Origin of the sequence: Methanobrevibacter thaueri (assembly GCF_003111625.1) — an archaeon.
GTDB lineage: Archaea > Methanobacteriota > Methanobacteria > Methanobacteriales > Methanobacteriaceae > Methanocatella > Methanocatella thaueri.
This window is the reverse complement of sequence record NZ_MZGS01000028.1, coordinates 173,015-230,685: the sequence shown is the minus strand read 5'-3', so window position 1 is coordinate 230,685 and position 57,671 is coordinate 173,015. Positions and strand designations below refer to the sequence as shown.

At 36.4% G+C, this 57,671-nt stretch carries 58 protein-coding genes, 1 tRNA gene and 1 pseudogene (2 of these 60 running past the window's edge); 30 read left to right on the top strand and 30 right to left on the bottom strand.

Annotated elements, in window-relative coordinates; all coding sequences use genetic code 11:
- Window positions 1-951: the 5' portion of an FprA family A-type flavoprotein gene (locus MBBTH_RS09990; protein ID WP_116592882.1), read on the bottom strand. 276 nt of this gene lie to the left of the window's left edge; 951 of the gene's 1,227 nt are visible here — the first part of the coding sequence; it begins with the start codon at window positions 949-951; its stop codon lies off the left edge, out of view.
- A gap of 324 nt (window positions 952-1,275) precedes the next feature.
- Between MBBTH_RS09990 and MBBTH_RS09985 the strand changes: the two genes are divergently transcribed.
- The 3 genes from MBBTH_RS09985 (at window position 1,276) to dmpI (ending at window position 2,364) form a co-directional block, all read left to right on the top strand.
- Complete coding sequence (locus MBBTH_RS09985; RefSeq protein WP_116592881.1) at window positions 1,276-1,587, top strand: hypothetical protein; 312 nt, start codon at window positions 1,276-1,278, stop codon at window positions 1,585-1,587.
- Window positions 1,584-1,949 carry a DUF2283 domain-containing protein gene (locus MBBTH_RS09980; RefSeq protein ID WP_116592880.1) on the top strand — a complete coding sequence of 122 codons (366 nt, stop codon included), beginning with the start codon at window positions 1,584-1,586 and terminating at the stop codon, window positions 1,947-1,949. The genes MBBTH_RS09985 and MBBTH_RS09980 overlap by 4 nt, the downstream gene beginning before the upstream one ends.
- Before the next feature lie 229 nt (window positions 1,950-2,178).
- Window positions 2,179-2,364: a 4-oxalocrotonate tautomerase DmpI gene (gene dmpI, locus MBBTH_RS09975; protein WP_116592879.1), complete on the top strand. Its 186-nt coding sequence runs from the start codon at window positions 2,179-2,181 to the stop codon at window positions 2,362-2,364.
- 25 nt (window positions 2,365-2,389) lie between these two features.
- On the opposite strand, the gene MBBTH_RS09970 is transcribed toward dmpI, so the two are convergent.
- Entirely contained in the window at window positions 2,390-2,848 is a 459-nt protein-coding gene (locus MBBTH_RS09970) for a winged helix-turn-helix transcriptional regulator (RefSeq protein ID WP_116592878.1), read from the bottom strand.
- Between the two features lie 71 nt (window positions 2,849-2,919).
- On the opposite strand from MBBTH_RS09970, the gene MBBTH_RS09965 reads away from it, so the two are divergent.
- The 8 genes and pseudogenes from MBBTH_RS09965 to MBBTH_RS10960 all read left to right on the top strand — a co-directional run bounded on the left by MBBTH_RS09965 (window position 2,920) and on the right by MBBTH_RS10960 (window position 12,470).
- A complete protein-coding gene (locus MBBTH_RS09965; protein ID WP_116592877.1) occupies window positions 2,920-4,125 on the top strand; it encodes an MFS transporter in 1,206 nt (401 codons plus the stop codon).
- 335 nt (window positions 4,126-4,460) lie between these two features.
- Window positions 4,461-5,621 carry an AAA family ATPase gene (locus MBBTH_RS09960; RefSeq protein ID WP_116592876.1) on the top strand — a complete coding sequence of 387 codons (1,161 nt, stop codon included), beginning with the start codon at window positions 4,461-4,463 and terminating at the stop codon, window positions 5,619-5,621.
- A 314-nt stretch (window positions 5,622-5,935) separates the two neighbouring features.
- Entirely contained in the window at window positions 5,936-6,343 is a 408-nt protein-coding gene (locus MBBTH_RS11130; protein WP_243409805.1) for a hypothetical protein, read from the top strand.
- Between the two features lie 508 nt (window positions 6,344-6,851).
- A complete protein-coding gene (locus MBBTH_RS09950; RefSeq protein WP_116592875.1) occupies window positions 6,852-9,797 on the top strand; it encodes a hypothetical protein in 2,946 nt (981 codons plus the stop codon).
- A gap of 21 nt (window positions 9,798-9,818) precedes the next feature.
- Window positions 9,819-10,685, top strand: a complete 867-nt coding sequence (locus MBBTH_RS09945; RefSeq protein WP_116592874.1) for a hypothetical protein — start codon at window positions 9,819-9,821, stop codon at window positions 10,683-10,685.
- A gap of 3 nt (window positions 10,686-10,688) precedes the next feature.
- Window positions 10,689-10,997, top strand: a complete 309-nt coding sequence (locus MBBTH_RS09940) for a hypothetical protein (RefSeq protein WP_116592873.1) — start codon at window positions 10,689-10,691, stop codon at window positions 10,995-10,997.
- A gap of 451 nt (window positions 10,998-11,448) precedes the next feature.
- Window positions 11,449-11,844, top strand: a pseudogene (locus MBBTH_RS09935) (site-specific integrase); the annotation flags it as partial.
- 458 nt (window positions 11,845-12,302) lie between these two features.
- Window positions 12,303-12,470, top strand: coding sequence for a hypothetical protein (locus MBBTH_RS10960; RefSeq protein ID WP_165814071.1), 168 nt, complete (start codon window positions 12,303-12,305; stop codon window positions 12,468-12,470).
- A gap of 15 nt (window positions 12,471-12,485) precedes the next feature.
- On the opposite strand, the gene MBBTH_RS09930 is transcribed toward MBBTH_RS10960, so the two are convergent.
- Both MBBTH_RS09930 and MBBTH_RS09925 read right to left on the bottom strand, forming a co-directional pair.
- Window positions 12,486-12,923, bottom strand: coding sequence for a type II toxin-antitoxin system VapC family toxin (locus tag MBBTH_RS09930; protein ID WP_116592872.1), 438 nt, complete (start codon window positions 12,921-12,923; stop codon window positions 12,486-12,488).
- A complete protein-coding gene (locus MBBTH_RS09925; RefSeq protein ID WP_019262261.1) occupies window positions 12,920-13,153 on the bottom strand; it encodes an AbrB/MazE/SpoVT family DNA-binding domain-containing protein in 234 nt (77 codons plus the stop codon). Before MBBTH_RS09925 ends, MBBTH_RS09930 begins: the two co-directional genes overlap by 4 nt.
- A gap of 426 nt (window positions 13,154-13,579) precedes the next feature.
- Here MBBTH_RS09925 and MBBTH_RS09920 point away from each other — a divergent pair, with 426 nt between their 5' ends.
- On the top strand, window positions 13,580-15,265 hold the full coding sequence (locus MBBTH_RS09920) for a hypothetical protein (RefSeq protein ID WP_116592871.1): 1,686 nt from the start codon (window positions 13,580-13,582) through the stop codon (window positions 15,263-15,265).
- 732 nt (window positions 15,266-15,997) lie between these two features.
- Here MBBTH_RS09920 and MBBTH_RS09910 read toward each other — a convergent pair.
- The 3 genes from MBBTH_RS09910 to MBBTH_RS09900 form a co-directional block, all read right to left on the bottom strand.
- Window positions 15,998-16,822, bottom strand: coding sequence for a BRO family protein (locus MBBTH_RS09910; protein ID WP_116592870.1), 825 nt, complete (start codon window positions 16,820-16,822; stop codon window positions 15,998-16,000).
- A gap of 316 nt (window positions 16,823-17,138) precedes the next feature.
- Window positions 17,139-18,857, bottom strand: a complete 1,719-nt coding sequence (locus MBBTH_RS09905; protein WP_116592869.1) for an MATE family efflux transporter — start codon at window positions 18,855-18,857, stop codon at window positions 17,139-17,141.
- A gap of 10 nt (window positions 18,858-18,867) precedes the next feature.
- The gene (locus MBBTH_RS09900; protein ID WP_116592868.1) at window positions 18,868-20,559 is read right to left on the bottom strand and encodes an ATP-grasp domain-containing protein; all 1,692 of its coding nucleotides are present in this window, start codon (window positions 20,557-20,559) and stop codon (window positions 18,868-18,870) included.
- Between the two features lie 226 nt (window positions 20,560-20,785).
- Here MBBTH_RS09900 and MBBTH_RS11210 point away from each other — a divergent pair, with 226 nt between their 5' ends.
- Together MBBTH_RS11210 and MBBTH_RS09895 are read left to right on the top strand one after the other, a co-directional pair.
- On the top strand, window positions 20,786-20,920 hold the full coding sequence (locus MBBTH_RS11210; protein WP_279305951.1) for a hypothetical protein: 135 nt from the start codon (window positions 20,786-20,788) through the stop codon (window positions 20,918-20,920).
- Window positions 20,921-21,039: 119 nt separating this feature from the next.
- Complete coding sequence (locus tag MBBTH_RS09895; protein ID WP_116592867.1) at window positions 21,040-21,267, top strand: DUF4870 domain-containing protein; 228 nt, start codon at window positions 21,040-21,042, stop codon at window positions 21,265-21,267.
- 258 nt (window positions 21,268-21,525) lie between these two features.
- On the opposite strand, the gene MBBTH_RS09890 is transcribed toward MBBTH_RS09895, so the two are convergent.
- Window positions 21,526-22,377, bottom strand: coding sequence for a helix-turn-helix domain-containing protein (locus MBBTH_RS09890; protein WP_207773364.1), 852 nt, complete (start codon window positions 22,375-22,377; stop codon window positions 21,526-21,528).
- A 167-nt stretch (window positions 22,378-22,544) separates the two neighbouring features.
- On the opposite strand from MBBTH_RS09890, the gene MBBTH_RS09885 reads away from it, so the two are divergent.
- On the top strand, window positions 22,545-23,381 hold the full coding sequence (locus MBBTH_RS09885; RefSeq protein WP_116592866.1) for an amino acid ABC transporter substrate-binding protein: 837 nt from the start codon (window positions 22,545-22,547) through the stop codon (window positions 23,379-23,381).
- Between the two features lie 44 nt (window positions 23,382-23,425).
- Here MBBTH_RS09885 and MBBTH_RS09880 read toward each other — a convergent pair whose 3' ends face one another.
- Complete coding sequence (locus MBBTH_RS09880) at window positions 23,426-24,262, bottom strand: CPBP family intramembrane glutamic endopeptidase (protein WP_116592865.1); 837 nt, start codon at window positions 24,260-24,262, stop codon at window positions 23,426-23,428.
- A 177-nt stretch (window positions 24,263-24,439) separates the two neighbouring features.
- Between MBBTH_RS09880 and MBBTH_RS09875 the strand changes: the two genes are divergently transcribed.
- The 3 genes from MBBTH_RS09875 (at window position 24,440) to MBBTH_RS09865 (ending at window position 29,174) form a co-directional block, all read left to right on the top strand.
- Window positions 24,440-26,404 carry a phage holin family protein gene (locus tag MBBTH_RS09875; RefSeq protein ID WP_116592902.1) on the top strand — a complete coding sequence of 655 codons (1,965 nt, stop codon included), beginning with the start codon at window positions 24,440-24,442 and terminating at the stop codon, window positions 26,402-26,404.
- A 161-nt stretch (window positions 26,405-26,565) separates the two neighbouring features.
- Window positions 26,566-28,158, top strand: a complete 1,593-nt coding sequence (locus MBBTH_RS09870; protein WP_116592864.1) for an ABC1 kinase family protein — start codon at window positions 26,566-26,568, stop codon at window positions 28,156-28,158.
- A gap of 245 nt (window positions 28,159-28,403) precedes the next feature.
- Window positions 28,404-29,174 carry a V4R domain-containing protein gene (locus MBBTH_RS09865; RefSeq protein ID WP_116592863.1) on the top strand — a complete coding sequence of 257 codons (771 nt, stop codon included), beginning with the start codon at window positions 28,404-28,406 and terminating at the stop codon, window positions 29,172-29,174.
- Here MBBTH_RS09865 and cobI read toward each other — a convergent pair.
- Window positions 29,171-29,872 carry a precorrin-2 C(20)-methyltransferase gene (gene cobI, locus MBBTH_RS09860; protein ID WP_116592862.1) on the bottom strand — a complete coding sequence of 234 codons (702 nt, stop codon included), beginning with the start codon at window positions 29,870-29,872 and terminating at the stop codon, window positions 29,171-29,173. The genes MBBTH_RS09865 and cobI overlap by 4 nt on opposite strands.
- 85 nt (window positions 29,873-29,957) lie before the next feature.
- On the opposite strand from cobI, the gene MBBTH_RS09855 reads away from it, so the two are divergent.
- A complete protein-coding gene (locus MBBTH_RS09855) occupies window positions 29,958-31,787 on the top strand; it encodes a helicase C-terminal domain-containing protein (protein WP_116592861.1) in 1,830 nt (609 codons plus the stop codon).
- 1 nt (window position 31,788) lies between these two features.
- On the opposite strand, the gene MBBTH_RS09850 is transcribed toward MBBTH_RS09855, so the two are convergent.
- The 8 genes from MBBTH_RS09850 to hpt form a co-directional block, all read right to left on the bottom strand.
- Window positions 31,789-31,862: transfer RNA gene (locus MBBTH_RS09850), tRNA-Arg, on the bottom strand.
- A gap of 21 nt (window positions 31,863-31,883) precedes the next feature.
- On the bottom strand, window positions 31,884-32,846 hold the full coding sequence (locus MBBTH_RS09845; RefSeq protein ID WP_116592860.1) for a topoisomerase IV: 963 nt from the start codon (window positions 32,844-32,846) through the stop codon (window positions 31,884-31,886).
- Between the two features lie 12 nt (window positions 32,847-32,858).
- Entirely contained in the window at window positions 32,859-33,176 is a 318-nt protein-coding gene (locus MBBTH_RS09840) for a transcription factor S (protein ID WP_116592859.1), read from the bottom strand.
- 72 nt (window positions 33,177-33,248) lie between these two features.
- Window positions 33,249-33,665: an NUDIX domain-containing protein gene (locus tag MBBTH_RS09835; RefSeq protein WP_116592858.1), complete on the bottom strand. Its 417-nt coding sequence runs from the start codon at window positions 33,663-33,665 to the stop codon at window positions 33,249-33,251.
- Between the two features lie 27 nt (window positions 33,666-33,692).
- Entirely contained in the window at window positions 33,693-33,971 is a 279-nt protein-coding gene (locus MBBTH_RS09830; RefSeq protein WP_116592857.1) for a DNA-directed RNA polymerase subunit L, read from the bottom strand.
- A gap of 14 nt (window positions 33,972-33,985) precedes the next feature.
- The gene (locus MBBTH_RS09825; RefSeq protein WP_116592856.1) at window positions 33,986-34,555 is read right to left on the bottom strand and encodes an exosome complex RNA-binding protein Csl4; all 570 of its coding nucleotides are present in this window, start codon (window positions 34,553-34,555) and stop codon (window positions 33,986-33,988) included.
- Between the two features lie 120 nt (window positions 34,556-34,675).
- Window positions 34,676-35,680, bottom strand: coding sequence for a diphthamide biosynthesis enzyme Dph2 (dph2, locus tag MBBTH_RS09820; protein WP_116592855.1), 1,005 nt, complete (start codon window positions 35,678-35,680; stop codon window positions 34,676-34,678).
- A gap of 1 nt (window position 35,681) precedes the next feature.
- Window positions 35,682-36,251, bottom strand: coding sequence for a hypoxanthine/guanine phosphoribosyltransferase (gene hpt / locus MBBTH_RS09815; RefSeq protein WP_116592854.1), 570 nt, complete (start codon window positions 36,249-36,251; stop codon window positions 35,682-35,684).
- Between the two features lie 79 nt (window positions 36,252-36,330).
- Between hpt and MBBTH_RS09810 the strand changes: the two genes are divergently transcribed.
- From MBBTH_RS09810 to MBBTH_RS09780, 7 genes are all read left to right on the top strand, one after another.
- The gene (locus MBBTH_RS09810) at window positions 36,331-37,680 is read left to right on the top strand and encodes a signal recognition particle protein Srp54 (RefSeq protein WP_207773367.1); all 1,350 of its coding nucleotides are present in this window, start codon (window positions 36,331-36,333) and stop codon (window positions 37,678-37,680) included.
- Between the two features lies 1 nt (window position 37,681).
- The gene (locus MBBTH_RS09805; protein ID WP_116592852.1) at window positions 37,682-38,887 is read left to right on the top strand and encodes a tRNA pseudouridine(54/55) synthase Pus10; all 1,206 of its coding nucleotides are present in this window, start codon (window positions 37,682-37,684) and stop codon (window positions 38,885-38,887) included.
- A 4-nt stretch (window positions 38,888-38,891) separates the two neighbouring features.
- Complete coding sequence (gene moaC, locus MBBTH_RS09800; protein ID WP_116592851.1) at window positions 38,892-39,359, top strand: cyclic pyranopterin monophosphate synthase MoaC; 468 nt, start codon at window positions 38,892-38,894, stop codon at window positions 39,357-39,359.
- Window positions 39,360-39,431: 72 nt separating this feature from the next.
- Window positions 39,432-39,593, top strand: a complete 162-nt coding sequence (locus MBBTH_RS09795) for a preprotein translocase subunit Sec61beta (RefSeq protein ID WP_116592850.1) — start codon at window positions 39,432-39,434, stop codon at window positions 39,591-39,593.
- A gap of 49 nt (window positions 39,594-39,642) precedes the next feature.
- A complete protein-coding gene (gene hisF / locus MBBTH_RS09790; protein WP_116592849.1) occupies window positions 39,643-40,467 on the top strand; it encodes an imidazole glycerol phosphate synthase subunit HisF in 825 nt (274 codons plus the stop codon).
- Entirely contained in the window at window positions 40,464-41,366 is a 903-nt protein-coding gene (locus tag MBBTH_RS09785) for a DNA glycosylase (RefSeq protein ID WP_116592848.1), read from the top strand. The genes hisF and MBBTH_RS09785 overlap by 4 nt, the downstream gene beginning before the upstream one ends.
- 24 nt (window positions 41,367-41,390) lie before the next feature.
- Window positions 41,391-42,749 (top strand): MFS transporter, encoded by a 1,359-nt coding sequence (locus MBBTH_RS09780; protein ID WP_116592847.1) that lies wholly within the window; start codon window positions 41,391-41,393, stop codon window positions 42,747-42,749.
- On the opposite strand, the gene MBBTH_RS09775 is transcribed toward MBBTH_RS09780, so the two are convergent.
- The 3 genes from MBBTH_RS09775 to MBBTH_RS09765 form a co-directional block, all read right to left on the bottom strand.
- Complete coding sequence (locus MBBTH_RS09775; protein WP_116592846.1) at window positions 42,746-43,159, bottom strand: hypothetical protein; 414 nt, start codon at window positions 43,157-43,159, stop codon at window positions 42,746-42,748. The two genes, MBBTH_RS09780 and MBBTH_RS09775, sit on opposite strands and share 4 nt — an antisense overlap.
- Window positions 43,156-43,569, bottom strand: coding sequence for a hypothetical protein (locus tag MBBTH_RS09770; RefSeq protein ID WP_116592845.1), 414 nt, complete (start codon window positions 43,567-43,569; stop codon window positions 43,156-43,158). Before MBBTH_RS09770 ends, MBBTH_RS09775 begins: the two co-directional genes overlap by 4 nt.
- Before the next feature lie 381 nt (window positions 43,570-43,950).
- On the bottom strand, window positions 43,951-44,382 hold the full coding sequence (locus MBBTH_RS09765; protein WP_116592844.1) for a peptidylprolyl isomerase: 432 nt from the start codon (window positions 44,380-44,382) through the stop codon (window positions 43,951-43,953).
- 71 nt (window positions 44,383-44,453) lie between these two features.
- Here MBBTH_RS09765 and MBBTH_RS09760 point away from each other — a divergent pair, with 71 nt between their 5' ends.
- Window positions 44,454-45,614 carry an acetylornithine transaminase gene (locus tag MBBTH_RS09760; RefSeq protein ID WP_116592843.1) on the top strand — a complete coding sequence of 387 codons (1,161 nt, stop codon included), beginning with the start codon at window positions 44,454-44,456 and terminating at the stop codon, window positions 45,612-45,614.
- Here MBBTH_RS09760 and MBBTH_RS09755 read toward each other — a convergent pair.
- Entirely contained in the window at window positions 45,611-46,015 is a 405-nt protein-coding gene (locus MBBTH_RS09755; RefSeq protein ID WP_116592842.1) for an NUDIX hydrolase, read from the bottom strand. The two genes, MBBTH_RS09760 and MBBTH_RS09755, sit on opposite strands and share 4 nt — an antisense overlap.
- Window positions 46,016-46,144: 129 nt before the next feature.
- On the opposite strand from MBBTH_RS09755, the gene lysA reads away from it, so the two are divergent.
- Window positions 46,145-47,428 (top strand): diaminopimelate decarboxylase, encoded by a 1,284-nt coding sequence (gene lysA / locus MBBTH_RS09750; protein WP_116592841.1) that lies wholly within the window; start codon window positions 46,145-46,147, stop codon window positions 47,426-47,428.
- 10 nt (window positions 47,429-47,438) lie between these two features.
- The gene (dapF, locus tag MBBTH_RS09745) at window positions 47,439-48,299 is read left to right on the top strand and encodes a diaminopimelate epimerase (protein WP_116592840.1); all 861 of its coding nucleotides are present in this window, start codon (window positions 47,439-47,441) and stop codon (window positions 48,297-48,299) included.
- A 5-nt stretch (window positions 48,300-48,304) separates the two neighbouring features.
- On the opposite strand, the gene MBBTH_RS10955 is transcribed toward dapF, so the two are convergent.
- From MBBTH_RS10955 to polC, 8 genes are all read right to left on the bottom strand, one after another.
- The gene (locus MBBTH_RS10955; protein ID WP_165814070.1) at window positions 48,305-48,466 is read right to left on the bottom strand and encodes a hypothetical protein; all 162 of its coding nucleotides are present in this window, start codon (window positions 48,464-48,466) and stop codon (window positions 48,305-48,307) included.
- A gap of 12 nt (window positions 48,467-48,478) precedes the next feature.
- On the bottom strand, window positions 48,479-49,063 hold the full coding sequence (locus MBBTH_RS09740; RefSeq protein WP_116592839.1) for a HemK2/MTQ2 family protein methyltransferase: 585 nt from the start codon (window positions 49,061-49,063) through the stop codon (window positions 48,479-48,481).
- Window positions 49,064-49,069: 6 nt separating this feature from the next.
- A complete protein-coding gene (rsmA, locus tag MBBTH_RS09735; protein ID WP_116592838.1) occupies window positions 49,070-49,942 on the bottom strand; it encodes a 16S rRNA (adenine(1518)-N(6)/adenine(1519)-N(6))-dimethyltransferase RsmA in 873 nt (290 codons plus the stop codon).
- 8 nt (window positions 49,943-49,950) lie between these two features.
- Window positions 49,951-50,577, bottom strand: coding sequence for a DUF655 domain-containing protein (locus MBBTH_RS09730; protein WP_116592837.1), 627 nt, complete (start codon window positions 50,575-50,577; stop codon window positions 49,951-49,953).
- Window positions 50,578-50,736: 159 nt separating this feature from the next.
- Window positions 50,737-51,081 (bottom strand): RNA polymerase Rpb4 family protein, encoded by a 345-nt coding sequence (locus MBBTH_RS09725; protein WP_116592901.1) that lies wholly within the window; start codon window positions 51,079-51,081, stop codon window positions 50,737-50,739.
- 5 nt (window positions 51,082-51,086) lie between these two features.
- Window positions 51,087-51,377 (bottom strand): 50S ribosomal protein L21e, encoded by a 291-nt coding sequence (locus tag MBBTH_RS09720; RefSeq protein WP_116592836.1) that lies wholly within the window; start codon window positions 51,375-51,377, stop codon window positions 51,087-51,089.
- Between the two features lie 235 nt (window positions 51,378-51,612).
- On the bottom strand, window positions 51,613-53,931 hold the full coding sequence (gene nrdD, locus MBBTH_RS09715; protein ID WP_116592835.1) for an anaerobic ribonucleoside-triphosphate reductase: 2,319 nt from the start codon (window positions 53,929-53,931) through the stop codon (window positions 51,613-51,615).
- 255 nt (window positions 53,932-54,186) lie between these two features.
- Window positions 54,187-57,486, bottom strand: a complete 3,300-nt coding sequence (gene polC, locus MBBTH_RS09710) for a DNA polymerase II large subunit (RefSeq protein WP_116592834.1) — start codon at window positions 57,484-57,486, stop codon at window positions 54,187-54,189.
- Window positions 57,487-57,653: 167 nt separating this feature from the next.
- On the opposite strand from polC, the gene MBBTH_RS11125 reads away from it, so the two are divergent.
- Window positions 57,654-57,671: the beginning of a GumC domain-containing protein gene (locus tag MBBTH_RS11125; RefSeq protein WP_243409798.1), read on the top strand. It continues 1,131 nt past the right edge of the window; only the first 18 of its 1,149 coding nucleotides appear in the window; its start codon is at window positions 57,654-57,656; its stop codon lies off the right edge, out of view.

The following is a 57,671-nucleotide window of genomic DNA, read 5'->3' as shown; positions in this document are numbered from 1 at the left end:
GTCACCTACAGCTATTCCTTTACTGGTAAGGATGCTTTTGACGATTTCGGACCTTTCATCCTCGTGAAGGAAGAACATTTCAACATCGTAGCCTTCAGACATTGCACCTTCTGCAATTTCGTGAGCCATTTGCTGGGTTGAGTAGTGCATGGTGTCGTAAATGATTGTGATTTTGTCTTCACATACACCGGTTGCCCAGTTTTGGTAAGCTCCGATGATTTGCATAGGGTCGGTCCAGATTTGACCGTGGGATGGTGCAATCATCTTGATTGAATCGAGTAAACCTAATTCGACTACTTCGTTTAATTTTTTGAGAACCAATTTTGAAAGTGGGGTGATTAGGTTTGCGTAGAACTTTTGGGCTGCGTCCATCAATACGTTTTCAGGGATTTCATCAGAGAATCTTTGTGTGAAGCATAAGTGTTGACCGAATGCGTCGTTAGGGAATAAAATACCTGTTTCGTCTGCAAGTAAAGTGAACATGCTGTCCGGCCAGTGCAATAGGAATGCATCGAGGAACGCTAAGGTTCTTCCGCCGACATCTAAGCTGTCACCGGTTCCGACAGTGATGAATTCAGCGCCTTCTAAAGCAGGGTAGTGTTTTAAAAGACCGTTTACTGCGATTTTGGTACAGTAGATAGGTGCTTCAGGGAATCTTTTGTGCAAGTCCACCAATACACCTGAGTGGTCCTTTTCCACATGGTTTTGGATGATGTAGTCAACTTTGACTTCTCTTCCTTCTTGTGCGAAGGCGTCGTCGATACGGGCCATCATTTCCTTGGTTTTTCCAGGGTATGCGTTATCGATAATCGCTACTTCGTCTTCACCGAATACAATGTAGGCGTTGTAGGTTGTTCCGTCTAATGTGTAACCGTGGTAGGTTCTTAAGTCCCAATCGAGTACACCGATCCAGTATACTCCATCAGCTATTTTTTGTGCGTTAGCTTTCATTTTCTTATCTCCGTTTTGGTTTAATTCATAAGCTATGAATGATAATTATTTTGAAGAAATTATTATATATAGTTTTGTTTTATACGAATTATTCGTATTCTTTTGAGGGTTTTTTTATCTAAAATTAAAGAGTTTTAGTGGTAAAAATCGATAAGTATCTGAACTTTTTTATGTGTTCCATGCTTTTATAAAAATTGCTCTGCTCCTGTAAAATTGCTCTAACTTTGTAATATTATATTTATTTAAAACAAAAAGCTTATAAAATTTGTTATTTAAAATAATATTAAATTAAATTTTTTAAAATATAAAATAAAGGTTTTAAAAATGAGAGATTATTCTATTGAAGAGGCAATTGAAATAATTAATTCCTGTGATGAATCGTTCATGCCTGATACTAAACATTTTGATGTTAGGAATATTCAACGGATTGGAGATTTTGGCTTAATCTTTGAAACATTCTTACACAATCCATTAATGGGGATTATCAAGCAAGATTACAATAAATTTCGATTATATTTTGAACACAATCAGAGACCTACAAAAGATATATCATTAGTGATAGGTATAAATGATAATAAAGATGTGAAGTTTGTAACTGTTATGGAAACTTATAGAAATCAAAGGGTGAGAAAATGAACAACAAAGTAGTATATGATTATGACCGTCAAGGAGACTCATTATTCATATATTGTGTGGATGATTATGAATATGAAGTTTCACTTGAATTAGACAATGATGTGATTCTAGATATTGATAAAGATGGTAAACCTGTTGCATTTGAATTTCTAAATGCATCTAAAATATTCAATCTGGATAAAAGTCATTTTAATAATTTAACTAAAATTACTATTCAATCAATAATCACTGAAGATGCTATAAATTTAAAAGTCAAATTAGCAGTTCCGGTCCATAATAAAACACAAACTTTTGGAATGAATAGAATCACAACTAATTTAAATGGTATTCCAGCTATTGAATATGAATTGGTTACAGCATAACATTATTTATTACTCTTAACAACCTGATTTTATAATTATTTAGAAAATAAATTCTGTATCAGAGTTGCAGTGCTTGAAATCGATAAGTATCGGAACTTTTTTTATAGGTTTTATACGAATTGTTCGTTATAGCACTGGCTTTTTCAAGAAGGCATAGTTATTAATTAAGTGGCTTTCATGCCACATTAACTTTTTATTTAGAAAAATTTAATTTTCAATTGGTGATAATATGCCTGTTATAAGTTTTGATATAGGAGAATTAACAAAAGAGCAAAAAGAATTTTTAGCAAAAGAATTCAGCGAATCCGCTTCAAGAGTCACAGGCCTTCCGATAGAAATGATATATGTGCTGTTCAACGAAAGGAAATTTGACAATGTTGGAGTCGGTGGTGTTCTTTTAAGTAATCAGGAATAGATGGATTTTTAAAAATTCATTCTTTTCATTTTAAATCCAATATTTCCTTATACATTTCTTTCAATTCTTTTTTTTCATATTCCGAATAATGTTCGTTGTCGACATCCGTTTCAAGAGCAAACAGTAACAGTTCATAGAATACCTTATTCAGTGACCTTCCCTTTTTGGTTAGGAAATATTGGGTATTTTTTGGATCATTGCCCTCATTTGTCTTGTAAATAAGGCCATTATCCTGCATTGTCTTAAGGCATCTTGACAGTGCCTTGTTGTCCAGTGAGGGTCTGTTGACTTTAAATTCATTGAAATGGCTTTTTCCTAAAAATAGGTCTCTTAAAACATGCAGTGTCCATTTGTTGCTCATGAATTTGAGAGTGTCTTCCAGGGGGTTTCGTTCATACTTTTTTTCGTAATATGCAAGTTTTTTTGGATTTAAAGTCATGTTTATTGTTATATATGTTTTAATATTAAGTTTTTTAGATGTCATTGATGCCACTTTATCTTTAAATACCCTATTTTTTAAATATTTGATTAGAAAATTTTAATTTGTGCGATAATATGAATGATAATGAGATAGTCATGACTAAATTCCTGGCGATACTGTTTGCTGTATGTTCCGGTCTTGCAATAGGTAATCTGTACTGGGCCCAGCCGTTGCTTGTCCAGATAATGGATGGTTTCGGTCTTCCCGCAGCAAATGGGGGACTTCTGGTTACTGCAACCCAAATAGGCTATGCGATGGGAATTCTCTTTATTTTGCCTTTGGGCGATTTTGTTCGAAGAAAACGTATGATAGCTATTGTAATGGTTCTGTCCGTATTGGCTTTGGTCTCATGTGCCATATCTCCTTCATTTATCATATTGTCACTGTCACTCTTCAGTATGGGGATTGTAACAATTTCCGGTCAAATCATATTGCCTCTTGCAGGGGATTTGAGCCGTGAGGATGAACGTGGCCACATCGTTGGAATTGTATCATCCGGAATAACAACCGGTATCCTCTTTTCAAGGTTTGCAAGTGGCATCATTGCAGGATTTTGGGGATGGAGATCAGTTTATGTAATAGCGGCCGCCTTGAATCTGGTCATGGTTTTGGTAATGATTTATGTATTGCCGGAAATTCCTGCAAAAAACAAATTTAAATCATATGGGAAACTTTTGGCAAGTGTTTTCACCACCTTTAAAAATCATAGGTCCTTGCCGAACATATTACTGCACTCAGGACTGATATTCGGTTTGATTTTCAACATATTCTGGACTTCCTTAACATTTCTTCTGTCCGCAGATCCATTTAACTATAACACGTTCCAAATTGGGCTTGTAAGTCTGGCAGGTCTTGCAGCGGCAGTATTTGGTGTGGGAATCGGAAAATTGCAGGACAAAGGCTTGAGCATACCTGCGCTCGGAGCGTTCATTGTGGTTTGCCTTGTTAGTATGGTGTGCGGCTTTGCATTCAGTGATTCAATAGTTGCCATTGTGATTGTTGCAGCGGTACTTTCAGTTGCAGTTCAGGGAGTAAGCGTCTTGACCCAGACAAGATTGTTTAACTTATCTCAGGGTGAGCGCAGCAGACTGAATACGGTTTTTGTTGTGAATAACTTTATATTTGGGGCTGTCGGAAGTGCTCTTGCATCTCTTTTATGGTCATTGGGGGGATGGTCATATGTAATGATGGCAGCTAGTGCGGTTTCTGTTGCGGCATTGATTGTCTGGTTGTTTTCAAGAAGTAAATTTAAATATGCTGATGAATCATTGGATAATTAGTTATTTTTGCTTCCAATATCTAATTTTTTAAATTTTTCTTTCTATTAATTATATATTTGAGTTTTAGTGGGCAAATCGATAAGTATTCGAACTATATCATACGTTTTATACGAAATGTTCGTATTTTTTCTTTGAAAATATTTCTCCTAGATAATTATTATTTTCATATTTTTGAAAAACATAAGAAACATAAGAATCATAAATTTTTTTTATGTTTTTTATGTTTTATGATAGGAATTTTTAAATACTCTGAAAAACATAAGAAACATAAGAATCATAAATTTTTTTTATGTTTTTTATGTTTTTTATGAAATATTTTATTGGAGATAATGATTATGAAAAATAATCCTTTTAGAAAACGAACTGGAATTTTGCCATCCTATTTTACTGGCCGTGAAAACGAATTAAATGAACTTAAAAAAGTATATAACTCAACTAAAATGGGAGTTCCGGGCCATTTAATATTATATGGACCAAAAGGAATTGGAAAAACATCTTTATTATTAAAATTTCAAGATGAAATAAATCATCTCGATGAAGTATATTCTGTTAGAATTCCTTTAATGGAAGGAAATTTTGAAGATGTTTACTCATTAATAATAGAAAAATGCTCTGACACATTAGATATTAATATTGGTCATTTTTGGGAGAAAATAAGCTCATTAGGCATTAATATCCCATTTATCGGTGGTGTATCAGTATCACGTGAAATTCCTAAAACCAGTCCTGTTGTAGCATTTGAAAAAATTTTAAACGTGATTTATGATGAGTTGGGCTCTGACAATCCTGTCTTAATCCTATTGTTTGATGATCTTCAAAGGATTATGGGCAATGATGAAACAATGAAAATATTAAGCATCTTGCAAAATGCACTTGTTGAATTAAATCTAAAAGGAAAAAACATAATGTTCGTAGCTACTGGATCAGAAGATATTTTCAATAAAATACAAGACAAACTTGACTCAGCAGTAAGGATATTCGAGCCTTATTTGATTGGACCATTATCTTATAGTGAAGTATGTGATGCTATAATCATTCCATCCGAAAAACAAGGTATAGTCTTTGAAGAGGATGTTTTAAAGGAAATATATGGATTATCTAATGGAATTCCATATTATATGCAAATTCTTGCTTACAGTTGTTTTGAAGAAAGTAATGACGATGATGAAGTAACTATGATTGAATTTAAAAGAGCTTCTAGGTATTCCTTAAACATTTTAGCTCAACGTGAGTTTAAAGCATTATTCAGCAAGTCTACTGCAGAAGAGCGAAAAATACTATGCCTAATGGCTGAAAGTGACGAAACAATTTTATCTTATTCCTATATCAAGGATAATGCCAATTTGAACTCTGAACCTTCTGCATTGTTAAAAAATTTAGTTAACAAAAATATGATAATCAAACCATCAAGAGGTAAATACAAATTAAAAAGTAATCTTTTCAAATTATATTTGCAAAATCTGAGGATTAATCAGGAAACAGGTTTAATTAACTAGATGGTAACTTTTCCTATTTATATTTAATCTTTACATTAGAGTTTTAGTAGTTCAAATCGATAAGGTTGCGAACTATATCATACGTTTTATATGAACATTTTCAATAGTTCAGATACTTATTATTTTTCAAGCGCTCTCTCTAAAAATCTTTTTTTTTACAAGTTCTATGATATTGAAATACTCTCACTTCCTAAAGTCAACGACAAAAGCATACAAAGTCTGCTCCCTATATTTCAAGGACTTGCCGGATAAGGCAGTGATAATGAATCCTTTAAGATAGCAACACCATTAATGAAAGCTATAATACTCTATTCATGTTAAGCGGATGTGTAAAAACCGAAACGTTGAGCCTGACAATTGGTGATTACATTGATGTACTGTCTGAATATCTACCGAAGAGAAATATGGACATTTTTCATGTAATCGATTATCTAAACGGTATTGATGATGTGGTTCCGACCTTTAGCATCTTGAGAAAAAAGACAAACAAGTATTACCTCACTTACTGCAGTCCAGAAGCTGTTAATGCAATCAATGCATATCCTCTGCTTTGGGATAAACCAATAACTGAGGAAAGCCCGCTGTTTCAAATCAGCAGGACATATATGGTCCAGTCATTAGAAATGATTAACGACACCTTTGGGCTTGGAGGGGTTGGAAAATATAGAAGATTCAGGTCTCATATGCTTCGAAAGTTCATGCATCTGCTGCCGTTACAATAAATACTGATGTTGAAAAGCGGTCTATTAAATTTCTTCACTTCTTTCAGGTGGAAAAGGAAACTGAAGCGTTAAAATCTGGTGGGCAGCATGAGAAATGAACTTGAAGAGGTTAGAAGATTGAAAAAAGAACTTATTGGCATTATTAATAAGGTTAGTGAAGTGTAATGAGATGGTTTGATGGCATGTGGTATGTTTTTGCTGAATGCTACATGATATTTAAAAAAATTAAGATGTTAAACGATTGACATAAACTTGAATTAAGAAAAGATTTATTTAGTATTATAAATTCATAATATTTATCTTGTTATGAATTATCGTTAATAGGTCTTATTTTTCTCATTACGCTTTGATTCTCTCATATTTTAAATTCAAAATATTTTTACCCTTATTTGATTTTTATGTTTTTTGTAATTTGAATTAAATGATTTTGTATATTTTATCAAAAATACATTACATTTATATTGTACTTTTAATATAATTATAGATTATATTTATTAGGTTGTGTAAAATGGATTTTAGGCATTATTTTATTTTTTTCATGTTTGTAATGATTCTATTAAGTTTCAATAATGTTTATGCAGAAGATAATGGGACTGTTTTAATTGAGGATACTGCAGATGATTCCATTGATCAATCGTTAGATGCTTGTGATGAGGATTTGCTAACTACTTACAATATTGATGGGGGTAAGTTTTCTGATATTCAGGATGTTTTGGATAAGGCTAAAACAGGCGATATAATTCGTTTGTCTGGTAAATTCACTCCTTCAAAATCTAATACTCTAATTAATATTGACAAATCTTTGACAATTACTTCCACGGACACCGCAACTCTTGATGGTAAAGGTATTTCAGGCATTTTTAATTTAAAATCCTCAGCTAAAGGTTCAGTTATATCTAATTTGAAATTCGTTAATGGTTACAGGTTTTCTGCTTCTGCAATTTTCATTAATGCAAAGGATATTACTATTAAAAATTGTGTTTTTGAGGATAATGTTGGTTCGGGTAATGGTGGGGGTGCTGTTGCAACTTATTGGGACCAAAATGTTGCATCTGGTTTAACAATCAAAGATTCTGTTTTTAGAAGAAATGTTGCTCCTGCAAGTTCTGGTGCAGTGGCGGCTTTCAGTACAAATTTCAAAATTATCAATTGTGTTTTTGAGGAGAATGCTGCTTTTAATAATGTTGGACGTACTGCCTATGAGGGTGCATTGCAGGTTGGAATGGATAATACTTATGGGTTGGTTTCCGGATGCACTTTTAAGAATAATTATGTTATAAGTGATGATAAAAGTAAGCCATCTTATGGGGGTGCAACAGGAATTCGTAAAGGAACAGTAATTGAAAACTGTTATTTTGAAGGAAATCAAGCGGATAAAGGTGGAGCAATATATTTCTTCTCACAAGGTACAGTAAATAATTGTAAATTTGTAGATAATACTGCAAAATATGGTGGGGCAGTTTATAGTGGGTCAAGTAATTCAATTATTAGGGAGTGTATCTTTAAAGGTAATGTGGCAGATAATGGAGGTGCAATATGGCTAAGTAATCATAATGATATGATTAGTTATTCTAATTTTTCATATAATGTTGCAGATAATGGAAGTGCAATTTATACTATAGCTGAATTAAAGGTATATGATTCTAATTTTAATGACAATTGTGCTAAAAGTTACAAATTACTCTCAAAAAATGTTGAAGTAAATAGGGGCGAGACTGCTGAAATAAATGCATATTTGGAATATGGTGATAATTATCCTGGAATATATGCAGTTGATACGTTGAAAATTGATGATGAGATAATTAACTTAAATAATGGGGCTCAAGATCAAAATATTACATTAACAATTTCAAACAGGCATTATGCTTCTAAAACCAATTCTGATGGAATTGCAAAATTTAAAATTGAAACACAAAATTTAAATCCTGGTACACATGAATTCACATTAAAACATGAAAAAAGCACAATATCTACAAATATTACCAGTAATTACACATTAAATGTAATTAAAAAAAATTCATCTGATGTTACCAAACCATTAAAGAAAACTGCTAAAAAAGAGAAAAAACAAAAAAAGAAGCCTAAAAAATCTTCAAAAAAACACAAAAAGAAAAATAAAAAAATTATCAAATCATCTAAACATAAAAAAGATAAAAAGAAGATAGTTAAAAGTAAAAAAAGCAAATCATCTAAAAAAGTAAAGTCTATTAAAAAGAATTCTAAAATTGTATTTAGTAAAAACTTAAGATTCAAATCGTTTAAATTAACAAAAAATCAGCAAAATAATTTTTTAAAATGGTTATCCAATGGGTATAAAGGAATTAAAAGTTTTTTAGATACTCCTCTTTTCACTATTCCTAATTATGAAAAAACATTAAAAAGTTGGGGAATTGGAGGGACAGTTATTGGTGTGATAATTGAATTCTTTTTAGGAATCAATCCTAAAGGTGAAATGACTGTAGGAAATCATGCATTAAATTTATTGTCCCTTGCATGTGGAGTAGGTTTTTATGTAAGAGGGGCTAAATTAATTACCCGTGGACTTAAACTATCTAAATACCTGTCTAAAATATCTTCATTTGTTAAATCTAATAAATATTTGCAAAAAATGGGTAAATTTATTAAAAATGTGCCTAATTTTATAAATAATGTGTGGAAAAATATTAAAAATATTCCAAAGTTAATAAAAAATAAGAATGTTAAAAAGATTATCAGAAGTATTGCAAATAACAAAGTTGTTAAAACTTTGAGAACAAATTTTAAAAATGGATTTAATATTCTGAAAAATGCAAAAAATAATTTACAAAGAAAATATGTTCAAATTACTAGAAGTTTTAAAGAGTATTCAAATAATGGAATTAGATTTTTGCAAAATAAACGCAAAAGAATTTTTAACAGAATAAATCGTATTGGTTCTAAATTTAAAAAAAATTTGCCTAAGTTTAATGTTATTGTTTCTAAGGTATCCAGTGCTGTGGGTTGGTTATCTAATCCTGTTAAGAAAGTTATTTCAAATACTTTTAGTTGGGGTTTAAAGCGATATACTAAAAATCAAAGAATTATTATTAAATCTAAAAAGATTCCTAAAATTATTAGATATAAATCTTATAAAAAGTCTTTAATTGCAAATTCCATTAAGACTTATTATTATAATCCTTTACGTAGTGTTAAATCAATATTGTTTCCGGACACTAAGTCTATTAAGAAAAATGTTCATAAAGTAATTAAACATGTTAATAAGTATAATCCAATTAAACGTTTTTTTAAACCGAAGAGGCGTATTGTTCATAGAATTCATTATCGTAGAGTAACTCGCACTCCACGACGAATAGTTAGGTATAGGCCAAAAATTCACAATACTATTAGAAGATTTGCACGACCTGTTGTAAATACTGTTAAACAGGGTGTAAGGCATGTGGGAAGTGCTTTAAAAAGAATTTTCAGATTCAGATAAAAATATCTGGGAGGTAAAATTATGCATACTAAAAATGAAAATGTGAAAAACTGGAAAAATGATACAGATAAAAGGCTTTATGAGGAAGACTTATGCAAACTTTGTAAATGGCGAGGTCGTGTTGATCGTGTGGATGAGTTAATTAATTTATTGGAGTCTTTTGTAGGTAATAAAGAATTTGAGAAATTTTTTAACCATTGCGAATACAGTGATGAAGATCCGTTTGATTTTGATGAAAAGGATATCCCTATTTTGAAGGGTGCTTTGGATGCGATGAATATTTTTGATCATTTTCCTTTATTTTTTCCATCAATTACACATCATCTTGTTGTGGCAGGAAGTGTTGCTGCTTTGATTGATGTTATTCAGTTAAGTTTTGTTCATTATAATAATCGTTTGCTTACAAATGAGGAAGATAAGGTAATTATTACTTCGGATATTTTTTATTATTTGACTTTTTTTGTTGAGGATTATGATAATCCTGATAATGAGCATGTTGAGTATGGTTATGAGTTTTATAAGGATTTTTTTAAGCGTGCCCGTAAAACTTATTGGGAAAATAATGATGTTAAAAAATTTGCAGGAGATGTTCGTAATTTAAGAACAACAATTATAGGAATGTATAATGTCACATTTGATGTTCATAATATGGTTTATGTTGCTGCGATTTATTTAATGGTGTGCAATGCATTTAAAAATGGTCGTGACAGTGTAAATTATGATGATGTGGTTGTTGGTTATTTGACTGTGTATAAAATGATTTTCAATGATATTCGTCCTTTGGTTTACAGTTTGTATGATGAAGATAAATGGGGAGAGGTTGACAAGAATATATCCGTGTATAAACCATTGGATAAGTCTCCATTTGAGAATTTAAGGGAGGTTTAAAATATGGATGGGGGAAATGATGATAAGCAAGTTGTTAGTGTAGGGAATAAATTAATTGCTTTGATTTTTTCTGTTTTAGCATTTATATGGACGGGTTTATTCTTTGTTTTTGCTCAACTCATTTTATTTCCGGATATGAGTTTTTCTGATAATGGTTTAATCCGTTTGATTGGATTATTAATTTGTTTTGCAGTGGCAAGTAAATTTTATGATTATTTTACTGATGGAAATGATGGAAAGTCAATGGCAATGGTTATTATTATTGTAGTATTCATTATTACCCTTGTTATGGGCTTTTTAATGGTTCAATGATTTTTTTTAGTGTTGAATGAAGTTCTACATTTATTCATAACTTTTTTTTGATTGAATCATAAGCATTTTACTTCGATAGGCGCCATTGAAGTTTTTGCTTTCTAAAGTATTTATTTTATCTTTTATTTTGTTTGATTCTTCACCTAATAGTAGTTTGTGTCGTTATTGCCAATAATAAACTTTTTTTGTTTTGTATAATGAAACAATGGAATTTAATATAATAACATAAAATAATCTCGAAAAATCTTTAACTTACCTGAAATTACTAATTTGAATTTCATAAGGTTACTCAAAATTAATATTTGAAAATTCATAAGATTGCATAGTGTCAAATTCGAAAATCATATGATTACCAATTTTTTTAAAACAGATTATCTGGGCAAACAATAAAATTATCAACTCGTTAAAGCATAATTAATAAATATAATTAAATTTCAAAGCTTTAAAAATCATCATTAACTACACCTTAGGACTTGGAAGGGTTGGAAAATATAGAAGGTTTAGATCCCATATGCTTCGAAAGTTCCATGCATCTGCACTGTACAATGACGGCATGAGCCTTGACAAGGTAAATGATCTGCAGGGAAAGGCCAAGAATAAAACCGATGCAGCATATTTCATGACAAATCCAGATGATTTGAAATATGAGTATATTCAGCATCTGCCTGCCGTTACCATAAATACTGATGTTGAAAAGCTGTCTATTAAATCTCCTCAGTTTATTCAGATGGAAATGGAAAATGAAGCATTAAAATCTGAAGTGGGCAGCATGAGAAATGAAATTGAAGAGGTCAGAGGTTTGAAAAAAGAGCTTATAGGGATTATTAATAAGGTTAGTGAAGGGTAGTGGTATTGTAGAGGCATTCTTAGAATGCCTTCATCATCTCGTTACTTTTAGTTTTAACATAACCTTTTTCTTTATTACTCATTAAGAATATATTTTGTATAATAGACATTGTTTATTTGTTTATAACTATTATAACGAATTATTTTGTATAAATACCAAAAATTCAACAATGACTATTGTATGATGAATAAATCATTATGTTGAAATATAGGTCATAGAAGTTAGTATTTTTGATTATTTTATATGTATGTAGTAGAATTTGGTTAAAATATCTTAGAATTACTACTGAATTAAATTTGTAAATATGTAGTAACTACAATTTTTATGTTTTAGTATTTAAAAAACCGAAAAATCTTGATATTACGTATCTCAAAACAGAAAAAACAAAATATAAAATAATCAATGAAGGAATATCTGACACTCTCTATTCAATATGCTTTGATTTTGGAAATAATGATGTGGATGAACATCAATTTGATTTGGAGGCAGATATTAAAACAAATGGTGATTTGGAAATCTATTTGATTAGTGAAAAGGAATTGGAAAATATCGAGGATATTATTTCAAAAAAATCCCCAATCACTACAGAAAAAATATTTTCAACAAAAGTCACTACAGATTTGTAGTTGAAGCATTTAATATTATAGATAATTCAAACCAATTAGGTTAATCTCATTGAAATTTTTGAATTGCTGATCAAAGCTGACCAAATCAGTAATGTTTGATTCCTGCATGGTTAGGATGATGCTTGAATCAGTGAAACTTAGTTTTGTCTTTTTACTGTTGGTTCCAACAATTTTTTTGAAGATGTCAAATGTTTTAGCAGTGTAGTTGAAAATAGTGTACTCATTTAGTATTTCAAAGCTATCTATCAGGCCGTAGTATATTTCTTCAGCAGCGTCAACGTTCATTTTCCTGCCAGTTAATGTTAAAACTTCGTTCAACACGTTATTGTTAATATAGCAGTCCTGTGAGAGAATGTTTTCCGCTTCTTCTAGTCTTAAAGCATTATCATGCAATTCATCATTTGAATTGACATAGGCTAGGATGAAAGATGTATCTAGGAATACTTTTCTCATTCGTACAAACTCCTTTTCAATTCTACAGCATTGGTTTTTTCATCACTTTTAAAAGCACCAACTAAGTCTTTAAAGTTTCTTTTTTTTCTGAAATTTATTTCCGGATTTCCATTTTCATTGATGGCCCATTCTACAACAGTGTCATTGTCAATATCATAATTTTTTCTTATTTCTTTTGGAATTGTGGTTTGGTAATTGCTTTGAATTTTACTTGTAGCTAGTATCAGCATTTTTTTCCACCTCTTGGATTTTAGTATCTATGATATTATCTGTTTCTAATATGATATAAATATATATGATAAAAAATTTTTATTAGAAAAGTTTATATTATAGTAATTAAATATAATATGGTATAGTGAATGTTATTCCAATCATGAGTAAAACCACACCATACTAATTGGATAAACATGTACAAACTCATGAAACATTCTTTGCGCAATTTATGGAATTATCAAGTGTCCATTTCAGCCTATTATTTTTGGAAATCTAAATGCCTATTCTTTATCCTATTTGGTAAGAGTAATGTATGATAGTATAAGTTTGTCAAGATGTCCTGTAAATGTTACAATGGGGACATATGAATGATAAATCTTGTACATGGAAATCTTCAAAGAAAGATTTCTAAATTTTTGAATAAACTCTAATGAGGTTATAAAATGAAAGATAATAATATTAAATCTAAGAAAGATGATGATTCTAAAAAAAGTAATAAGGAAATTATTGAGGTTAAAAGTATGGAAGAATTTATTGAACTTGTAAATAGGCCAATCGTTATTGAAAATAACACATTAGGGACTTTGGAGTTAAGGCCAATTTTTGACGACGATTTAAATTACTTATTAAAAAATATTAACGAAGGTCTTGATGGGGAGTCATTATGTAAAGGATTTATCATTAATCAATTAAACTCTCCAGAAATCTCAATTGAAAGTTTAAATGACTTGAATCAGTCTGAGATAAAAAGTATTCTTGAGAGATACTTAAAATGCAATAATATGGATGAATTTTTTAATTTATCAAATGATGATGTTTACAATGATTTTAAAGATGGTGTAATTGCGTATAGGGAACATATAGTTAAACCTTTTGAGGATAATTATGGTAAAATGGTTGATTCAATACGCAACAGTCTTAGTTCACTCAATATCTACAGTGGTTTAGAAGATTATATTTTAAACACCCAAATAACATCAATGCAGCTAATGGCCAATAATCTGGGTGTTTCACAAGCAGTTCAAAATCTCAAACATATGGCTGACATCACATCACCTATTGATGATGCATTAAATAATTCTGCTGTTTCTCAGGCCGTGTCTGCTGCGGATTCTGCTAGGAGGATGGCGGGTAGTGTTGTTGAGTCTAATATGGCTGCTGTTTCTCAGGCCGTGTCTGCTGCGGATTCTGCTAGGAGGATGGCGGGTAGTGTTGTTGAGTCTAATATGGCTGCTGTTTCTCAAGCATTAACTGGAGTGGATGCAATGAGTCAAACAATGATTAATCTTAATCATGTATTTAATAATTCTGCAATATTTCAAGCATCAGAGATTTTAAAGGCGATTCAACCACAGATTGATTTTTGGAATGATTGGATAAACAGTAACGAGTATATTATTAAGTTTTTTGAAGATTACAATGAATTTTGGAAAAATGTACAAGAACGTTATAATATATCAAAGAAAAGAGCATTAAATTGTATAAAAAAATATCATTGGTTCATTAGTCCAAGTATGGATCCATCCATTGTCTATGACCTTGTCTCTATATGTGAAAGCAATTCTAAAAGTAAATGGGGAGCTATTAATCATGTTTTCAATGACTATTTCTTAGGCAATGATTGTGAAAATCTGGATTTGTTTGTTGATAACTGGAGCTCAAATCCTATTTTTGATGGTAGGATGAAAATTATTAGGGATTGTGTTAAAATCATGAAAAATTGCCCAAAAGATGTCAATTTTTCAAATTTAGTTGTTCCAGTTCTAATTGCTCAAATAGATGGTATTCAAATGGAATTCATGAATCAAAAAGGGCTTAAGGTAGACAGAAATATTGTATGTGATCTTGATGGAAATCGTAAAAAGGACGAGCATGGCCAAAATATTAAATTTGATAGATACATTAGAGATTTAACTTCTGGTGATGAATATTTAGATGCGATGAGTGATGTCTTTTTAGATGTTCTTTTTCAACACACCATGCCGGGAGAGGGTTATCAAACTTCAATTAAATTTAGCAGGCATAAAATCATGCATGGAGAAAATTTCCATTATGGGAGAACATATAATGCAATGAGATGTTTCATGATTTTAGATTTTTTACATGGGTTAAGTTTTGAAAAATATTAATTTTAACAAAGTTTCGAGGCTATGTTTAACTATTCTTATTTTTCTCGACTGACCTTAGGATTATATTAAAAAATAATATTTAGCTCGTTATTCATAATATAATCCTTTTTTTCATGATCTGTTTTTTCTCACTGCTTTCTTGATATTTTACCTCTCTAAATTTGATTTTCAGGCATTGCCAAAAAAAGTTGTACGACTGTGAAAATTGCTCTCACTTCGTAAAATTGCTTTCAGTGGGCAATGGCTAATGTATAGTTTATCATTATGTCTATATAAACATTTCTATTCGATTTCATTGTTAAACTGTTCAGTTTTTTGAGAAAAAATTGTGTCCTAAAGCCTTGTGTTTTTGTGAATTTTTGTAAACATTTCAACAAGAATTTACGACACAAAAAGTCAAATGTGCAAAATCAAAAACGGCTTCACAATGCAGTAAATCAGTGTTGGCTTCCAGTATGGCTTTATTATCCTTTTTATTATCCTATTTATATAAAAAAAGTAGTGAGGTAATCAACGATTTCCAAAAATTTTATAATCATCAAAAAATAAATTCTGTAGTAGAGTTTTAGTGCTGGAATTTGATAAGTATCGGAACTTTTTTATAAGTTTTATACGAATTATTCGTATTTTTATCTTTATATTGGGTAATAGTTCTTTTCAAAAAATAGTTAAATAATGCATAAAAATTATCGATTTGCATTTTTACCAAAAAACAAAAAGTAGATGAATTAATTATTTATCCAATAATTTAGGATTTTTAGAATTCTTTTTACTGATGACTGATTTACCAGTTACTTCTTCAAGTTCTTGTCTGGCATTTCCTGCAATGTTCCCACCACGTTTTGCAACATCACGGCTTTCCTCAAAACCGTCAGGATTTTCAACTTTACTTATTTCAGTTGTTGATACTTCTGCTAACATGTTCAATATTAGTTCAAGATTGGTCATGTTATCTCTTAAACCTTCTTTTTTAAGTCCTTTGTATTGTTTGTATTCTTTTGTTGACATTCCAGACCATGCTTTTGAGATATCATCTGTTAATATTGCATATTCGATTCCTTCGTTAACTCCGACCCTATTCCATTCAGCGGTTAGTTCCTTTCTGGTTTCAATACTTCTCATTCTTTGGGTTATCCATTCTTCAGAGTAACCTTTTTGGCGGTAGGTATTGATTGCCCTTTGCATGGCAATTTCAGGGTCTGCTATTTCTTCAAGTCTTTCTTTACCCATTTGGGCTAGCCATTTCTTGAATGGTTCGGCTTTTGGTGAAGGAACAGATTGTACAATTCTTAATAATTGTTTAGTGTTAGCAGCATCTGTTTCACGCATTTTGCCATCTGTAGCTTTGAGTTTCAACCTTACGATATTTTCGTAAGGTTGACCAGATTCATCTGATAGTTTTCTTTTTAAGTCACTCCAATATCGGTTAGGGTTTTTACTTTCTGTAAGAACTGCAATAACATCTATTACTGAATAGTAGTAATCTTCGATTTCAGAATCCCATTTAGTTCTGATTTTATATTCATCAAATAATTTGATAGCATATTTTTCATTCATAAGTTTGCCTCCTTTCAATTGATTACGGATAAATTACTTAGTACTATATTAAATTAGATAGTAAATATAGTTTTTGTTAGAAATAAAAGCAATTTTACTAAGTTAAAACAATTTTAAGAAGTGGGAGCAATATTACACTATCAATAGTATTTATTTTTTTAATAGTGTCAAAAAATTTAATTATAACTACAAAACAAATTTTTCATTAGAGTTTTAGTGCGGGAAATTGATAAGTATCGGAACTTTTTTATAAGTTTTACACGAACAGTTAGGTCATATTTTTTGTTGTCCTATTTTAAGTGATATTAAAAATCCTCTATTTGATTCTAATTACAATATTGTTCAAACCCAATATTTGGGAGTAATCAATTTTTTGCGAAATCTTGTTTAAAATGGCGATATTGGATTCTATACTCTCGTCTTCCATTACATTTATACTATTGCCTGAATATTTAATTGAAATTAGAATATAATCCCCATTTTCCCGGATAATCATATCGATTAAATCCACATTATCGTTAATGTCAATGATATGGACAATCATATCCTCAATTGCCATACTTACAAGAACGGATAATCTGTCATCATTAAAGGATTTCTGGATGTTTTCAGATAATTTGACTGCATCCTCTACGTTTCCCTCAAGAGTGAATTCAAATACTGATGAGTCTTCAGGTTTCTTAATCAGGAAAAATCCTGAATATTCACCGTTGCTTTTACGGGCTATGATTTTGGAATATATGAAAATAAACAATAAGGTTGCAAATTCAGATACAACAAGAGACGCCCAGAATCCTTCCGCTCCCCATAAATAGGCAAAAAGATATGCAAACAGTATAGGGAAAATCAATCCCTGAATGAGAGTAACTATATTTGCCAATTTATTGTATTGAACAGACTCTGCATAAAACATGTACAGGTTATTGACTGCAAATGCAATGAAGCTAATGGAGAATATCCTTATCACGTTTATTACTGTAGGGATATCGGCAGGATTGCTTACATTAAATATGAACAATACTATTTGAGGGAACAAGATGAATAATGCTGAAAAGAATGCTCCAAATCCTATTACAATTTTAAGGGATCTTTTGGTTACATAATCCACACCAGTGTAATCCTCCTCTTTATAATAGACGGCAGCAATTGGTAAAATTGATTGAGAAGTACCTAAAATAAAAATGTCCACTAAAAATATGGTGTTATAACACATATTAAATGCGGCCAAACCTAAATCTCCCAAAATTCCAACAATCAAAGCATTTAAAAATACCAATCTGATTGTAATATATAATGGAATTGAAGAGCCTGAAAAACCGGCTTTGCAGATATCCACGATATAACCAATTAGCTCGGATGATTTAACTTTAATGAATTTTAAGGTTCTGTTTGATTTGAAGAAGTATAATGTAATGTAAATTGCTGAGACAATATGTCCGACAGTTGTTGCCATTGCCGCACCGGAAATGCCCAAATTCAAGAATTTCATCAAAACGACATCCAGAACGATATTGACCACATTACAAAGTAAAAATGCCCTAAATTGCATATTAATAAAGCCATCAGTTTTGATGAAATATGCCAGAGATACCATATAACATTCAAATACAATTCCAAGGGCATAATAGTAAAAGTATTGTGTTACCAACGGTTTTAATTGAGCGGAATGACATAATATCTGAACATAGGATGTTTGAAATATTATTGTTGAGAGGGTTATGATTAACCCGACAATGATAATTCCAATAATCGAAATCGTGAAATATGCATTTCCCTTCTTATCATTAAATTCTGCTTTTGCCATAGTGCATAAGATACTGCCTCCCAAACCTATTAGCCAGTATATAACATTAATAAAAGCAACAAAAGGCTCAATGCTTTGAACAACAGACAAGTACAGTGATCCCATAAACATGCTAATGAAGAAGGCATCCACAAGCACGGCAAAATTGCCAGCTATTGAAACCATTAATGTGGGGAAAAACAATTCCCTGAACTTCCTGTTCAACAAGTCAAAATTTCGCTCGTATGTCATGATATCCAGATTATATTCTTGATGCGATAATCATTCTATTTAATTTATGTAACGGCATTTCTATTTTAAAATCCAATACTTTAACAAGCGCTTCTGCACCTAATCTGGAATTAGGCATATAGTCATAGGTTGTTTTTGGAATAAAAACTAATCCGCCAAATTTGACCTTATCCAATATATTTAAGAATAATCGCGCAATTTCATCATCTTTTTTATTGACAAGGCTTCTGTTCAGGTTTATTACCACGCAGTTAAATTTTCCTTTGACATCGTCTAAGTTTTCTTCTGTGACCTGGGATAAATCTAAATCATCATATATGTCTTCAGTGACTAAAAGGCATGTTCCGTAAGGTTTGATGTCATTTATCAATGAAGCAGTGTCATTTTTAATTTTTTCTTCATCAATATCCACATTTTCATGCAATTCCTCACTTAAAACCAATTGGAAAGCCCTTTTTTCAACATTTCTTAAAAAGTCAACATCCTTTTGAACTTGAAGTGGATCTTCATGAACCAAATAAACAGTTCCGCCTATGGTTTCCAAATCCTGGGTCTTGTGGAATGCTTGAGGTTTTTTAATCGAAACGTCTGTCTTATAGACGCTTTTCAGATTAATACCTAATGAATCCATTGGGGATGATTTGGCAATCAGATCCTTTGGTACAATGAAGCTCTTTACAACTCCCTGGGCAAATGGGTGATAGCCCTTCAAACGCTCCAGATTGAATTTTTCAGGATTCAGATAGGAATCAAGTGAGCTGTCGGTTTCGTGCTGGCCTGAAATCATGTCCAAGAATTTTGCATCCATGCTGCTCCCGTGTGGGCGGCAGTTCACTTCAATCAGGACAGGTCCCTTTTCATCGACCATGTATTCGCCATGGACTGGGCCGTATTTGATTCCTAAGGCGTCAGCAACGTCATATGCATACTCAACAAGTTCTGCCTCACCGATTCCCAATTCATTAACAGTTATATCATAATCATATATATTTCCGCCTTCGGGGGTTTTAATCTTATTGTATTTCCAAACTAGGGTTACTCGATGAACTCCATCACATGAAACAGTATCAACAACATATTCCTGTCCGTTGATGCGTTCTTGAATGACGAGTTCTGTCAATTCATTTCCGTAAACGCCTGTTAAACTAAAAACTTCGGTCACGGCATCAATCATTTCCTGTCTGTCTGAGCATAGCCTCACGCCCACGGATGCCGCGCTGTATACGGGCTTCACCACGACTTCCTTCAGGTTTTCCTTATCATAATATTCGATAGCCTCATCCAGAGACCTGACAACCCGTCCCTTGATAGAACGCAGATTGTTTTCGGCCAATCTGTTTTGCATTTCGTTTTTTAAAGTTATTGCATCAATACTTTCCATGGGATTGCATAACAGATTCAAGTCATTCGCCAATTTTGTGGCCAGTATCACCCCATCCTCGGTACCTGGAACAATGACTACAGGATCAAATTTTCTAACCATCTCAAGCGTTTCTTCATAGGAGTCTTTCTCATATATCAAATCAAAGTCATTTTCTATAGATTCATATTCACTTTTCACTTCTTCCTGATAGATTAATGCATCTTCGGAATCTCCAAAAGGCTTCATTTCTAAAACGATTGGATTGCAATTTCTATCGATAATGTCTTGAACGTAATTTTTGCCTGTAGACATACACTGAACTATAATAATATTTCTCATGAAAAAAACACCTATAAACTCTATGTAATATATTTTTATTATTTGATATATTTGTTTTTTTTAATTGAAAAAATTCATAATATTATGTTAAATGCAATGTTAAAAAAAGAAGTTAGGCTATTGTGTTGAGTCGTAAGTATTACAATGTTTTTATAAGTTATACGAACAGTTTTATTTTTTAATTTAAAGTTTTTTGATTACAGCGTATTTCCTGTAAGTTTTATGTATGGCATTTTCAAGACAACATTATATGCCTGGAATGTCATTGGTAAGTAAAGACAATGACACATTGGAAGACATGGCAGAACAGGATAAAACAGTTTGTCTTAAGGTTTATACCGTTGAAACAGAGGGGGAATGATTTTTTTTAATTTATTTAAGATTCAATTTTTCTGAAATATTAACATGCTCCACTCTCCAAAAGTTTAATAAATAATGCATTATATAAAAATTAATATTGAATTTTAAAGAGGTGAAAAGATGGAAACTGAAAAAATTCTTGCGATTATTGGTTATATCCTTGCAATATTATTCCCGCTAATTGGTGTAATCTACGGTTTGGTATTATACTTCGCTAAAGGCGATGATGAATATGTCAAAAAACACGCTAAATATATCATTATTGTCGGTGTAGTGATGATGTTAATTTCAGTAATTTTAGTATCAATACTTGGTGTATCAATGCTTGGAATGGCTGCAATGAGTTAAATTCCAAACATTCTTTTTTTAATTTTTTTAATCATTAATGATGTCTTTAATATCTTCACCAGCAATTATCAATCCTGCAACTGATAGTACAAAATACTTCTTTTCATGTTTTTTCATTGCCTGAAAATCATAATCTGACCTGTGTTAAGCAATGAACCGAACATGACATAATACATCTCAGACATTGGTTGCACCTTCTATTGTTTAATGTCCAAGTTTTGTTGTGCCTGCTTACCGTTATCGCATTTGCACTGCAAATCAGCTCACATCTCCCTCGTCAATCAATCGACAGGCATAATCAAGTCTGTACTCCTTTCTCCATTTATAAATAGGTTTTCCATAAACTTCCTTGAAGAAATTCTTCAGGGTTGTTTTGCTAACGCCATATTTATCCGCCAATTCATCAATGGTGATTTTACTCTCCAAATCATTTATCAGATCATTTTTAACATTTTCAATAATATCAACCTGATTTTTAGAAAGGGGTAATGATTCTGTTTTAGTTTCACTAGCTATAGAGACAAAGAGCAACAGTTCCAGACATTTTAATTTGAAATAGGGCTCCTTGATCCTATCATCGACACAATATATCTCACCAATCACGTGATCGATTTTTTCATTTGCCCTAAGCAACCTATAACCTTTGGACCCCTCTAAACTTTCATATAAATCAATCAAATCAAAATCAGGAATTAGGGTTTTGATATGTTTGCTTGCAACATCAACGTCAATGAAAATCTCCAGGCCTTCATAATATCCTAATGGAAAGTCAGAAATCGTTTTTGTCAAATCATAAATGCTAACACACAAATCCCCTTTCCCAAAGTAAACAATCCTGTCATCACCTACCGCATATGAGTATCTGCCATTAACACAGTGATTGATTTGAAGCAAACGGGAGGAGATTTTGTCTTCAAAAAATATGTTATTATTATTGCCAAGGTTAATGTCCATAAAAGCAATTATTACCCCATCAAATAATGAGTAGGTTTCCATTTTTCCGTATTTGGCATCTTCTCCCAGTTCAATTGTCTTTTTTGAACCCTCTTCTATAATAGAATATTCGGATTGTAAAACCTTATCGAACATTCCATAAAGATTTTCATTCATATAATTAAATTTGTGACATTTTTTATAAAGTTTTGTGGTGAATAGGTAAGTCTGCAAAATATATCCTAGTTTTGTAGAAATGTGTGTATTCATATTTAATTAATTATAAAAATTAGATAAACTTTTATATATATTTCAATATAATTAGGTTTAAATGGGGATTTGATATGAAAAAAATAATTTTATTTACAGCAATATCACTAACAATATTCTTATTGATTGGTGCGGTAAGTGCAGAAAGCATGTTTGATTTCTATAGTGACGAATCAAATGTAGAAAATTCAGATGACACTTTTGTAATCGGATTCAACAGTATTTTTCCGCCATTTGGATATTCGGATGAAAATGGAAACTTCACCGGTTTTGATTTGGACCTTGCAAAAGAGGTTTGTAAGAGGAACAACTGGACTTTCAGAGCACAACCAATTATTGACTGGAATACAAAAGAATTGGAGCTAGACAGTAATGAAATTGATTGTATCTGGTCCGAATTTACTATCAATGGAAGGGAAGATGACTATACCTGGTCTGAACCTTACTTCAACAACACTCCAGTGTTTGTTGTTAAAAATGATTCCGGAATAAACACTTTAGATGATTTAAAAGGAAAAAATGTTGAAATTTTAGAGGGCAGCTCCGCATTGAACAGTTTAAATAATCAAAATTCTACTTTAAAAGACGGTTTCGGGTCATTAACTGAAATTAAGGATTATAACACCGGGTTCATGGACCTGGAATCAGGAGTTTGTGACGCATTGGTTGCAGACATTGGACTCGCACATTACCAAGTTAAGAAAAATGAGAACCATAAGGATTTCAATATTCTTGACGAACCGTTAAGCGGAGAACATTACGGTATTGGATTTAAAAAAGGAAATACCGAGTTAAGGGACCAGGTTCAAAAAACATTGGATGAAATGTTCAAAGATGGAACAGTTGATAAGATTGCTCAAAAATACAGCGATTACCAAATTCCCGAAGGCTTAATCTATCCGGATAATTAGTGGTGTTAAAAAAATAATGAAAAAATAGGGATGTTTATTAATCCCTAACTTTCAAAGCCCATCAGATTGAACTTGTCCAATATAATGACGATTATGGCTGGAATGACCACAACGGCAACATTTATCAAAAGAGCAATTGGGTCTGATGCGTTTCCGCCCGCTCCTTGCTGAAGGCCAAATCCTATTGCAATGAATGCAGCAATGTTGTTGACGGAATGCATTGCTGATGAGGCTTCCAAACCTTGACCGTACCATGTTATCAAACCGTATACCAATCCGGTACAAAGCACGCCTATCAATGAAAACAGTTGGTAGGGATGCAATACGGCAAATACCACTGCCTGAAGGACAATTGCAACAATCGGTATTTTAAACCATGCCCCTAAGGTTTGCATCAATAGACCACGGCATAGGAATTCCTCTCCAAAGCCTTGAAATATAGGCAGAATCAAACACAATATGAATAGGGATATTGGTAGATTGTTAGTAATCTTCGCTCCGGAAAATAAAAAATTAAAAGCCATAATTATTCCATAGACAATCAATGAGATAGCGAATGTCTTGATGTAAATGCCCCAGTTCCATTTCCTGACAGGAGCCACCTGTGTGGAAAATGGAATCTTATATATCAGTCTGTTTCCTATATAAATGGCCACAATCATTATTATCATTGTGACTGCTGAAAGAATAAGGTTCATTATGGTGCTTGATCTAGGGTCTGCCCTTATAGCAAATAATGCAACAAATGAAAGTGCAATGGAAACTATTATTGCGATAATCGCTATTAATATAGGCTTATACCAGGCATATGTTTCAAGAGTTGCCGGAAATGTTGTAAACTCTTTTTCCTTAGTTTTTTCAAATAGTTTTGATATCTTCATTATGTTAAACCTCTTAAAAAGTTCGTAAAATGTAAAAATATTAATACATAAAATTTTTTAATTAAGAATATATAACTGTTGCCTAAATCATTTTTAGACTGATGGGAGATTTTGGGGCGATTACTTATTTAAATGTTTTTCAACATAATTAATACTATACTGGAGGCATCTCATAATATGGAAATCATTGACCAAAAGTCAACACCAAAGCGAAGTTTAAAAAGAAGCTTGATAGTGCTCATTGGAAATGTTTTAGGAATATATCTGATAAGTTTTTTAGGATTGGGAGTCCAGGTGCATCAATTTGACGATATAATCCTTCTTGTACTCTTCATCAGTTTAGTCAATTCCATACTCTGGCCCATTTTAACAAGAATTGCGATGCCGTTTTTGGTATTCACGTTCGGTTTTGGAACATTGATATTAAACGGATGTTTACTTAATTTCTTCGCGCCGCTGTTTGAAATAGAAATTCAGGGTCTCGCAATTGTTCTTGCACCGATTGCAATGGCCGCCGTAACAACCATATTGTCAGCAATAATAACAATCGACGATGACAGTTCATACTATAGGGTTGTTTTAAAAGATGCAGAAAAGAAAAGGAAAACAGAAATCAAAGATTATCCCGGCGTGATAATCGTTGAGATTGACGGGCTTGCTCATGAGGTCTTGTGCGAGGCTGTCGAAAAGGGGCACATGCCTACAGTTAAGGAAATGATCGACAGTGGGAATTACAATCTTAGGATGTGGGAAACTGACCTGTCCTCCCAAACCGGTGCAAGCCAGGCGGGAATTTTGCATGGGAATAACGAGGGCATTGTCGCATTCAGATGGATAGAAAAGGATAATGACAATCATATGATGCAGTGTTCAGGACCCACCAAGGTGCCCGAATTGGAGAAGAGAATTTCCGACGGAAACGGGCTGCTGGTTGACAATGGAGCAAGCAGGTCCAACTTATTTTCAGGTGACACGGACAACGTGATATTCACATTCAGTAAGATATTGAATATTAAAAAGCTATACAATAAGGCTTGGTATTCAGTATTCTCCAATCCAAGTAATTTCGCACGTATAGTTGCCCTGCTTCTTGCAGACATCATACTTGAAATCTGGTCACAGATTATTCATAAAATTAAGGACATTAGGCCAAGAGTAAAGCGTGGCATAGCATACGTTATAACAAGAGCATTTACAAACGTATTCATGAGGGAAATCAACACCTCAACATTGATTGGAGACATGATGATTGGCGATATTGATGTTGCATATTCAACCTACCTGGGTTATGACGAGATTGCTCACCACTCAGGGGTCAGGGACAATGACGCATGGTATGCATTGAGAGGGATGGACAAGCAGATCAAACACCTGATTGATGCAAACAGATACTCCCCTAGGGACTACCAATTCGTAATACAGTCAGATCACGGCCAAACCAACGGAGCCACATTCACACAAAGGTACGGCGAAACGTTCGAGGATTTTGTCAAGTCACTGCTTCCTAAGGACATGAAGGTTTTTGCAAAAATGGATTCAAACCAGGACAATGTTGCTAAGGAATACCATCCATTTTCAAGGAAAAATAAGAAACTCGAAAAGGAAAAAGAAGAGGAAGAGGAATTGGGCGATTCTGAAGTAATCGTGTTGGCTTCAGGCAATCTTGCAATGATTTATCTGACCCAATGGAGCCAAAGGCTGACATATGAGGAACTCAATAGCTATTTCCCGGAAATGATACCTGGAATCATTGGAAACGAATATGTCGGTTTCATTCTGGTCAAATCCCAGGAACATGGGGACTTGGCCATTGGAAAAAATGGAATCTATTTCCTCGACAGCGGCAAGATTGAAGGGGAAAACCCTCTTGAAGGCTTTGGAGACAACATCGTCAGACACTTGAAGAGAACCAGTTCATTTGAACACACCCCGGACATTCTGGTCAACAGCTTTTATGACGAGAAGGCCGATGAGGTATGCGCATTTGAGGAACTGGTCGGAAGCCACGGTGGAGTTGGAGGGGAACAGTCCCAACCGTTCATATTGCATCCTTCAACATGGAATGTCACTGATGAGGAGATTGTCGGTGCGGAAAACATTTACAGGTTATTGAAGGAAAATCTGGCCGAATTGAAAAAATAATGTTCATAGGATTTCTAAGAGGGAATATTTCACTTCCCTCCTTTGCTCATTTTCAATAATTAAAAAGATATATTAATCAATGATTTTAATATAAAATTAAAGGTAGTTTTAAACTATAATCATGTGCCTTGCATTTTATTTATTTTCTCAAAGTGATAGACATGGATAAGGAAACAAAAGAACGTTTGGGTGAAATCCGAGCCGCATTAAAAAAATACGGCTTCGATGAGATTTTAGGCCAAACCGCTAAAAGTAAAATACGTAGAAACGAAGATGATTCACCTAGTCTTTTATTGGATGATGAACTTCCGGTTAAATTAAGACTCATGCTTCAGGACTTGGGAACCACTTTCATCAAGTTGGGTCAGCTAATGAGTACCCGTCCGGATGTTGTCGGGGAAAAGATTGCAAATGAATTGGCAAACCTGCAGGATGACAATCCGGCCATAAGCTATGACCAGGTTAAGAAAATAGTCGAAAGGGAACTTCACGGAAGCATCGACGAATTGTTCGAAGAGTTTTCAGAGCAACACCTGGCGACCGCATCAATCGGTCAGGTTCATGAAGCAAAATTGATCACTGGTGAAAGGGTTGCAGTCAAAGTCCAAAAAGAGGGCATCACAGACAAGATAGACCTTGACTTAAGGATAATGAAATATGTCGCAAACCGTGCGGACAAATTTAACGCCGATTTGAGAAAGATCAATCTTCCAGGAATCATGGACGAGTTTGACCGTTCTATTCACAAGGAAATCGATTACAATAATGAATTCATGAATATGCAACGCATTGAATTGAACTTTGAAGATAACCCGGACATACACATTCCAGCAACCTACTCCAAGTATTGCAGCTCAAAGGTTTTGACCATGGAGTTCATAGACGGTGCAAAGTTAAACGAAGTGTATGAAAGCACCGGCGATGAGTTCGACAAGAAACTTTTAGCTAAAAATGTCCTTGATTCATATCTACAACAACTATTCATCGACGGGTTCTTCCATGGAGACCCTCACCCTGGAAACATAATGATTCTGGAAAACAATGTCGTATGTTACCTTGATTTGGGTATGATGGGATTCTTTGATGAGGAATTCAAGAAGAACCTTTCCGAATTGATGGTATTGTTCGTTGATCAGGACGTTGACGGATTGATAAATCAGTTGATGTACATGGATATCCTTGATTATGATATTGAGACAAGAACCTTGAAAAGGGACTTAAATGACCTGTTCGGAAGATATTTTGGTGTTGAACTCAATCGTTTCAATGGAGTTCTGGAGGAACTGCTCAATCTCATGCAGGAATACGGTGTAATCCTTCCAAACGAATTCGTCACAATGGCCAGAGGATTATCAATGGTCGAGGCTATTGCACAGAACTTAGATCCTGAAATAGATGTTTTCGCATCAATCAAACCTGTCGCAAAGCAAATAGCCATGCAAAGATTGAATCCTAAACAGTATCTGAAAGGCAAGAAGAGCAACCTGATTCTGTATGAGCACATGCTTCAGTCATTGCCTAAACTTCTCACAAGGACAATCCACAAGATTGACAATGAGGAACTGCAGTTCAGGTTTGAAGTGGATATCACAGACAAGGTTTCAATAATCGCACTGGTATCCGCACTCATAATCGGTTCATCAGTCGTTTCCTTTGGACCAAGGGTATTTGACATGCCGGTGATTTCCTTAATCGGATATATAATTGCCATAATATTAAGTATCATAGGCCTTAAGAAATTCGTATTGAAATAGATTTTGATATGAAGAATTTTTTCTTCATACCTTTTTTTAATTTTGTTTGTTTAGCTTGATATTAACAGTTAATTATACGAACTATTTTATATGATTAAAAACGAACAGTTCGTATCGTTTGTATTGCAAAGATTTACAATTGTTCAGAATTTATATTTTATTTTATATAATTGTATAATTTTTATTTTTTAGATAACTTTATTAATCAATAAATTTAAACAATATTATATAATGGGGGATTATTAATGAGCGAACAAAAACCAGTACAGATTTTTTCAAATCTCAACGATAACGTCGGAGTAAATGTTGTAAAAAGTCCAGTAAAACTGACAATTCTAGAAATGCTAAGAGACCGGGATATGGAATTCGAGGAGATAGTAACCAATACCGGAAAATCAAAATCAACAGTTTCTGTTCACTTAAAAGGCCTAAGGGAAAATGGAATAATCTCTTATAGGGTCCATCCGGTAGACAACAGGAAAAAGATATTCTACCTAAACTCAAAATACATCGGTTCAGTCAATATCACAGAACCGAAGGAAATAGAGGAAACCCAATCAGATTACCTCATCGAAAATATCATAGATGACGATGCGGAATTTTCAACATTGCTGTTCCACACACTAAAGGCAATGCTCATTCAGGAGGGCGTCAACATAGACCCGATCCTCCAGTCAACAGGAAACAGCATTGGCAAGTCAATCTATGGGAAGTTATATGATGATGATTTGGACGTCTTCATGGAAAACATCGCAGGTTTCTGGCAAGCTAAAGGGCTTGGAAGGATTACCTATAAGATAGGACAGATTATAAAAATCACAACATACGACTGCTTTGAATGCAGATTGCTTCCAAGAACAGGTAAGCCGGCTTGTTTTTTAGACACCGGAATATTTGAAGGGTTATTCACCGAATTCTTTAATTTGCCTGTGAGCGTAATAGAAACACAATGCTACACAATGGGTGATGAGAAGTGTGTGTTTGAGATAGAACCTCAACACATCAAGAAATACTAATCATCAAATTTTATAATGGTTGTTGTAAGGTAAGGTTTCTCATTGGAAAATCCTTCAATGACTTTCTCATTTTCACGGGTGCAGTTTTGCACTGAATAGATTTCTTTAGGTCTGTTTTTAGCTTCAATTGTTGATTCCAGTTCAGCTGTGTTTCTGGATGCTTTCATAAGCACAACAGCGTCACTGTATTCCAGGACCTCTTCGAGCCTGTCATCGATTTTAGGAACCACAGTCAAAATGTTGTTTTGTTCCACCAAAGCCTTGTTTCTGGTTGCAGCACAGGCGGTGAAAGATGTGATTCCAGGAATTGTCTCAATCTCATATCTGTCAATCAGTCTTCTTTGAACGTAAGAGTAGGTACTGAATATTGAAGGGTCTCCGAGGGTGATGAATGCAACGTCCCTTCCGCTGTTCAGATATTGGGCAATCATTTCAGATGCGCTGTCCCATATCCTTTCAAGTTCCTCTTTATCTTCAATCATTGGGAAAATAGGTTCAACCAACATCAATCTTTTGTAATCTTTCCTTTCTTCAAGAATTGGTCTAACGATAGATAATGCAATGCTCTCTTTTTCTTTTGCGGATTTTGGTGAGAATACGACCGGCACTGACTTCAATACTTTGGCAGCTTTCAAAGTCAACAGTTCAGTATCACCAGGTCCAACACCAATTCCAATTAATTTTCCTTTTTTAGTCATATAATCACTTTAACACTTTAATTGCAAATTTGAAAAATGCTTGTCTACTAATTATTTATAGTACTACGTGACTAATATATTTTTAATGTCTAATTCTATGTTTTGTCCAAATTGTGGTATGCTTAAAAGCAATTGTACCTGCGGAAAGTACGGAAATGATAAACCTAAAGGTCCAACTAACCTGTTTAGCTTCGCTAAGCCAAGAACATCGTCCATTTTGGATGATGAGATACCGGAGGTTTATTCAATCGACGATTTCCAGCAGGACGAGGGAACAGCGGCATACCTTAAGGAGATATATCCGCACATTGATGATGAGATAATAGTCAATTTCCCATTCAAGGAGCCTAGGACAGGCCAGCTTGAAATCATACAGGACATCATTGACGCAATCAGAAAAGGCTATAAGTACATTATCCTTGAGGCCGGAACAGGTACCGGAAAGTCCGCAATCGCAACAACATTGGCCAAAATCTACGAATCAGCCTATATCCTGACAATGACAAAGCAACTGCAGGCCCAATATTTCAACGAATTCGCATTTCCGCTGGTCAAGGGAAGGGGAAACTTCGCCTGCCTGAACGATAACCTGGAGACAACATGCGACATGGGGCTATGTAAGACAACCCCGACCTCAAGCAAGTTCTTCTGCCCATACGGCGTTGCCAAAAATCCGACACTGGATGCGGAACTGGCATTCGAGGACTCATTCGGAGGAACAGTGTTCTACCAATCAGACGCCCACTGCCACTATTGGAACCAGAAGGCCAATGCGGTGAACTCCCCGATAACATTGATGAACTATGATTATGCGATAGTCGAGCTGAATTATGTGAAGCATTTCGGCAAGCGCTCACTGCTCATTTTGGACGAGGCGCACAATATAGAAAACAAGCTGATGTCAACAATGGAGGTCACAATATACAATCGTACAATTGAAAAGGACATCAGCAAGACAATGACAAAGGAGCTATTGGAAGACGGCGAGCTTGAAGATTGGATAATGGAGGTTGACGCAATTCGAGACGCCTATGAGGACATTGACCTGAAGGATGTCAGCAAAAACAAGGCGGACAGGATAAGGTCAACAATAGGAAGGTTAAGAAGCCTTAAGAGGAACCTTGAAAACGAGCCTAAAAACTGGGTAATCGACACAGATGAAACCAGCGTTGTGTTCAAACCGTTAAGGGTCCATCATTATGCCAAAAATAACCTGTTGAAGTATGGGGATGTTGTAATCTTCATGAGCGCAACAATACTGTCCCATAAAATGTTTTCAAAATGGCTGGGATTGAATCCGAATGAGGTGTACCATATCAAGGTTGACAGTCCGTTCACAAAGGAAAAAAGGCCTATCATACTCGATTTGGCGGGCAAGATGTCAGCCAATAGGATCAAGAGAACCGCACCGAAAACCATTCCTATCCTACAGGAAATCCTAAAGAAACATGAAGGCGATAAGGGACTCATACACACTCACAGCTATAAATGCCAACAGTACATTACCAATAACCTATATAATTCAAGATTGGTGTCCCACACTCCAAAAAACCGTGAGCAAGTACTCAATTTCTTTGAAAAGGACGAAAATCCGTTGGTTTTGGTTTCACCGTCAATGAGTGAGGGTGTGGATTTGCCGTATGACAAGTGCCGGTTCCAGATAATCTATAAGATACCGTTCCCATACCTTGGCGACAAGCAGGTCAACATGAGAATGAAAAGGGACAAGAAATGGTATGCATATAAGACTGTCATGACATTGATGCAGGCTTACGGCCGTGGAATGAGGGCCGAAGACGATTCATGCTACACCTACATTGTAGACAGCGACATCAACATGCTGTTCAAAAGTCCAATGTACAGATCATTGATTCCTGACTTCTTCAAGGAAGCAGTTGTCAGGGTTAAAAAATAAGCGGACCTGGAGGGATTTGAACCCCCGACCTCAGGATCCGAAGTCCTACGTCATTCCTGACTAGACCACAGGCCCATTAAACTAAAAAATATTATTCTATTCGTCTTTTTCTGAATCGATGGAAATAATTTCTAAATCATCTAAATCTTCAACTTCAGCAAAAATGTCATCAATTGATTCTGTATCTAGTTTAACCTGTTCATATTCAATTTCTTCAGCGGTTAACTCTTTTTTCTTAGGAGATTTTCCTTTTGCATGTGGAATATCCTCTTTTTGTTTAGGTTTGTTTTTAGAATCAGTTGGTTTTTTAAGTGAAGATTTCAGTTCATCCAAATCAAATTCTCCTATCTTGTAGGATTCTTTGTCTAATGGAATTTCACTTTTCGGTATAACTTTCGGGGATGGTTTTTCAGTTTTGGTGTTTTCATCGTCGTCCTTGTCATCTTTTTCAATATTGTCTATGTTGCTGGTAATCTTCTCAAAAGGATTGTCCAGATTCAACAGTTTGTATGCTCCGTAGAATAACAGCAGGAATCCTATGACAAGGAATATGATGAACATAAAGCTGGTTTCTCCAGCTACTACATTATCAATTACTCTGTCACTGCGTGACTGGAATATGAATACTGAGATTATAAGGAAGGCTACACCCAAAATAGCACTTGCAATGGCTAAAATCGGTTTTCCTCCTATTTTTGCATTTATGACATTATCGAAGTTTTCACTTATCTCTCCAACCAGGTCATCGCCGAACTCGTCAACTTCATGAATGACGCTGCCCTCTTCGGCATCTTCGGTTTTTGGAGCCTTGATTATAAAGTCTTCATCAATTTGGTCTTCTTCTAAATTAACGGCATCGCTGTCTTCATCACCAGGACGGTAAATGAATTCATCGTCAATTTCTAATTCCTCGAATTCAGATTGTTCCTCATTCAGATAGTCTATTAACTCACTATCCTCTTCAATACCTTCGAAAGATTGTGGATCGTCTTCCTTGATATTGCTAATCATGTTTTTCAAATTAGAAATCCTATGCTCTTTTTCTTTAGAATCCTTCATATGAAAACCTTCTTAGTCGTATGCTCTCCATTTATGTTTGCATTTTGCACATTCGAAAAAACGGGTAGGGGCTTCATCACCACTACGGGTTTGTTTTAATTCATAGTAAGCTTCATCGTGTCCGCATTCAGGACAAACCTCTTTGACAGTTGAGCGCATTTCTATGTCTTCACCAAGCATTTTAACGGTTTCTTCAGATTCATGTTCTCCGATGGTAATTCCTTCATACTCTTCGGTATTACCCGCCTTGTCTGAATATCCGCAGGTATTGCATGTTAAAACACCTTCGACCGGAAGCATCATTGCTCCACATTTGGGACAAAATTCCATTTAACTCTTCTCCTTAATCATTATTAATCAATAATTTTCTTTTCAAGTTATTTAAATATATACTTTAAAAGCCTATTTTTTGGCCTTATCAAGGCAATCCCTTATTATTTCAGCATGGTCAAAAGCTAGAGGTATTTCATCAAGTTCACTGACATTGAAAATACCAATATCTTTTGCATCATCATCTGCTTTTCCATTACTTAAATCACCTTTGGCAGTATATGCAACAGTTACAGTGTGTCCTCGTGGATCTCTATCAGGTTTTGAGTAGACATTGACCAAATCAATTAGTTCAACATCAATGCTGGTTTCTTCTTTTGCTTCTCGTATTGCTGCGTTTTCTACACTTTCACCGTATTCAACAAACCCTCCAGGCAGCGCCCAATAATCTTTGTAAGGATCGTTTTTCCTTTTAATCAGAATGAAGTTGAAATCCTCATCAAAAATAAATATGTCGGCTGTCAGTGAGGGAATTTTATGATACGCCATTAAATCACTTAAAAATAAAAATTGAAGCTATAAAGCTTCATCGATAAGTTTTTTGAACTCTGCACTTTCTTTTTGTAATTCTTCTGCTGCCTTTTTCAATACTTTTCTTGGTCTTTTTCCTCTTTTGGTCTTGATAGTCATCTCTGGCTTTCCGGTAAGAGGGTGATCGATATTGTAAACAGCGTATTCAACATCAGGGTCTTGCATTAAGATGTGTCTTAAGGCATTACATACTCCGTGACTTTCATCTTTTACAATAAAGGTGAGTTCTAAAGTTTTATCCTCAACAATTTCAAAATTTTCCATTTTATCAACCTTAATTAATCATTAACATAGTTTTTAGAGACTTTACGTCTTTCTTTTTTGTTACAAGTATTGCACTGAAGCTCATTTTCTTTTTGTGTAGTGTGCATGTAATCTCTACAACGGGTGCACATTGCCTTTAGGACTCCACAGTCTTCATCAACAGTTCCTAAATCAACATTGTCCCCGGTTATTTTAACCACTTTGGCTTGGACAATGTCTCCAATTCTAAAGGCATCAGATAATTTTTCCAAATAATCCTTTTTGGCTTGTGAAATGTGGATAGCTCCCATGTAAGGTAGAGCCAATGGTCTTCCATTATCTTTCATACAGTCGATTTTAACGTTAGCCCTTTGAGGTTTGATATCGGTAATCTGACCGTAAACAATATCTCCCACTTTCAAAAGAGCAGGTTTAGCATCTGACACAACAGAAATGACCTTCTTTTTTTGATTAATTTTAACATTACCAAGTACTGCTGACTTAATGTCACCATTATCATCAAAAGTACCGTCTCCTGGCAGATACTGTTCGATTATTCCTATTTTATCTCCAGGCATTACAATTTTTTCGTCTTCTATACTCATATTAAAATCACCAAAAATATCAAAATTTCTTTAATATTATAATTTTATTGATGTTTATATTTAAAAGTATTCATATTTTAAGGGCGATGATTTTGCAATGGGGAATTGAAAGGTTTTCAATCACTGATATCTTTCATGGAACAGAATTTCATCCAACTGGTAATTTTCCCATTCCCTTTTGTTTAAGACTATTTCCAATTCCTGTGGTGTTAGCAATGGCTTTTTGTACATCTGTGAATCGTCAATAGCTATTCTTGGACAGGCGCTGACAACAAATGCGTCCAGTTCCATGTATGGCAGCAGAGCGTCTGGAGTCACGTTGTCCACCAAAATAATGTAGCTTTCCATTTTCGCGTCTTCAAGTGTTTTCTTGATTTCCTTTGCAAGCATCATGCGGTATTGCCCCTCCTTGGAGGATACCAATATGCCCCATTTTTTTGCGCTTCTCGCCTTTGTTATTCTTGCGAAGCGTATTCTGAGTATCCTGTCTGCAAACTCATCCATGCTTCTGATTTCTGAATTGTAAGGATCAAGGGCAAGCACCTTTGCATTCGAGAACAGCTTGATTCCCAACGGGTGGAAGTTTCCGCTGCCGATGAATAGTATGACATCCACCTCAAGGTCCTTGATTGATGAGAAGTTGCAGCCCAATACCTGGCCCTTTCGGGTTGATGGGGATGAACCGAGAATAACTTCCTTTCCATTGTCCTCAAGGAAGTCTCTGGTTTCGTTTAGTAAGTGCAAGTGCTGTGTTGTGGTGACGAGCCCAATTCTTGAGTATCCTTTCAGATACTCCAGACTTTTCTCAAGGTCTTTTTTAATGTCAATCTTTGAAAATGCCTCGATGAACAATGTCGGAACCTCATACTTGAGGGGAAGCGGTGTGTGTCCGTAATGAACAATCAGGTCGACTGACCCTTTCATTTTCCAGTCGCTGACGTCACAGGCTCCAAAGCAGGGGTCGCCTGAAATGATTACGATGGCGCCAGTCTCCTCTTCAATCTTTCGGGCTATTTTTGTTGCCTGCATTTTCAGGCCTTCCGGAAACTGCAGCCCTACGCTCTTTGCATCGATTGAATTGATTTTACGGATTACCTTATCCAAATCCATATCGTACATTGACATTTTAATCTTCGATTGTGCTTTCGATAACTACCTTGCCGTCAATGACATCCAGTTTGACGATGGACAACACGTCCACTCCGGTTTCCTTTTTGACTATTTTCTTACCGTCGCCCTTGTCGATGATGGCAACTACGGATTTTAAGTCCAATCCCATGTCTTCCAGGGTTTTGATGAGGGCCACCAATGTTCCTCCGGTACTTACGACATCGTCAATGAGTAAGATTTTTTCGCCCTCATGCAGGTCATTTACATAGAGGTTTGATGAGCCGTAACCGGTTTTCTGATAGACTTCTGTTTCTCCTGGAAGTCCGTATTGTCTTTTACGGATTACAACAAATGGGATGTCGGTTGCAAGGGACAGTGCGGTTGCAAGGTGTATTCCCATAGCTTCAACGGCCACGATTTTATCAATGTTTAAATCTGCATACTTGTGAACGGCAAGTGCCAGTTCCCTAAGGAGCAATGGGTCCATTGCAGGAACTCCATCACTTATAGGATTTACAAAGTAGTTGTAATCTCCTTTTTTAACAATTGGGGACGCTTCTAATGATTTTATTACTTCTTCTAACATAGTACTCACACAAAAATTATTAAACACTTAATAAATATAAATATATTTTAATATAATTAATAATTTATTATTACAAGTGATTATTATGCTCGGAAATTTAGGAGAAAATCTTACTAATACTATGAAAAAATTAGTAGGGATGTCAGTAATCGATAAAAAAACAATAAAAGAAGTTGTAAAGGATATACAACGTGCATTAATTCAATCTGACGTCAATATTAAATTAGTTTTAGATTTATCAAAAAAAATAGAATCCCGTGCTCTTGAGGAGGAACCTCCAAAGGGTATCACTCCAAGGGAACACGTAATAACCATTATCTATGAGGAGATGGTGAACCTTTTAGGAAGCGAGGCCGCAACCCTCGAAATCAATGAAAGGCCTTACAAGATACTCTTTTTAGGTCTTCAGGGTTCCGGTAAGACAACCACAATCGGTAAGTTGTGCAGATATCTGCAGAAAAAGGGTTTCAATCCTGCTGTCGTATGTACAGACACATGGAGGCCTGCGGCATATGAGCAGTTAAGGCAATTGACCGAAGAGATGGACGTGCCTTTATATGGGGATCCAAACAACAAGGATGCCCTTGATTTGGCGAAAAAAGGTTTGCAGGAATTCAAAAACCGTAAGGTCATCATTTTCGATACTGCAGGAAGACACAAGGAAGAGGCAGACCTCATTGCAGAGATGGATGAATTGGATAACATCATCAATCCGAACGAGGCCATTCTCGTAATCGACGGTACAATCGGTCAGCAAGCCGGTGAACAGGCAAAGGCATTTTCACAGGCAACAGACATCGGTTCAATCATAATCACCAAGCTTGACGGTTCAGCAAAAGGTGGGGGCGCAATGTCTGCAGTTGCCGAAACAGGTGCTCCAATCAAGTTCATCGGTACCGGTGAAAGGGTGGATGACTTTGAGATATTCGACCCTGAAAGATTCATCTCAAGGCTGCTCGGTATGGGCGACATCAAGTCATTGATCGAGAAGGCTGAAGAGAACATCGACGAGGACATAGCCGAAAAGACCATGAACAACATGCTTACAGGTAAGTTCACACTGATGGACATGAAAAACCAGTTTGAGATGATGAACAGTATGGGTCCGATGCAGCAGGTCCTGAACATGATTCCAGGAATGGGAAACAAGATTTCCAAGGAAGCCTCTAAGATGACAGAGGACAAGATCGACTCATACAAGATAATGATGTCATCAATGACAGAAGAGGAAATGCTAAACCCTAAAATCATAAAGCAGTCCAGAATCCAGAGAATCGCTAGAGGATCCGGTGTTGATGAAAGCGACGTTAAGGAGCTATTGAAATACTACAACAACACCAAAAAGACAATGAAAGGACTTGGAAAACGTAGCGGCCGTCTTGGAGGCGGAGCCATGAACCGTATGATGGGACAATTCATGAACAGATAATATGAAGTTAGCTAGCGATATTTTAAAGGAAACCGACGGCAAGATCTGCAAGCATTGCCTTGGACGTAAGCTGTCAAAGACAATCGAAGGCACCAACAACATTGAAAGGGCAGACAAGGTCTGTGAGGAATTGGACATCAATCTGGACGATGTTGACTGTGTGATATGTGACAATATATTCAATAAGTTGGATGATGACCTGTATGATAAGATTGATGCTAAAATCAACCAGTTGGGTGTTGAATTCGATACGTTTTTAGTTGGCTCACAAATTCCAAAGGACATTCAGAAACGTGACGAGGAGCTGTCCGAAAAATTCAATTTAAGTGTTGAAACACTTAAGAAGGAAGTCAACAGGTTAATCGGCCTTGGAATTTGGGAAAAATACGATAAGGATGCCGAATTCGAAAGGCAGGACATCGTGTTCAATATAGACTTGGTCGGCGAGCCTAAGGTCAAGATTCAAATCAACCCATTATACATCGAAGGAAAGTACAACAAGTATAAACGTGGAATTCCTCAAACCAAATGGCCATGCACCAAATGTAAGGGAAGAGGCTGTGAGGAATGCAACTTCACAGGAAAGCAATATCCTGAGTCCGTTGAGGAGCTGATATCCGAGCATTTCTTAAAGCTCACCAAGGGACGCGAAGCAAAATTCCACGGCGCCGGAAGGGAGGACATCGATGTGCTGATGCTGGGTTCAGGAAGACCCTTTGTCCTTGAAATCAAGGAACCGAGAATAAGAAACCTTGACTTGGCCGAGATAGAGGAGAAAATCAATGAAATCAATGAGGGCAAAACCGCTTATCATGGATTGAAGCTTTGCGAAAGGCCAAGAAAGGCGGAAATCAAGCAATCCTCTCCAGACACTTATAAGGTTTACAATGCAATCGTCAAATGTGACGAGGCATTTGATGAAGACAAACTGAAGGAACTATTGGAACTTGATGAGATTCAACAGCAAACTCCTTTAAGGGTTTTAAGAAGGCGAACAGACATGGTTCGTGTTAAGCATGTGCTTGACTTGTCCTATGAGATAATAGACGATAATACATTCAGCATGAAAATCAAGACAGAAGGGGGACTCTACATCAAGGAACTGATTTCCGGTGATGAAGGAAGAAGCCAGCCTAACGTAAGTAAAATATTGGGCGTTAATGCAATTTGCGAGCAATTGGACGTAATAGAAGTAAGTGAGAAATGATAATATGGCAGATGAGTTTACACATTTAACAGACAGTGGAGTGCACATGGTTGAGGTCGGCGCCAAGCCTGACCAGAAAAGAAGAGCAATAGCAAGCGGAAGCATATTTTTGGACAAACACACCATCGAATTGATTCAAAACGAGGAAATCAAAAAGGGAAATGTCCTGACCACCGCCCAGATTGCAGGAATTCAGGCCGTCAAAAACACTTCCTCAATGATACCGCTCTGCCATCCTTTGGCATTGACCGGAATTGAGCTTGACTTTGAAGTGAAAGAGGATGAGATCATTGCAAAATGCTCCGTCAACACATTGGGCAAAACCGGTGTGGAAATGGAAGCTATAACTGGTGTTAGCGTTGCACTATTGACAGTATGGGATATGGTAAAGGCCGTTGAAAAGGATGAGAACGGACAGTACCCCGACACTAGAATAAGTGACATTAAGGTTATTAAAAAGGAAAAAATTTAAACTTTATATATGATGAAAAAAATAATTATATTCAATTATTTTTTATGAATTAAATATTTAGGAGATAACCATATGGCTAAAAAAGATAACAAAATTTCTATGCCTCAAACCGGTGCAGGTTTGGTAAGATACTTTGATGAAGAAAGTTTAGGTCCAAAACTTTCACCTGAGCACGTTATTGTCGCTACTATTATTTTAGCAATATTATGTTTTGTTTTAAGATATTCTGCTTAAGGATATTTTATAAACAATCCACTACTTTTTTTATAAATTTTTGATTACTATGTTAACTAAGAGAATTATTCCATGTCTTGATTGTGACCTTCAAGTTCCTGAAGGCCGTGTTGTCAAAGGAGTCGAGTTTAAGCAAATCAAATATGCAGGAAATCCCGTAGACCTTGCAACACGCTACTATGAGGAAGGGGCTGATGAGGTTGTTGTTCTCGACATCACAGCTTCTCATGAAAGAAGGGCCACAATGGCCGATGTAATTGACAGGCTGACTGAGAACGTTTTCATGCCGATTTGCGTAGGCGGAGGAATAAGAAAGGTTGACGATTACATCAAGATGCTTAAGGCCGGTGCGGACAAGTGTTCCACAAACACCGCCGCAATCAAGAACCCGGAGCTATTGACCGAGGCCTCAAAGGTTGTCGGATCACAGGCTGTCGTAATCGGAATCGACGCCAAAAGAAGATATGTGGACCATCCCGATGACGCTAAAGACAAGACTGTCATAGAAACCGATAAAGGATACTGCTGGTTTGACACTAGCATTTACGGAGGAAGGGAGTTCACAGGAATCGATGCAATCCAATGGGCAATCGAATGTCAGGAACGCGGAGCCGGAGAGATACTCCTGACCAGTATGGACGGTGACGGAACCCAGAACGGATATGACATCGAGTTGAATAAGACCATCAATGATGCGGTCGACATTCCGGTGATAGCCAGTGGAGGCGTTGGAGAGCCTAAACACATTTTGGAGGTCTTTGAAAAGACTGACGTTTCAGCGGCCCTTGCGGCAAGCATATTCCACTTCAATCAGTATTCAATCGGCACAGTTAAGCAGTATCTCAAAGAAAACAATGTGGCTGTTCGCTTATGATAATCAAATCACCAATTGACCTGGACCTTACAATCAATGCAGGCCAGACCTCACAACCCCCTTGGAAGCGGGAAGGGGACTCTTTTTCAAATGTTGTAATGATAGACGGCGAGCCTGTCATTTTCAGCGTCAGCCAATCAGGCGATTATATTGATTTCAATTCAGATGACGAAAGGGCGGTTTCCAAACTCAAGTACATTTTCGATTTGGATTATGACCTGGAGAAGTTTTACAGCTACTTAAACGACCATGAGGAGCTCAGGGACATGTCCAAATTCTGCAATGGATTGAGACTATTTTTGGCGCCCGATCCCTTTGAGTGCATCATTTCATCAATCTGTTCTGCAAACAATTCCATCAAGAGGTGGACAAAATCCATTTCCCAGATGAAACAAAAATGGGGAAATCGATATCAGAATTACTATACATTTCCTCAAAGCAGTGACCTAGCAAAAGTATACTTGGATGAGGAAGAGGAATTTAATAGGTCAAGCGTTTCAGATATTTCAAAGTGTTGCAATAACCTCAAGAATTGCGGCGTGGGATATAGAGCACCATACATGAGAAGGGCAAGTGAGATTTTTACACTTGAAATGGACCTGTCGGAAATATTTTCCATGAGCTATGATGAGGCATTCGAGACAATCATGGAAGTGCCTGGAGTGGGCCCGAAGGTCGCAGACTGCATATTGCTATATGGTTTTAATTTTAGAGAGGCCTTTCCAAGCGACGTATGGATTAAACGCATAGTTTCCCATCTGTATTTTGACGGAAAGGACATCAGCGTTCCCAAGGTCCGTGAATTTGGAATGGAGGAATTTGGAGAAAATGCGGGTTACGTCCAGTTGTACATGTTCCATTATGCCAGAATGAGCGGGCTAATGAATAAACTAAAATAACATAATTTTTAAATATTATACTTGATGGAAAAGAAAAACATAGTCCTTTTAATCTGTACAATATTGAATTTCATTGCGGTTTTCGCATCCAATGCAGTCAACATTATCATTCCGACCGTTGCCGCCGAGTTTCACATGAGCAATATTGTTCAAAACTGGATTACCATCATCTTCTTTTTAGTCATGGCAATGCTGTCGATTCCGGCAGGTCAGATTTCAGGAAAATACGGCCTTAAAAAAGTAACAATCATGAGCAGTGCCCTGTTTATCATAATATCCATAGTCAATGTGTTTGTCACATCCTCAGAGCAATTTCTGCTTTGCCGTCTGGTATTGGGCCTTATTTTGGCGTTTATTAATGTGACATCAATGGCAATGGTGGTATCAGCGTTCGACCCTCAAGAGAGAGGAAAGGCATTGGGATTGAACATTACTGGAGTCTATGTCGGACTGTCCCTGTCTCCGTTTCTTGGAGGGGTCCTGAACTACCAGCTTGGCTGGAGGTCCGTAATTCTATTTGCAGTTCCGCTTTTGATTATAATTATAGCCTTGCTTTTAAGAATCGACGATGAATGGATCACATTTGAAGGAATTCCAATTGACATAAAGGGGTCTGTTGCCTACGCAATAGGTATTGCTCTTTTTATTTACGGATTTACAATACTCAACGAGACTTTAGGTGTCATACTGACAGTTGTTGGAATAATGATTCTGATAGTCTTTGCAATGATAGAATTGAGGCAGGAACACCCTGTCTTTGACATCAAGTTTCTTAAAAACCGTGTGTTCCTCTCAGCAAACCTGGCATCATTATGCGCATATCTGGCCACCTTTGCGGTCACAACAATACTGAATTATCACCTGCAGTACATTAAGGGATTCGATTCACAGACCGCAGGAATAATCTTGCTTGTGGCGCCGGTCTGTCAGGTGATTCTGGCTCCGATTGCGGGAAGATTGGCAGATAGGCATGTTCCACAGATACTTGCGGCCATCGGAATGGGCCTCGGAACAATCTCGCTGGTTCTCTTCTCAACTCTAAGTTTTGAGACATCGCTTGAGTTTGTGATAGTTTCAATGATAATCTATGGTGTGGGATTCGGATTGTTTTCACCGCCGAACACAAGCGTCATCATGGGTTCGGTTCCTCCAAAGGACACTTCCATTGCTTCAGCATCCGTTTCAACTGTCCGTACGGTTGGTCAGGCAATGAGTATGGGAATATTAACGTTAATATTTGCGTTTGTGATGGGTAATGTGGCTATTGTTCCGGATGTTTATCCATTGCTGATAAGCAGCTGTCAGATAACCTGTATAATATGTGTTGGTTTGTGCTTGGCGTCAGTGTTCGCTTCGTTTGTTGGAATCAAGTCAAATGCTTAGTTCAGTTCATCAAGCAAATTAAATATCTTTTCAGATTTCATTTGGCATCTGGCATATGCATGTTTTATATTTTCAGGATTTTTAGAATCATAATCTACCATATTTCGATATTTTCTTAAGACATTAAGGCTTTGAGCTATTTTGGCACCTGAATTATTCCTATTTAAATCTGGATGGTTTTTAAATGTGAATCTGGTTTCCTGGTGAACTCTACCGGAGGTTGATTTCATGATTTTTTCATTGAATGGATTTAAAAATATGTTGTTTTCCAAAATAAAATCTCTAGACTCTAAAAATGAGGAATAATAATATCTCCCCATTCCTGTTCTTAATTTTGCAATATCTTCTTCATTCAAAAAGCTATTTGCAAGCTCATAATATTCGTGCCAGTCAAAATTATCGCTTTTCATAAGGTCTCCACCAAAATTATGTACTCAATTGTTGTTTTAGGGTATCTGTCGATTAGCATATCACAAAGCAGGTCTTCTTTTTGAAGCAATCGTTTAGATTCTAAATCAGAGTAAATTACTATTTCAAGAATTTTTTCATTCGGGTCTGTTTCTTTCATGAAATCAAGAGTGAGTTTGCAATATGGCAGTTCTTTTGATAGAACTTCAGGCAAATCACGGATTAATTTTTCCATTTCCTTATCGATGATTATGAATTGACTGATTTCATCAGAATTGCGAGACGGAAATTTAAAATGCTTTTTTAGGAATTTTTCAATGGTAAAATTCTTTTTTGACATGATTTCCTGTCCGGTATATGCATTCTCTTGTGGAATTTGCATTTCCAATCTTTGAGAGTAATTCCTTTGCATAATATTGGCCTCCTAAATTTTATTTAAATTCAAATTACTCTTTGTTTTAATCGGTATTTAAATTTTTACATATTTATATGAGTCAATTTTGCTTTAAGATTGTAAAATTTCTGTTAAATCTAAAATAAAAGATTATATGTTCGAATAAATATTTCAATGGTTCTGTAAATTTTTTTAAAATCCGATTTTCGCAAATAATGTGGTGCATATTCAATGTTCGGATTTGGGCCATTTGGTTAATTAAAGAGTATGGAGTTCTTGATATTTAAAATACGCAGTTTTAAATGGGAACAATTTTTCAAAATCATACAACTTTTTCCTTAAAAGCTGTTTAAGTAAATTAAAATCAGTAAAAATAAAAAAGAAGTTGAAAGATAAAAATTATCTTTCTTCAATGGTCACTTTGTTCATTACGTCGCCCTGTTGGATGGCATTTACAACGTCTTGGCCTTCAATTACTTGACCGAATACTGTGTGAACGCCGTCTAAGTGTGGTTGTGGGCAGTGGGTGATGAAGAATTGGCTTCCACCGGTGTCTTTACCTGCGTGTGCCATGGATAATGCGCCAGTTCCGTGTCTGTGTGGGTTTCCTTCGGTTTCACATTTGATTGTGTAACCTGGGCCTCCGGTACCGTTTCCGATAGGGCATCCGCCTTGAATCACGAAGTTTGGAATTACCCTGTGGAATGTTAGTCCATCGTAGAATCCTTCCTTGATTAATTTTTCAAAGTTTGCTACGGTTCCAGGTGCTTCATTTGGGTATAATTCGAGAACAATGTTCCCTTTATCAGTTTCAATAGTTGCTACTTTCATTTTATCACCTATATTTTTAAATAATACTATTACTATAAATATTGTTGATTAAATACTTTATGGAGATTATTATGAACACTCAGGAATTAATTAAGATTGAAGATGATTATTTCATAAACACTTTCACCAGACAACCAATCGTACTTGATCACGGGGAAGGTGTTAAAGTATGGGATATAGATGGAAAAGAATACATTGACATGTTTGCAGGAATTGCGGTCAACTGCTTAGGCCACAATCACCCAGCACTTGTTAAGGCAATCCAGGATCAGGCTGAAAAGCTGATACACATTTCAAGCATCTACTACAACGAGCCTGCCTTAATCTATGCCAAAAGATTGGTCGACAAAACCAGTTTCGATAGAATCTTTTACGCAAACAGTGGTGCTGAGGCAAATGAGGGAGCTATTAAGCTGGCTGTAAAATACACTGGAAAAAGCGAGGTAATCTCAACCGTCGAGTCATTCCACGGAAGGACCATAATGACCCTTGCTGCAACAGGGCATGAACATTATCATGAGCCATTCAAGTGCATTTTGCCAAAAGGTTTCATCAATGTGCCATACAATGATATTGACGCAATCAAAGAGGCAATCACTGAAAATACAGCAGCTATCATCGTAGAGCCTATCCAAGGTGAAGGTGGAGTGAACGTTCCTGATATCGACTACTTGAAGCAAATTGAAGAAATCTGTCATGAAAAAGACATTGTTTTCATTGTCGATGAGGTACAGACAGGTTTCGGAAGATGCGGAACACTCTTCGCTCATGAACTCTTCGATGTAAAGCCTGACATAATGACAATGGCTAAGGGAATCGGTGGAGGAGTCCCAATGGGTGCAATCCTTGCAACCGAAAAGGTGGCCGGTGCATTCGTGCCAGGTGACCATGGAACAACCTTCGGTGGAGGACCATTGGTTGCAGCAGCCGCAAATGCGGTCTTGGATGCTTTTGAAGAGGAAAACCTCCTTGACAATGTTAATGAAGTCGGCGATTACTTCATTGAAGAGCTTAAAAAACTAGATAAGGACATTATCGCTGATGTGCGTGGTAAAGGTTTGATGGTCGGTATTGAGCTAACCAAACCTGGAGCAGAATACGTTGACAAACTCCGCGAAGCAGGATTCCTAATCAACTGCACTGCGGACAAGGTTTTAAGGTTCGTCCCACCATTGACAATCACAAAAGCAGATATTGACAAGTTTGTAAAAGCTTTAGATGAAATACTCTAAAGCTCATAATTTCTTTTTTTCAAGAGTTTTTTCAAGGAAGTTGAAATCTCCATCCCTTTTATTTTTTCAATTGAAGCCCACATGTACTCGGTGTGCTCTTCGCTGATTTCTACAGCGCCTTCAACATCATCTAGATACATCATGAGCTGCACAGTTCGCTTATGAGAGTAATCGTTTTGAATGGCTTCACAGAAGTCCCCTACAGTAACGTCCAATCCTGTTTCCTCTTTAATCTCACGAACAAGTGCATCTGCAAAATGCTCTCCCTTTTCAACCTTGCCACCAGGCAGTTCCCACATTTCAGGGTCTGTTCTACTTTTCGGATGCCTTTTCAGGAATAGGATTTCCCTATCACTGTTTTTTATAACTCCGCGCACTGTAAGTCCATAACCTCTTTTCATAATTATAGCTTTAATCTCTATTTTTTAAACATTTTTTCATTTACCGGCAAAATCATTTCCTTAATTAGTTTTAAATAAAAACAAATCAATAACTATAAGCATAATGAAACTTTTTTAGGAGTTTAAATTATGGATTTAAATATTAAAGTAAATGACAAAAACCACTTGGACATTGGTGGAGCCGATGCTGTAGACATTGCAGAAGAGTTCGGAACTCCAACCTATGTGATTGACGAGGCAAGAATTAGAGATAACTATAACAGATTTTACTCAGCTTTCTCAAAATATTACCCTGACTTTAAAGTGTTTTATGCATGTAAAGCCAATACCAACCTTGCAGTGATGAAAATATTGGAAAGTGAAGGTTGTTGTATTGATGCCGTTTCACCTGGAGAGGTCTACACTTCAAAAATGATCGGATTTTCAGGTGACAGAATCCTATTTACAGGTAACAACATTACCAATGACGAGTTGAAATTCGTTCACGATCAAGGTGCGGTCCTAAACATCGATTCAGTGTCCGCACTCAAAAGGCTTTCAAAAGTAGTCGATCCTGAAGGATTGAAAATATCATTCAGGGTAAACCCAATGGTCGGTGCCGGACACCACGACCACTGTATCACCGGTGGAGTGATGAGTAAATTCGGTATCATGGACAATGAGGCTGTTGAAGTTTATGAAATGGCTAAAGAGTTAGGATTCAATCCAATCGGTATGCACTCCCACATCGGATCAGGTATCCTGGACCCTGAACCATTTAAACTGGCTATCGAATCAACCATGGACATTGCGGGAAAAGTCCACCAGGAAGCAGGAATAGACTTCGAATTCGTCGACTTCGGTGGAGGAGTTGGCGTTCCATATACTCCTGAAGAAAACGTTGTGGACTTGGATAAATTCGCTGAAGTCAATGTGGGACTCTTTAAAGAAAAACTCGAACAATATGACATGGGCAACCCTACAATGTATTTGGAACCTGGAAGATTCATAGTTGCCGATGCATGTGTGCTATTGGTAACAGTCAACAGCATAAAACAAAGCTACAGAAAATTCATCGGTGTAGATGCTGGTTTCCACACTCTCTTAAGGCCTGCAATGTATGACTCATACCACCACATTGTCGATGCAAGCAAAATGGATGCTCCAATGACCCAGGAAGTGGATATTGCAGGTAACGTATGTGAATCAGGAGACCTTTTCGCACGTGACAGGCCAATGCCTGATGTGGAAGAAGGAGACGTATTGGGTATCCTAAATGCAGGTGCATACGGATTTACAATGTCTTCAAACTACAACTCAAGACCATTGGCTGCAGAAGTATTGGTAACTGACGGCGAATGCAATGTAGTACGTGAAAGACAAACATTCGAAGACTTATACGCACAGCAAAGCATTCCACCACACTTAAAATAAGTTGATTATTATGGTAGATTTAAAAGGATTAAAATTTTCAAAAATGCACGGAATAGGCAATGATTTCCCAATCATCAATGAGTTCGATGGGGAAGTCATACCTGAAGAGGACAAGCCTGAGGCATGCAGGATATTGTGCCACAGAAACTTCGGTGTCGGCGGTGACGGAGTGCTGTTCGTAGAACCTTCCAAGGTGGCTGACATCGGATACAGAATGTTCAATCCTGACGGCAGCGAAGCCGAAATGTGCGGAAACGGTATCAGATGTTTCGGTGACTTCGTATACAGAAAGGGTATTTTAAAACAGGAAAAGATGACTGTTGAGACAAGGGCAGGAATCAAGACAATTGAAATCACCCTGGAAGATGATGAACCTGTACTGTTCAAGGTGGATATGGGACTTTCAACATTCAAGACACCTGAAATACCGATGACCTGCGATAAGGAGGAATTCCTGGATGGTGAATTGGAAGTCATTGACACCACATTCAATGTCACAGCAATCAGCGTCGGAAACCCTCACGCAATAATATTCGTTGACAATGTGGATGACGTTGACATCAACAAGTACGGACCTGCCATCGAGGCACATGAGGTGTTTCCTGAAAAGATCAACGTTCACTTCGTTGAAGTCATATCTAAAAACGAGGGTCGCATGATTACCTGGGAACGTGGTGCTGGAATCACTCTGGCCTGCGGAACCGGTGCAACCTCAACCGCTATTTCAGGCTACAAACTAGGTTTGTTTGATGAGAATATCCTACTTCACTTGCCTGGAGGAGACTTGAAATTCCAAGTTTATGAAAAAGAGAATGCTTTGGGCGCTTTCATGGAAGGCCCAGCAGAACTTGTTTTTGATGGAGAATTCTAAATTCTCTATTCTTTACTTTTTCGGTATAATCCGATTGCAATATCAGCTACACCAAGTATGATCACCAAGGCCATCCAGATGCTGATGGTGCCTCTCACGGCTGAAAACAGCAATGCAAGTATTATTAAAGCCACACCTGTAAGTACTGATATTTTCCATTGTTCCATTATATCACCTTTTTAAATTTTGTAAGCATTAATTAATGTTATGTCTTCAAAAAAGAAATGTTCAGATGCCTTAATTTCGGCAATGAATCCCAGACTGTCCAGTTTTTCCAATGTTTCCTCATTGCCCGAAAGCGAGGACTGAATCATCTGGACAATTCCTCCATCATTTAAATGATTTCCCACTTCATTTAAAAATAAGTCAATAACCTTCCTACCATTTAATCCACCATCAAACGCATAATTTATGGTGTCATCAATAACTTCATCATCTTCGGTCGGCAGATATGGAGTGTTGAATAGAATCACGTCAAACTTTCTGTTTTCGACGGGCTCAAACATGTTGCCGAAAAGAATTTCAATGTTTTCAATGTTGTTAGCCTCAAAGTTTTTTCGCGCAAGCTCACATGCATCAAAGTTGATGTCGCTCACGGTGATCTTGTCGGTTAGCCTTGATGCATACATCGCAACTATCCCTGAACCGGTACCGATTTCCAAAACGCTTTGACCTTCCTTTATCTCCAGATTTTCAGCTAACAGATAACTGTCCTCGGCCGGAACATACACATTCTCATGGGTATTAATTATAAAATCAGGCATAAGTATCTACTCTTCAAAAGCGGGCTTCAATTCCCTTGATATAAATAATATTTCCTCCGGATCAAGCACGACAACCCTTTTTTTAAGGTATTCAATGAGTCTTTCATCCTCAATCTCGTTCAGGTTCCTTTTCAGCACTTTCTTGTCTATTCCACTTATTATGTGTCTGGAGTCAATCAGTGCATTTCTGATTTTCTTGTTCCTGTGCTGGAATAGCGCCTTTGTAAATTTTGAATATGTCTCGAAATCATCATCTGAAATCTTATTTTCCTTAGGGGTCAATTTAACGACAGTTGAATCGATTTGAGGCTTTGGAATAAAGCTTTCGCAGCTGACATCGGTCAGCTTTTCAACGTCACATTTAAAATAAAGCATTGCGGAAAGCCTTGAATAATCCTTGGTGCCGACTTTCCCGTTCATGCGGTCTGCGAATTCCTTCTGATACATCAATATGGCAAGGTCAAAATCATAGTCAAGAAATTTAAAAGTAATAGGTGATGAAATCTGATAAGGTAGGTTGGAGATGATTTTGTTAAAAGGTGGAAAATCCACTTTTAGCGCATCATCGTTTATCAGTTCTACATTATCGATTTTTTCTTCTTTAAGTCGTCTAGCCAGTATTTCACAAATCTTGGTGTCCTGTTCAATGGCTATTACCCTTTCAGCTTTTTTGGCAAGTTCAATTGTCAGTGTCCCAATTCCGCTTCCAATTTCCAGAATGACGTCCTCCTTGGAGATGTTTCCAAAGCCAACAATCTGGTCACGCTTGTTCTTGTCAATCAAATAGTTCTGACCAAGGTTTTTGTTTAACTTTATCCCATTCTGATTTAAAATGCTTTTAGTTACCTTGGATAAGGATTGGGAATTTTCACTAGTCAATTTATCACTTATCTTTTTCTTGCAGCTCTTGGAGGTTGTGTAAATAAGTAATATCTATTTTTACCTCTTCTTGGTTTTGTGGTGTCAAGTTCTTGCTTAACCCTGTTGACAATCATGCCTGCAGGATCGGCCAATGTAGGAAGTCTTTCGGAAATGTCCTCAAAGCTTTCAAACGGTTTCTCTTCACGGGCCTTAATGATGTCCCACATGTATTTCTTACCGATACCAGGTATCAATTCAAGTGAATGCATTCTTGTACTTACAGAATCTGCAACATTGAAAAATTCAACGAATCTATCTTCATTAGCTTCAACGATATCGCGAATGGCGTAATCCAATTCGATTCTGCTTGTTGCAGTCAAGTTTTCATAATCCAATTTACCTAAAACCCTGTATATCTTATCTCTTTTTCCTTTACCAATATATACAGTGTCTTGGATTTCTAAATCAACACCATTCTTAGGAGCTAATTCGAGTAAAGTGAATTGTTCTGTACCAATAGCTTGAGCAATAGGTTTACCACCAAATTTGGACATATCAGATTTGACATAGCCACGACTTAGGTAATCTAGTACAACAGCATTTTCCTCTTTTTTCACTGTTGGTCTTTTCTCTCTTTTGTTTTTATCAACCATATTATCACTCACTATTAGTTTATTATCGTAGCTAAATCGGCTACAATATTGACTTATTTTATAAATATTATTTTCAAGTGTAATAAATATATCTAAAAAAAGTGGGGTTTTCAGTAAAAATTAATTAAAAATAATAAAAAAAGGGGGAATAGTAAAGTACTATTCTTTAACGTCATATCCTTCAAGGAATTCTAGGATTTTTTCCATGTCTTCCTTGTCTGTTTTGCTTGGTTCTTTAGCGAAAATCAATCTCATGTCAGCTAAATCCTTAGGAACCAAATCAACGATATGAGCTGCAACTTTAGCTCTTAAACCAAAATCATCTTGAAGTTTATCGAATATTTCTTTTGCATCTTCTGCGGAATATCTTTCAAACCTTTTGAGATGGTTTAATGTTAGATTTTGCTCGTAGTTCAATTCGTTGTCTTCAGCAAAATCCTCAATTATTTTTTCAACTTCGGAACCTGTAATAGGTTCGGTTTTAAGAACTTCTTTTCCAATCATAGAAATCATTCTTGTAATTTTAAGTGGTCAGGTCTTACTATTAACTCTTTAGGTTTGTTACCATCTTTTAAGGACACAATGTAAGCTTTACCTTTTTGACCTGTGATTTTACCGGTTTTACCGTGGAATCTAGGAGCAGGTTGTCCTTTTTGGATGGATGGGTTAATAGTAATGTGAACTAAATCTCCTTCTTCGAATCTTTGCATTCTGTTAGTAATCGGGTTAGTTCTGCCCGGTCTTTGTACTTTAGTCATTTTTTTTCTTGATCTACTTTTTAATCCTCTTGATCTTTGCATTTTATAACCTCTTAATCAGTAGTCTGGGTATAAATCTATGTTATCAGCGACCTAGTATTAAAAAAGCCCATAAATACTAGTAACATAGAATGTGAAAATAACAATTATCATCCAGTGATATGATAATATTATAATTTTAGTTTAATGGTATTAATATACTTTTAGTTTTTTGGTGATTTTTTGAAATCGGTAAAAAAAATTTGAAAATAAAAATGGTGTGAAGGAAGATAACTGTTTAGTTATCTTCAAATCTTCTTCTATCAATCAATTCTTGACGTTTACCTGGGTTCCAACCACCGGATGCAGATTTTGCACGTCCAACTTGTTGTACGTAACCGGTAATTCTGTCATACCATTCTACATCTTCTTTTTCCCCGCAGGTAGGGCAAGTATTGTTTAAACCTTTCATCAAGGTTTTGCATTTTAAACAGAAGCTTAATGCTGAGCTGTAAGCCCAGAATCCGATATCGGATTTTCTTGCGATTTTATTGGTTAAACTCATTAATGAATCTGGATCTGAGTAGGATTCTCCCATGAATGCATGGAAGATGTGACCACCAGGAGTTAAACCGTGATATTGTTCTTCAATTTTGATTTTTTCGATTAAGGATAATCCGGTGTCTACTGGTACGTGTGAGGAGTTTGTGTAGTAGTTAGCGTTTCCGTCACCTTGTACGATAGCTTGGTCTCCGAATTGTTTTTTGTCGAGAGTTGCGAATCTGTAAGCGGTGGATTCAGCAGGGGTTTGTAAAACAGACCATCTGAGTCCGGTTTCTTCTTGTAATTTTTTAGCTCTGTCATTTACGTATTCGAGACATTTTACACCGAACTTGTTGGAGTCAGGGTTTTCGATTCCTTCACCGAATAAGGATAATAACATTTCGTTAAGTCCAACAAAACCGAAGGATAAAGTTGAATTTTCAATTCTGTAGTATGGTTCCCCATTTACATCTTGTTTTAAGAATGGTAAAATGTGGAAATCGTTTAAACATTTTAATCCTTGTTCTCTTCTGAGCATCAAGGTTTCAACTGCAAGGTCCATGTATTCGTCTAAGTATTCGAATACTTGGGATTCATCTTTGGATTGGTATCCGATTCTTGGGAAGTTTAAGGTTACGTAAGCGAGGTTACCGGTTCTTAAACAGTCTTGATCCCAGTCACCGGTCCAGGTGTCTTGTAAACAGGTTCTGCATCCCATGTAGTTTGCCATTTTTCCTCTGTATTTAGGGAACATGTTTACAAAGTATGATGAACCATATTTTGCGGACAATTCATGAACTAATCTTAAGTCTTCTTCGTATTCACTGGTCATTGTTTCTTCACGGAGAGTGTAGATTGTATTTGGGAATAAATGAGGTTTACCTTCATTGTCTCCTTCAAGCAATGTTTCAGTGAATGCCCTTTGGATTAATCTGGTTTCATCTTCAAAATCAGCGTAAGTTCCGACAACTTGACCTTTTGGTCCGTATGCGGTTTCTTCTTTTAAGAAATCAGGAACACCGAATTCCAATGCCATACTTGTGAATGGAACTTGTGATCCTCTTGCGGCGTAAGCCATGTTTAAGTTATATATAAGCATTTGAACAGCTTGTTTGATTTCATCGTAGGATCTGCCTCTTGCAAATGGTGCGACAAATACGTTCCAGAGGGACATTGATTGTCCACCGGACATGTTTTGTTGTGCTGCAAGCATGATTTCACCAGTGTGGTTCATTAAGGTTTCCATGTGGTTTGGTGCACCTGCAATTGAGGTGTGGTCACCGGTACCGTCCACTTTAAGTCCGTATCTGATGAATGTTCTTATATCATGTTGTAAACAGTTTAAAGGTCTTCCTGCGAAGAATTCCAAATCGTGAATGTGAATGTCTCCAGACATGTGTGCGTCTGCTAAGTGTGCTGGCAACATTTTCAAGAGAGCATATTGTTTTAATGCTTCGTCTGCTACATGTTTGTGGATACTTTCCGGGTTGTGGATCATGTTTGCGTTGTCCCTGTTACCGTTTTCAATTAAAGAGGTAATGTTGTATACAGGGATACCTAAACGGGTGTAACGGCTTCTTAAGTCTTCTAAACCGTATTCGATTAATTTTGTGTTAACCATTTCCCTAATCATAGGTGCGGTCAAGTATTCCACATTTAATTTTTTAAGTTCTTTCCAAGTTTCAGTTGCGATTTCAAAAGCAGTTTCTTGGCTAGCACCGGTTTCTTCAATTAAGGTGTTAGCGATTTTTGATAAGTCAAATGCTTCAATAGTATCTCTTGAAGTACGTACTTTTAATTGGGTACTTGCTAAGTATTTGTTTGCGATTTCAGGATCAATGTCTTCTAAGCATTCGTAAACAATTTTTTTGATTTCTTTGGTTTTGATCCCATCGTATAATTGAGATACTACGGTTGCTATGATTTTGTCTGATTCAAAGAATGGGGTTTCTACCATTATCAATGATTTCATTAATTTTTCATAACTGAATCTTTCTCTGATACCGTTATTCTTTTCTACATTAATTTTAACGGATTTTTCTAAGTTATTTCCTAATTCTGATATTTTTTCCATTTAATTCACACCATTTTCCTAGTTTATAAAATAGTTTTATTATCCAAGGTTGAGAGAGGGTACCCTCTCACTTGCTATTACTATTTGTAATCACTTGTATAATTATTGTTCGTATTAATACGAACATCTATATAATAGATAGTTTCTCATGGTATATAAATTGTTCGTCTTCAATCGAACATTATTCATATACTCTGAAATTTACTATATTATTAATATCAAAAAACAATTGTCCAAGAGAGCATTTGAAAAGTATTAGAAGAACACGTCAAGTGAACTCTGCTTGGATTTATCACTTTCAAACAATGAGTTAATACCGAACTCCTGAATCTCCAGACGCTGCTCAAGATAGTGGGATACTGGATATCTGTTAACCAAATCCCTTGAAATCTCAAGATACTTGGTAACTGATCCCTTGGAAACTGACAAAATCAGATTTCCACCGCATGAACATTTTCCGGTAAGCGGCATTCTTCTGTACTTTGCGCCGCACTTTGTGCATCTAACCTTCTGCTTGGAAAATGCCCTTGAGTTACCCATGATGTCCGGCAGGAAATGTGATGACAGTACCTTCTCGACAACACCACGCTGGTCAACGGCCCTGATGCTTTCGGCAAGGCTGATTTGGGCTTCAACCTTTTCCCTCATTGAAGGCAGACGTTTGTAAAGACAAACGGTCGGGCCCGCATGGATGTTTGAGGTGTGGTGGGAAAACATCAATCCCTCATACTGTTCAGGTGTTCCCAGGTGCATCTCGACATTGTCTATGTATTCAAGAACATCTGCAGGCTTGTGAGGAGTGTAGGTTTCCTCATAAAACTCGACAGGGAACCTTTCAAAGATGTCCAGGTTGTGGGATTCGTCGTCTATCTCTTCAGGGTCAATCCTTGAGGATAAAACCAAAGGAGCATCCATACTTCCTCCCCTAGTGTTAGGCAAGTATGTTTTTGAGAAGTTGATCAATGCGTCAAGCAACAGCATCACCGCATCCTCGTCACTGTCACAGTTTCTACGTTTGGCTGAATGGAAATAAGGGTGTGCATAGCATCCCAAAGCCTTTGTGAAACCGACTATTCTGCCCAGAACTCCTGCGGATGTGTGCGGAGCAAGGCCGGCAACGAGATGGCCAATCATGTCGCTTTTCTCCTTAACGTTGTAGAACGGCTCCATGCCGTAATACCTTGTGAGCTCGTCATCAATGAACTGGGCGGTACGAAGCAGGTAATCCCCACAGTTGTCGGAAATTACAATGTCCTGGACCTTAAGCTCAATGATTTGGTCCTCACTCTCAATAGGATTGCCGTAACAATCTTTCTCATAACCCATTTCAAGCAGCTTTTCAACGTTTACTCCAATTTCCTTAGGAACAAAATGTGTCAACGGCAAATCGGTTGAGTCATGACGGATTGTTCCGTCCTTAAAGGTGAACACCTCATGTTTTGCCCTGAGAATTCCTTTCTCCAACGGTTCAGGCAATTTGGACTCTGAAATCATTCCGACAACACCCTTGACCTCGTCGACCCTTCTGACCTTGACATTGTCGGAAGCCTTTTTGAGCATTGATGCAAGCGGAATGCTTTTCATTGAAGGTTTTCCCTTTTCAGTCGGATGGCCACATTTAGGACAAAGTGCGCCAAATGAGCTGATTCCACATTCGGGATTGGTACATCTTCTTCTGGAAATCTCTACCTTGATGCTGCCTTTCTTGGCGGCGGTGGCAACCAGCCTTCTTGAACCTCCAAAATTGCCGATAGGTATCAATCCGTGAGGGGCAGGTCTCATAAGTCTTTCCTTTGATTTTTCAGGTCTGCCGACACGGGTACCGATGTAGGCCGGAGCCTTGTCAATGATCTTGACAGGTGAAACCTCATTCAGGGCTTCAATTGTTGTTTTCCTTTCAGGCAATCTGTCGGATAATGTGATGAGCAATGCATAGGAGTGGTCCTTGTCAATGATTATCTTGCCGTCACGAACGATATGCGGCACGCCGATAACTTCAAGAACCCTTTTCGGATAAGAGAAGTCAAGCTTAATGCCCTCTTCAGGTTTATAGGTTGATTTTGAGGCATCAAGCAAATCATATAACCCATTCAAATCATTTATGGTAACGTCATTATAGCAATAAGTGTATTTAGGGTGGAGCGGAATGTCATACTCCTTGGACAGCCTGAACGCCTCGACTGCAGGCAGATAATCATATTCAAGTGCGTGCAAATCCAGATCGGTGTTGTCCTTGTCGAATTTCTCGCTTCTCATAAGCAGCTGAATCCACCATTCCTCAACCCATCCTGACGGATATAACGGTTGGTTGTTCCTTAAGAACTCACCGAACGCAACGAGCATGTCACCAAGGAAGAGTATTTCAACAACATCCTTTTTCAGCTTCTGAGCTTGCCTTACGCTGTCAATCACGACAACGTCACCGTTTTTTAGCTTGACGATTGGTCCCTCAATAGAATCAACGGGAACAACACAGTTTCCCTTACCAGGATATTCAATCTTCAGCTGTGTTCCAACGGCCAGAAACTCGAGCAGTGCCATTGTTGCAGGATGGACTCCCATTGTGGCAAGGCCGGTGTTACGTGAACGACCATACCTTAACCTGAAACCTCCCTTTTCGGAAGGGTATCCTAGAATAGGCCTTCCGCCGATGATATCCTGGATGTATTTAGGCTCTTCAAGAGCGACATCGGAGTCTCCGCCGTCATCTGACGAATCGCTTTTTTTAGGCTTTGAATACTCTTCAAGCCAGTCCCAGTCAAGACCCAACTTGTTTGCAATCTTTTTGATCTTCTTGGATTTCTGGATAACTCCCTCAACCATCGCAAGCAAAGCTCCCCCACGAATGTTGTTTGTTTCAACACGCTCCAAATCACGGTGGGACACTTCAACCTGGTCGGTCTGTTCACCTGAAACCTCCACAGGGATATGGTTGGCCGCAAATCTCACTTCCTCTGGTGTTGGTGAGTATTGCAGGTTTGTAACTTCTGACTCGTATAGCTCGACCTCTTCCACATACCTTTCGATTTCATCTTCAATAGGCTTGAACTCATCGATGTTGATTGCCTGTCTGATCTTGTCTCCCAAAAGCACTGCAAGGGCTGCCGCAGTACCTCCAGCACTTCTGATAGGTCCTGCAAAATACACTCCGATATATTTTGTACCGTCGAAGTTCTGTTTGATTTTAACGTCGGAAATTCCCTCCAACGGCGCTGCAACCACTCCTTCCGTAAGGATTGCAAGTGCTGTCCTGAGACCCTGGTCGCATCTTTGCTCCTCATTCCATTTCGCCTTCTCGCCTGTCAATTCGAAGGTCCCGTCTGCAATTTCAGCAGCAATTTCAAAAGCGACAGACTCACGATCCATATCTTTCTCTAATTCCTTAATACGTTGCGCAACACCTTCAGGACCTACAAGCCCTTCAACTCTTTCCGCTAAATCCTTTGCAAGTGGAACTTCGGTTTTTGTTTCAACATCCAAACCCTTAGACCTTGCTTCATTAGCTATCTCGTATAGGTGATTGGTTTCAGCTTCTAATCTATCAAAATAATCCATGATATCGCCACAAGTTACAAAATTAATTAGTATATAATCTATTGTTTCTCATGATATTAATAATATTTGATGAGTTCGAAAATACTTAAATATTCTAAAAATCAAACTTTTAAATTGTATATTGTAGTCGAATTTTAAATGTTAATATTGCTATTATGGTGATTTTAATGTCTGATGATAAACCA

Coding starts and splice junctions, on each gene's coding strand:
- MBBTH_RS09925 (WP_019262261.1), bottom strand. CDS start 13,153: ATGCTGATACTAGCTACAAGTAAAATTCAAAGCAATTACCAAACCACA.
- MBBTH_RS09945 (WP_116592874.1), top strand. CDS start 9,819: ATGCATACTAAAAATGAAAATGTGAAAAACTGGAAAAATGATACAGAT.
- dmpI (WP_116592879.1), top strand. CDS start 2,179: ATGCCTGTTATAAGTTTTGATATAGGAGAATTAACAAAAGAGCAAAAA.
- MBBTH_RS09890 (WP_207773364.1), bottom strand. CDS start 22,377: ATGAATGAAAATCTTTATGGAATGTTCGATAAGGTTTTACAATCCGAA.
- MBBTH_RS09965 (WP_116592877.1), top strand. CDS start 2,920: ATGAATGATAATGAGATAGTCATGACTAAATTCCTGGCGATACTGTTT.
- MBBTH_RS09905 (WP_116592869.1), bottom strand. CDS start 18,857: ATGACATACGAGCGAAATTTTGACTTGTTGAACAGGAAGTTCAGGGAA.
- MBBTH_RS09895 (WP_116592867.1), top strand. CDS start 21,040: ATGGAAACTGAAAAAATTCTTGCGATTATTGGTTATATCCTTGCAATA.
- MBBTH_RS09950 (WP_116592875.1), top strand. CDS start 6,852: ATGGATTTTAGGCATTATTTTATTTTTTTCATGTTTGTAATGATTCTA.
- MBBTH_RS09835 (WP_116592858.1), bottom strand. CDS start 33,665: ATGGCGTATCATAAAATTCCCTCACTGACAGCCGACATATTTATTTTT.
- hisF (WP_116592849.1), top strand. CDS start 39,643: ATGTTAACTAAGAGAATTATTCCATGTCTTGATTGTGACCTTCAAGTT.
- MBBTH_RS11210 (WP_279305951.1), top strand. CDS start 20,786: ATGGCATTTTCAAGACAACATTATATGCCTGGAATGTCATTGGTAAGT.
- MBBTH_RS09795 (WP_116592850.1), top strand. CDS start 39,432: ATGGCTAAAAAAGATAACAAAATTTCTATGCCTCAAACCGGTGCAGGT.
- hpt (WP_116592854.1), bottom strand. CDS start 36,251: ATGTTAGAAGAAGTAATAAAATCATTAGAAGCGTCCCCAATTGTTAAA.
- MBBTH_RS09880 (WP_116592865.1), bottom strand. CDS start 24,262: ATGAAGATATCAAAACTATTTGAAAAAACTAAGGAAAAAGAGTTTACA.
- MBBTH_RS09865 (WP_116592863.1), top strand. CDS start 28,404: ATGAGCGAACAAAAACCAGTACAGATTTTTTCAAATCTCAACGATAAC.
- MBBTH_RS09830 (WP_116592857.1), bottom strand. CDS start 33,971: ATGGAAAATTTTGAAATTGTTGAGGATAAAACTTTAGAACTCACCTTT.
- MBBTH_RS09780 (WP_116592847.1), top strand. CDS start 41,391: ATGGAAAAGAAAAACATAGTCCTTTTAATCTGTACAATATTGAATTTC.
- MBBTH_RS09755 (WP_116592842.1), bottom strand. CDS start 46,015: ATGAAAAGAGGTTATGGACTTACAGTGCGCGGAGTTATAAAAAACAGT.
- MBBTH_RS09765 (WP_116592844.1), bottom strand. CDS start 44,382: ATGAAAGTAGCAACTATTGAAACTGATAAAGGGAACATTGTTCTCGAA.
- MBBTH_RS09770 (WP_116592845.1), bottom strand. CDS start 43,569: ATGCAAAGGAATTACTCTCAAAGATTGGAAATGCAAATTCCACAAGAG.
- nrdD (WP_116592835.1), bottom strand. CDS start 53,931: ATGGAAAAAATATCAGAATTAGGAAATAACTTAGAAAAATCCGTTAAA.
- MBBTH_RS09785 (WP_116592848.1), top strand. CDS start 40,464: ATGATAATCAAATCACCAATTGACCTGGACCTTACAATCAATGCAGGC.
- MBBTH_RS09930 (WP_116592872.1), bottom strand. CDS start 12,923: ATGAGAAAAGTATTCCTAGATACATCTTTCATCCTAGCCTATGTCAAT.
- moaC (WP_116592851.1), top strand. CDS start 38,892: ATGGCAGATGAGTTTACACATTTAACAGACAGTGGAGTGCACATGGTT.
- MBBTH_RS09940 (WP_116592873.1), top strand. CDS start 10,689: ATGGATGGGGGAAATGATGATAAGCAAGTTGTTAGTGTAGGGAATAAA.
- MBBTH_RS09885 (WP_116592866.1), top strand. CDS start 22,545: ATGAAAAAAATAATTTTATTTACAGCAATATCACTAACAATATTCTTA.
- MBBTH_RS09775 (WP_116592846.1), bottom strand. CDS start 43,159: ATGAAAAGCGATAATTTTGACTGGCACGAATATTATGAGCTTGCAAAT.
- dph2 (WP_116592855.1), bottom strand. CDS start 35,680: ATGTCAATGTACGATATGGATTTGGATAAGGTAATCCGTAAAATCAAT.
- MBBTH_RS09870 (WP_116592864.1), top strand. CDS start 26,566: ATGGATAAGGAAACAAAAGAACGTTTGGGTGAAATCCGAGCCGCATTA.
- lysA (WP_116592841.1), top strand. CDS start 46,145: ATGGATTTAAATATTAAAGTAAATGACAAAAACCACTTGGACATTGGT.
- MBBTH_RS09910 (WP_116592870.1), bottom strand. CDS start 16,822: ATGAATGAAAAATATGCTATCAAATTATTTGATGAATATAAAATCAGA.
- MBBTH_RS09740 (WP_116592839.1), bottom strand. CDS start 49,063: ATGCCTGATTTTATAATTAATACCCATGAGAATGTGTATGTTCCGGCC.
- MBBTH_RS09900 (WP_116592868.1), bottom strand. CDS start 20,559: ATGAGAAATATTATTATAGTTCAGTGTATGTCTACAGGCAAAAATTAC.
- MBBTH_RS09760 (WP_116592843.1), top strand. CDS start 44,454: ATGAACACTCAGGAATTAATTAAGATTGAAGATGATTATTTCATAAAC.
- MBBTH_RS09875 (WP_116592902.1), top strand. CDS start 24,440: ATGGAAATCATTGACCAAAAGTCAACACCAAAGCGAAGTTTAAAAAGA.
- MBBTH_RS09840 (WP_116592859.1), bottom strand. CDS start 33,176: ATGGAATTTTGTCCCAAATGTGGAGCAATGATGCTTCCGGTCGAAGGT.
- dapF (WP_116592840.1), top strand. CDS start 47,439: ATGGTAGATTTAAAAGGATTAAAATTTTCAAAAATGCACGGAATAGGC.
- cobI (WP_116592862.1), bottom strand. CDS start 29,872: ATGACTAAAAAAGGAAAATTAATTGGAATTGGTGTTGGACCTGGTGAT.
- MBBTH_RS10955 (WP_165814070.1), bottom strand. CDS start 48,466: ATGGAACAATGGAAAATATCAGTACTTACAGGTGTGGCTTTAATAATA.
- MBBTH_RS09805 (WP_116592852.1), top strand. CDS start 37,682: ATGAAGTTAGCTAGCGATATTTTAAAGGAAACCGACGGCAAGATCTGC.
- polC (WP_116592834.1), bottom strand. CDS start 57,486: ATGGATTATTTTGATAGATTAGAAGCTGAAACCAATCACCTATACGAG.
- MBBTH_RS11130 (WP_243409805.1), top strand. CDS start 5,936: ATGTTAAGCGGATGTGTAAAAACCGAAACGTTGAGCCTGACAATTGGT.
- MBBTH_RS09855 (WP_116592861.1), top strand. CDS start 29,958: ATGTCTAATTCTATGTTTTGTCCAAATTGTGGTATGCTTAAAAGCAAT.
- MBBTH_RS09960 (WP_116592876.1), top strand. CDS start 4,461: ATGAAAAATAATCCTTTTAGAAAACGAACTGGAATTTTGCCATCCTAT.
- MBBTH_RS09825 (WP_116592856.1), bottom strand. CDS start 34,555: ATGAGTATAGAAGACGAAAAAATTGTAATGCCTGGAGATAAAATAGGA.
- MBBTH_RS09970 (WP_116592878.1), bottom strand. CDS start 2,848: ATGACATCTAAAAAACTTAATATTAAAACATATATAACAATAAACATG.
- MBBTH_RS09985 (WP_116592881.1), top strand. CDS start 1,276: ATGAGAGATTATTCTATTGAAGAGGCAATTGAAATAATTAATTCCTGT.
- MBBTH_RS09730 (WP_116592837.1), bottom strand. CDS start 50,577: ATGGTTGATAAAAACAAAAGAGAGAAAAGACCAACAGTGAAAAAAGAG.
- MBBTH_RS09845 (WP_116592860.1), bottom strand. CDS start 32,846: ATGAAGGATTCTAAAGAAAAAGAGCATAGGATTTCTAATTTGAAAAAC.
- MBBTH_RS09720 (WP_116592836.1), bottom strand. CDS start 51,377: ATGCAAAGATCAAGAGGATTAAAAAGTAGATCAAGAAAAAAAATGACT.
- MBBTH_RS09980 (WP_116592880.1), top strand. CDS start 1,584: ATGAACAACAAAGTAGTATATGATTATGACCGTCAAGGAGACTCATTA.
- MBBTH_RS09920 (WP_116592871.1), top strand. CDS start 13,580: ATGAAAGATAATAATATTAAATCTAAGAAAGATGATGATTCTAAAAAA.
- MBBTH_RS09725 (WP_116592901.1), bottom strand. CDS start 51,081: ATGATTGGAAAAGAAGTTCTTAAAACCGAACCTATTACAGGTTCCGAA.